Annotated in this window: 80 protein-coding genes (2 of these 80 only partly in view); 39 read left to right on the forward strand and 41 right to left on the reverse strand. The window is 63.8% G+C overall.

Annotated elements, in window-relative coordinates; genetic code table 11:
* From BDO18943_RS19140 to BDO18943_RS19230, 19 genes are all read right to left on the reverse strand, one after another.
* A protein-coding gene (locus BDO18943_RS19140) for a TraR/DksA C4-type zinc finger protein (protein ID WP_175023601.1) crosses the window boundary here: on the reverse strand, positions 1-169 show its 5' portion. 65 nt of this gene lie to the left of the window's left edge; the window shows 169 of its 234 coding nt (coding positions 1-169); the start codon lies at positions 167-169; the stop codon falls past the left edge of the window.
* The gene (locus BDO18943_RS19145) at positions 170-793 is read right to left on the reverse strand and encodes a hypothetical protein (protein ID WP_175023602.1); all 624 of its coding nucleotides are present in this window, start codon (positions 791-793) and stop codon (positions 170-172) included.
* Positions 777-1,019, reverse strand: a complete 243-nt coding sequence (locus BDO18943_RS19150; protein ID WP_175023603.1) for a hypothetical protein — start codon at positions 1,017-1,019, stop codon at positions 777-779. Before BDO18943_RS19150 ends, BDO18943_RS19145 begins: the two co-directional genes overlap by 17 nt.
* 17 nt (positions 1,020-1,036) lie before the next feature.
* The gene (locus tag BDO18943_RS19155; protein ID WP_175023604.1) at positions 1,037-1,573 is read right to left on the reverse strand and encodes a glycoside hydrolase family 24 protein; all 537 of its coding nucleotides are present in this window, start codon (positions 1,571-1,573) and stop codon (positions 1,037-1,039) included.
* 112 nt (positions 1,574-1,685) lie between these two features.
* Positions 1,686-2,129 carry a Mor transcription activator family protein gene (locus BDO18943_RS19160; RefSeq protein WP_175023605.1) on the reverse strand — a complete coding sequence of 148 codons (444 nt, stop codon included), beginning with the start codon at positions 2,127-2,129 and terminating at the stop codon, positions 1,686-1,688.
* Positions 2,126-2,527 carry a gp16 family protein gene (locus BDO18943_RS19165; RefSeq protein WP_175023606.1) on the reverse strand — a complete coding sequence of 134 codons (402 nt, stop codon included), beginning with the start codon at positions 2,525-2,527 and terminating at the stop codon, positions 2,126-2,128. The genes BDO18943_RS19160 and BDO18943_RS19165 overlap by 4 nt, the downstream gene beginning before the upstream one ends.
* Before the next feature lie 78 nt (positions 2,528-2,605).
* Entirely contained in the window at positions 2,606-3,064 is a 459-nt protein-coding gene (locus tag BDO18943_RS19170; protein WP_175023607.1) for a hypothetical protein, read from the reverse strand.
* A gap of 9 nt (positions 3,065-3,073) precedes the next feature.
* A complete protein-coding gene (locus tag BDO18943_RS19175; protein ID WP_175023608.1) occupies positions 3,074-3,691 on the reverse strand; it encodes a DUF3164 family protein in 618 nt (205 codons plus the stop codon).
* 29 nt (positions 3,692-3,720) lie between these two features.
* Positions 3,721-4,032 carry a hypothetical protein gene (locus tag BDO18943_RS19180; protein ID WP_175023609.1) on the reverse strand — a complete coding sequence of 104 codons (312 nt, stop codon included), beginning with the start codon at positions 4,030-4,032 and terminating at the stop codon, positions 3,721-3,723.
* Complete coding sequence (locus BDO18943_RS19185; protein ID WP_175023610.1) at positions 4,029-4,466, reverse strand: hypothetical protein; 438 nt, start codon at positions 4,464-4,466, stop codon at positions 4,029-4,031. Before BDO18943_RS19185 ends, BDO18943_RS19180 begins: the two co-directional genes overlap by 4 nt.
* A 10-nt stretch (positions 4,467-4,476) precedes the next feature.
* Positions 4,477-4,794, reverse strand: a complete 318-nt coding sequence (locus BDO18943_RS19190) for a hypothetical protein (RefSeq protein WP_175023611.1) — start codon at positions 4,792-4,794, stop codon at positions 4,477-4,479.
* A gap of 1 nt (position 4,795) precedes the next feature.
* A complete protein-coding gene (locus BDO18943_RS19195) occupies positions 4,796-5,110 on the reverse strand; it encodes a hypothetical protein (protein WP_235996107.1) in 315 nt (104 codons plus the stop codon).
* The gene (locus tag BDO18943_RS19200) at positions 5,107-5,439 is read right to left on the reverse strand and encodes a helix-turn-helix domain-containing protein (protein WP_175023612.1); all 333 of its coding nucleotides are present in this window, start codon (positions 5,437-5,439) and stop codon (positions 5,107-5,109) included. The genes BDO18943_RS19195 and BDO18943_RS19200 overlap by 4 nt, the downstream gene beginning before the upstream one ends.
* On the reverse strand, positions 5,426-6,052 hold the full coding sequence (locus BDO18943_RS19205) for an IclR family transcriptional regulator (protein ID WP_175023613.1): 627 nt from the start codon (positions 6,050-6,052) through the stop codon (positions 5,426-5,428). Before BDO18943_RS19205 ends, BDO18943_RS19200 begins: the two co-directional genes overlap by 14 nt.
* Entirely contained in the window at positions 6,045-6,278 is a 234-nt protein-coding gene (locus BDO18943_RS19210; protein WP_155648261.1) for a hypothetical protein, read from the reverse strand. The genes BDO18943_RS19205 and BDO18943_RS19210 overlap by 8 nt, the downstream gene beginning before the upstream one ends.
* 10 nt (positions 6,279-6,288) lie before the next feature.
* Positions 6,289-7,035: an AAA family ATPase gene (locus tag BDO18943_RS19215; protein ID WP_175023614.1), complete on the reverse strand. Its 747-nt coding sequence runs from the start codon at positions 7,033-7,035 to the stop codon at positions 6,289-6,291.
* 17 nt (positions 7,036-7,052) lie between these two features.
* Positions 7,053-9,221, reverse strand: coding sequence for a Mu transposase C-terminal domain-containing protein (locus BDO18943_RS19220; protein WP_175023615.1), 2,169 nt, complete (start codon positions 9,219-9,221; stop codon positions 7,053-7,055).
* Positions 9,218-9,700 carry a hypothetical protein gene (locus tag BDO18943_RS19225; RefSeq protein ID WP_175023616.1) on the reverse strand — a complete coding sequence of 161 codons (483 nt, stop codon included), beginning with the start codon at positions 9,698-9,700 and terminating at the stop codon, positions 9,218-9,220. Before BDO18943_RS19225 ends, BDO18943_RS19220 begins: the two co-directional genes overlap by 4 nt.
* A 61-nt stretch (positions 9,701-9,761) precedes the next feature.
* Complete coding sequence (locus BDO18943_RS19230; protein WP_175023617.1) at positions 9,762-10,106, reverse strand: helix-turn-helix domain-containing protein; 345 nt, start codon at positions 10,104-10,106, stop codon at positions 9,762-9,764.
* Positions 10,107-10,250: 144 nt separating this feature from the next.
* Between BDO18943_RS19230 and BDO18943_RS42695 the strand changes: the two genes are divergently transcribed.
* Together BDO18943_RS42695 and BDO18943_RS19240 are read left to right on the forward strand one after the other, a co-directional pair.
* A complete protein-coding gene (locus BDO18943_RS42695; RefSeq protein WP_235996109.1) occupies positions 10,251-11,039 on the forward strand; it encodes an XRE family transcriptional regulator in 789 nt (262 codons plus the stop codon).
* A 22-nt stretch (positions 11,040-11,061) separates the two neighbouring features.
* Entirely contained in the window at positions 11,062-11,556 is a 495-nt protein-coding gene (locus BDO18943_RS19240; protein ID WP_175023618.1) for a hypothetical protein, read from the forward strand.
* A 21-nt stretch (positions 11,557-11,577) separates the two neighbouring features.
* On the opposite strand, the gene BDO18943_RS19245 is transcribed toward BDO18943_RS19240, so the two are convergent.
* The 19 genes from BDO18943_RS19245 to BDO18943_RS19335 form a co-directional block, all read right to left on the reverse strand.
* Positions 11,578-12,750: a tyrosine-type recombinase/integrase gene (locus tag BDO18943_RS19245; RefSeq protein ID WP_235996111.1), complete on the reverse strand. Its 1,173-nt coding sequence runs from the start codon at positions 12,748-12,750 to the stop codon at positions 11,578-11,580.
* The gene (locus BDO18943_RS19250) at positions 12,747-12,953 is read right to left on the reverse strand and encodes a DUF4224 domain-containing protein (protein ID WP_175023619.1); all 207 of its coding nucleotides are present in this window, start codon (positions 12,951-12,953) and stop codon (positions 12,747-12,749) included. Before BDO18943_RS19250 ends, BDO18943_RS19245 begins: the two co-directional genes overlap by 4 nt.
* 2 nt (positions 12,954-12,955) lie before the next feature.
* Complete coding sequence (locus BDO18943_RS19255; protein ID WP_175023620.1) at positions 12,956-13,930, reverse strand: phage Gp37/Gp68 family protein; 975 nt, start codon at positions 13,928-13,930, stop codon at positions 12,956-12,958.
* On the reverse strand, positions 13,927-14,685 hold the full coding sequence (locus tag BDO18943_RS19260; protein ID WP_175023621.1) for a hypothetical protein: 759 nt from the start codon (positions 14,683-14,685) through the stop codon (positions 13,927-13,929). Before BDO18943_RS19260 ends, BDO18943_RS19255 begins: the two co-directional genes overlap by 4 nt.
* Entirely contained in the window at positions 14,682-15,077 is a 396-nt protein-coding gene (locus BDO18943_RS19265) for a hypothetical protein (RefSeq protein ID WP_175023622.1), read from the reverse strand. Before BDO18943_RS19265 ends, BDO18943_RS19260 begins: the two co-directional genes overlap by 4 nt.
* A 10-nt stretch (positions 15,078-15,087) precedes the next feature.
* The gene (locus tag BDO18943_RS19270) at positions 15,088-16,083 is read right to left on the reverse strand and encodes an RNA-directed DNA polymerase (protein WP_175023623.1); all 996 of its coding nucleotides are present in this window, start codon (positions 16,081-16,083) and stop codon (positions 15,088-15,090) included.
* A 343-nt stretch (positions 16,084-16,426) separates the two neighbouring features.
* Entirely contained in the window at positions 16,427-16,783 is a 357-nt protein-coding gene (locus BDO18943_RS19275) for a four helix bundle protein (protein WP_163123811.1), read from the reverse strand.
* A 14-nt stretch (positions 16,784-16,797) separates the two neighbouring features.
* Complete coding sequence (locus tag BDO18943_RS19280; RefSeq protein WP_175023624.1) at positions 16,798-17,262, reverse strand: DUF1566 domain-containing protein; 465 nt, start codon at positions 17,260-17,262, stop codon at positions 16,798-16,800.
* Between the two features lie 30 nt (positions 17,263-17,292).
* Positions 17,293-17,655 (reverse strand): DUF1566 domain-containing protein, encoded by a 363-nt coding sequence (locus BDO18943_RS19285; RefSeq protein WP_175023625.1) that lies wholly within the window; start codon positions 17,653-17,655, stop codon positions 17,293-17,295.
* A gap of 89 nt (positions 17,656-17,744) precedes the next feature.
* The gene (locus BDO18943_RS19290) at positions 17,745-18,368 is read right to left on the reverse strand and encodes a 1-pyrroline-5-carboxylate dehydrogenase (protein WP_175023626.1); all 624 of its coding nucleotides are present in this window, start codon (positions 18,366-18,368) and stop codon (positions 17,745-17,747) included.
* A complete protein-coding gene (locus tag BDO18943_RS19295) occupies positions 18,365-20,131 on the reverse strand; it encodes an AAA family ATPase (protein ID WP_175023627.1) in 1,767 nt (588 codons plus the stop codon). The genes BDO18943_RS19290 and BDO18943_RS19295 overlap by 4 nt, the downstream gene beginning before the upstream one ends.
* A 12-nt stretch (positions 20,132-20,143) precedes the next feature.
* Positions 20,144-21,328 (reverse strand): hypothetical protein, encoded by a 1,185-nt coding sequence (locus BDO18943_RS19300; protein WP_175023628.1) that lies wholly within the window; start codon positions 21,326-21,328, stop codon positions 20,144-20,146.
* A gap of 14 nt (positions 21,329-21,342) precedes the next feature.
* Positions 21,343-22,152, reverse strand: a complete 810-nt coding sequence (locus tag BDO18943_RS19305; protein ID WP_175023629.1) for a RecB family exonuclease — start codon at positions 22,150-22,152, stop codon at positions 21,343-21,345.
* Positions 22,152-22,316 carry a hypothetical protein gene (locus BDO18943_RS19310; RefSeq protein ID WP_167562609.1) on the reverse strand — a complete coding sequence of 55 codons (165 nt, stop codon included), beginning with the start codon at positions 22,314-22,316 and terminating at the stop codon, positions 22,152-22,154. The genes BDO18943_RS19305 and BDO18943_RS19310 overlap by 1 nt, the downstream gene beginning before the upstream one ends.
* Positions 22,313-22,540, reverse strand: a complete 228-nt coding sequence (locus BDO18943_RS19315; protein WP_235996113.1) for a hypothetical protein — start codon at positions 22,538-22,540, stop codon at positions 22,313-22,315. The genes BDO18943_RS19310 and BDO18943_RS19315 overlap by 4 nt, the downstream gene beginning before the upstream one ends.
* Positions 22,537-22,728 (reverse strand): hypothetical protein, encoded by a 192-nt coding sequence (locus BDO18943_RS19320; RefSeq protein ID WP_175023630.1) that lies wholly within the window; start codon positions 22,726-22,728, stop codon positions 22,537-22,539. The genes BDO18943_RS19315 and BDO18943_RS19320 overlap by 4 nt, the downstream gene beginning before the upstream one ends.
* Entirely contained in the window at positions 22,725-23,081 is a 357-nt protein-coding gene (locus BDO18943_RS19325; protein ID WP_235996115.1) for a hypothetical protein, read from the reverse strand. The genes BDO18943_RS19320 and BDO18943_RS19325 overlap by 4 nt, the downstream gene beginning before the upstream one ends.
* Positions 23,082-23,215: 134 nt before the next feature.
* On the reverse strand, positions 23,216-23,641 hold the full coding sequence (locus BDO18943_RS19330; RefSeq protein WP_175023632.1) for a hypothetical protein: 426 nt from the start codon (positions 23,639-23,641) through the stop codon (positions 23,216-23,218).
* A gap of 33 nt (positions 23,642-23,674) precedes the next feature.
* Positions 23,675-24,055, reverse strand: coding sequence for a DUF1566 domain-containing protein (locus BDO18943_RS19335; protein ID WP_175023633.1), 381 nt, complete (start codon positions 24,053-24,055; stop codon positions 23,675-23,677).
* Between the two features lie 563 nt (positions 24,056-24,618).
* Here BDO18943_RS19335 and BDO18943_RS19340 point away from each other — a divergent pair.
* On the forward strand, positions 24,619-24,897 hold the full coding sequence (locus BDO18943_RS19340) for a hypothetical protein (RefSeq protein WP_175023634.1): 279 nt from the start codon (positions 24,619-24,621) through the stop codon (positions 24,895-24,897).
* 512 nt (positions 24,898-25,409) lie between these two features.
* On the opposite strand, the gene BDO18943_RS19345 is transcribed toward BDO18943_RS19340, so the two are convergent.
* Positions 25,410-25,826: a helix-turn-helix domain-containing protein gene (locus BDO18943_RS19345; protein ID WP_175023635.1), complete on the reverse strand. Its 417-nt coding sequence runs from the start codon at positions 25,824-25,826 to the stop codon at positions 25,410-25,412.
* A gap of 88 nt (positions 25,827-25,914) precedes the next feature.
* Here BDO18943_RS19345 and BDO18943_RS19350 point away from each other — a divergent pair, with 88 nt between their 5' ends.
* Complete coding sequence (locus tag BDO18943_RS19350) at positions 25,915-26,100, forward strand: helix-turn-helix domain-containing protein (RefSeq protein WP_175023636.1); 186 nt, start codon at positions 25,915-25,917, stop codon at positions 26,098-26,100.
* Positions 26,097-26,333: a hypothetical protein gene (locus tag BDO18943_RS19355; protein ID WP_175023637.1), complete on the forward strand. Its 237-nt coding sequence runs from the start codon at positions 26,097-26,099 to the stop codon at positions 26,331-26,333. Before BDO18943_RS19350 ends, BDO18943_RS19355 begins: the two co-directional genes overlap by 4 nt.
* On the opposite strand, the gene BDO18943_RS19360 is transcribed toward BDO18943_RS19355, so the two are convergent.
* On the reverse strand, positions 26,296-26,520 hold the full coding sequence (locus BDO18943_RS19360) for a hypothetical protein (RefSeq protein WP_175023638.1): 225 nt from the start codon (positions 26,518-26,520) through the stop codon (positions 26,296-26,298). The two genes, BDO18943_RS19355 and BDO18943_RS19360, sit on opposite strands and share 38 nt — an antisense overlap.
* 96 nt (positions 26,521-26,616) lie before the next feature.
* Between BDO18943_RS19360 and BDO18943_RS19365 the strand changes: the two genes are divergently transcribed.
* From BDO18943_RS19365 to BDO18943_RS19505, 29 genes are all read left to right on the forward strand, one after another.
* On the forward strand, positions 26,617-26,841 hold the full coding sequence (locus BDO18943_RS19365; RefSeq protein WP_027787544.1) for a hypothetical protein: 225 nt from the start codon (positions 26,617-26,619) through the stop codon (positions 26,839-26,841).
* A complete protein-coding gene (locus BDO18943_RS19370) occupies positions 26,838-27,056 on the forward strand; it encodes a hypothetical protein (protein WP_089425295.1) in 219 nt (72 codons plus the stop codon). The genes BDO18943_RS19365 and BDO18943_RS19370 overlap by 4 nt, the downstream gene beginning before the upstream one ends.
* A gap of 162 nt (positions 27,057-27,218) precedes the next feature.
* Positions 27,219-27,374: a hypothetical protein gene (locus tag BDO18943_RS19375; protein ID WP_175023639.1), complete on the forward strand. Its 156-nt coding sequence runs from the start codon at positions 27,219-27,221 to the stop codon at positions 27,372-27,374.
* Positions 27,375-27,411: 37 nt separating this feature from the next.
* Positions 27,412-28,404, forward strand: a complete 993-nt coding sequence (locus BDO18943_RS19380; RefSeq protein WP_175023640.1) for a YdaU family protein — start codon at positions 27,412-27,414, stop codon at positions 28,402-28,404.
* Positions 28,401-28,877, forward strand: a complete 477-nt coding sequence (locus BDO18943_RS19385) for a RusA family crossover junction endodeoxyribonuclease (protein WP_175023641.1) — start codon at positions 28,401-28,403, stop codon at positions 28,875-28,877. The genes BDO18943_RS19380 and BDO18943_RS19385 overlap by 4 nt, the downstream gene beginning before the upstream one ends.
* A gap of 10 nt (positions 28,878-28,887) precedes the next feature.
* On the forward strand, positions 28,888-29,217 hold the full coding sequence (locus tag BDO18943_RS19390; RefSeq protein WP_175023642.1) for a hypothetical protein: 330 nt from the start codon (positions 28,888-28,890) through the stop codon (positions 29,215-29,217).
* Positions 29,214-29,807, forward strand: a complete 594-nt coding sequence (locus BDO18943_RS19395; protein ID WP_175023643.1) for a DNA-binding protein — start codon at positions 29,214-29,216, stop codon at positions 29,805-29,807. The genes BDO18943_RS19390 and BDO18943_RS19395 overlap by 4 nt, the downstream gene beginning before the upstream one ends.
* 107 nt (positions 29,808-29,914) lie before the next feature.
* Positions 29,915-30,094 (forward strand): hypothetical protein, encoded by a 180-nt coding sequence (locus tag BDO18943_RS19400; RefSeq protein ID WP_175023644.1) that lies wholly within the window; start codon positions 29,915-29,917, stop codon positions 30,092-30,094.
* Positions 30,091-30,744, forward strand: a complete 654-nt coding sequence (locus BDO18943_RS19405) for a putative metallopeptidase (RefSeq protein ID WP_175023645.1) — start codon at positions 30,091-30,093, stop codon at positions 30,742-30,744. The genes BDO18943_RS19400 and BDO18943_RS19405 overlap by 4 nt, the downstream gene beginning before the upstream one ends.
* Before the next feature lie 16 nt (positions 30,745-30,760).
* Positions 30,761-31,240 carry a DUF2280 domain-containing protein gene (locus tag BDO18943_RS19410; protein WP_175023646.1) on the forward strand — a complete coding sequence of 160 codons (480 nt, stop codon included), beginning with the start codon at positions 30,761-30,763 and terminating at the stop codon, positions 31,238-31,240.
* A gap of 1 nt (position 31,241) precedes the next feature.
* A complete protein-coding gene (locus BDO18943_RS19415; protein WP_175023647.1) occupies positions 31,242-32,837 on the forward strand; it encodes a TerL protein in 1,596 nt (531 codons plus the stop codon).
* Positions 32,834-34,417, forward strand: coding sequence for a DUF1073 domain-containing protein (locus BDO18943_RS19420; RefSeq protein ID WP_175023648.1), 1,584 nt, complete (start codon positions 32,834-32,836; stop codon positions 34,415-34,417). The genes BDO18943_RS19415 and BDO18943_RS19420 overlap by 4 nt, the downstream gene beginning before the upstream one ends.
* Complete coding sequence (locus tag BDO18943_RS19425) at positions 34,356-35,000, forward strand: phage head morphogenesis protein (protein WP_235996117.1); 645 nt, start codon at positions 34,356-34,358, stop codon at positions 34,998-35,000. Before BDO18943_RS19420 ends, BDO18943_RS19425 begins: the two co-directional genes overlap by 62 nt.
* Position 35,001: 1 nt before the next feature.
* Positions 35,002-36,300, forward strand: a complete 1,299-nt coding sequence (locus tag BDO18943_RS19430; protein ID WP_175023650.1) for a DUF2213 domain-containing protein — start codon at positions 35,002-35,004, stop codon at positions 36,298-36,300.
* 12 nt (positions 36,301-36,312) lie between these two features.
* Positions 36,313-36,801 carry a structural cement protein Gp24 gene (locus BDO18943_RS19435; protein ID WP_124492646.1) on the forward strand — a complete coding sequence of 163 codons (489 nt, stop codon included), beginning with the start codon at positions 36,313-36,315 and terminating at the stop codon, positions 36,799-36,801.
* A 10-nt stretch (positions 36,802-36,811) separates the two neighbouring features.
* Complete coding sequence (locus BDO18943_RS19440; RefSeq protein WP_175023651.1) at positions 36,812-37,849, forward strand: DUF2184 domain-containing protein; 1,038 nt, start codon at positions 36,812-36,814, stop codon at positions 37,847-37,849.
* A gap of 9 nt (positions 37,850-37,858) precedes the next feature.
* Entirely contained in the window at positions 37,859-38,296 is a 438-nt protein-coding gene (locus BDO18943_RS19445) for an STY1053 family phage-associated protein (protein WP_175023652.1), read from the forward strand.
* A gap of 55 nt (positions 38,297-38,351) precedes the next feature.
* Positions 38,352-38,735: a DUF4054 domain-containing protein gene (locus tag BDO18943_RS19450; RefSeq protein WP_175023653.1), complete on the forward strand. Its 384-nt coding sequence runs from the start codon at positions 38,352-38,354 to the stop codon at positions 38,733-38,735.
* A gap of 28 nt (positions 38,736-38,763) precedes the next feature.
* Positions 38,764-39,246 carry a hypothetical protein gene (locus BDO18943_RS19455; RefSeq protein WP_175023654.1) on the forward strand — a complete coding sequence of 161 codons (483 nt, stop codon included), beginning with the start codon at positions 38,764-38,766 and terminating at the stop codon, positions 39,244-39,246.
* A gap of 3 nt (positions 39,247-39,249) precedes the next feature.
* Positions 39,250-39,621 (forward strand): hypothetical protein, encoded by a 372-nt coding sequence (locus BDO18943_RS19460; RefSeq protein ID WP_175023655.1) that lies wholly within the window; start codon positions 39,250-39,252, stop codon positions 39,619-39,621.
* Between the two features lie 4 nt (positions 39,622-39,625).
* A complete protein-coding gene (locus tag BDO18943_RS19465; protein WP_175023656.1) occupies positions 39,626-40,216 on the forward strand; it encodes a phage neck terminator protein in 591 nt (196 codons plus the stop codon).
* Positions 40,217-40,225: 9 nt separating this feature from the next.
* A complete protein-coding gene (locus BDO18943_RS19470; protein WP_175023657.1) occupies positions 40,226-42,037 on the forward strand; it encodes a DUF3383 domain-containing protein in 1,812 nt (603 codons plus the stop codon).
* A gap of 15 nt (positions 42,038-42,052) precedes the next feature.
* Complete coding sequence (locus BDO18943_RS19475; protein ID WP_175023658.1) at positions 42,053-42,493, forward strand: phage structural protein; 441 nt, start codon at positions 42,053-42,055, stop codon at positions 42,491-42,493.
* 2 nt (positions 42,494-42,495) lie between these two features.
* A complete protein-coding gene (locus BDO18943_RS19480) occupies positions 42,496-43,023 on the forward strand; it encodes a phage tail assembly chaperone (RefSeq protein WP_175023659.1) in 528 nt (175 codons plus the stop codon).
* Complete coding sequence (locus tag BDO18943_RS19485; protein WP_034195777.1) at positions 43,020-43,205, forward strand: DUF6889 family protein; 186 nt, start codon at positions 43,020-43,022, stop codon at positions 43,203-43,205. The genes BDO18943_RS19480 and BDO18943_RS19485 overlap by 4 nt, the downstream gene beginning before the upstream one ends.
* Positions 43,198-45,036, forward strand: a complete 1,839-nt coding sequence (locus tag BDO18943_RS19490; protein WP_175023660.1) for a glucosaminidase domain-containing protein — start codon at positions 43,198-43,200, stop codon at positions 45,034-45,036. The genes BDO18943_RS19485 and BDO18943_RS19490 overlap by 8 nt, the downstream gene beginning before the upstream one ends.
* Entirely contained in the window at positions 45,033-45,632 is a 600-nt protein-coding gene (locus BDO18943_RS19495; protein ID WP_124492657.1) for a phage baseplate protein, read from the forward strand. Before BDO18943_RS19490 ends, BDO18943_RS19495 begins: the two co-directional genes overlap by 4 nt.
* The gene (locus BDO18943_RS19500) at positions 45,632-45,949 is read left to right on the forward strand and encodes a phage baseplate plug family protein (protein WP_175023661.1); all 318 of its coding nucleotides are present in this window, start codon (positions 45,632-45,634) and stop codon (positions 45,947-45,949) included. Before BDO18943_RS19495 ends, BDO18943_RS19500 begins: the two co-directional genes overlap by 1 nt.
* Positions 45,946-46,941: a phage protein gene (locus BDO18943_RS19505; protein ID WP_175023662.1), complete on the forward strand. Its 996-nt coding sequence runs from the start codon at positions 45,946-45,948 to the stop codon at positions 46,939-46,941. Before BDO18943_RS19500 ends, BDO18943_RS19505 begins: the two co-directional genes overlap by 4 nt.
* Here BDO18943_RS19505 and BDO18943_RS19510 read toward each other — a convergent pair.
* Complete coding sequence (locus tag BDO18943_RS19510) at positions 46,938-47,594, reverse strand: hypothetical protein (RefSeq protein WP_175023663.1); 657 nt, start codon at positions 47,592-47,594, stop codon at positions 46,938-46,940. The genes BDO18943_RS19505 and BDO18943_RS19510 overlap by 4 nt on opposite strands.
* Before the next feature lie 12 nt (positions 47,595-47,606).
* Between BDO18943_RS19510 and BDO18943_RS19515 the strand changes: the two genes are divergently transcribed.
* The 5 genes in view from BDO18943_RS19515 to BDO18943_RS19535 are tightly spaced (at most 56 nt apart) and all read left to right on the forward strand, a layout consistent with a single transcriptional unit that may run on beyond the window.
* Entirely contained in the window at positions 47,607-48,398 is a 792-nt protein-coding gene (locus BDO18943_RS19515; protein WP_175023664.1) for a Gp138 family membrane-puncturing spike protein, read from the forward strand.
* Positions 48,399-48,405: 7 nt separating this feature from the next.
* Positions 48,406-48,756, forward strand: coding sequence for a hypothetical protein (locus BDO18943_RS19520; RefSeq protein ID WP_175023665.1), 351 nt, complete (start codon positions 48,406-48,408; stop codon positions 48,754-48,756).
* Entirely contained in the window at positions 48,753-49,940 is a 1,188-nt protein-coding gene (locus BDO18943_RS19525) for a baseplate J/gp47 family protein (protein ID WP_175023666.1), read from the forward strand. Before BDO18943_RS19520 ends, BDO18943_RS19525 begins: the two co-directional genes overlap by 4 nt.
* Before the next feature lies 1 nt (position 49,941).
* Positions 49,942-50,658: a DUF2612 domain-containing protein gene (locus tag BDO18943_RS19530; RefSeq protein ID WP_175023667.1), complete on the forward strand. Its 717-nt coding sequence runs from the start codon at positions 49,942-49,944 to the stop codon at positions 50,656-50,658.
* Between the two features lie 56 nt (positions 50,659-50,714).
* Positions 50,715-51,543: the 5' portion of a gp53-like domain-containing protein gene (locus BDO18943_RS19535; protein ID WP_175023668.1), read on the forward strand. Its footprint extends 170 nt past the window's final position; only the first 829 of its 999 coding nucleotides appear in the window; its start codon is at positions 50,715-50,717; its stop codon lies beyond the right edge, outside the window.

Consider the following 51,543-nt stretch of genomic DNA (forward strand, 5'->3'; position numbering starts at 1 on the left):
GACATCCCGGTACCGCACGGCGGCGCTCTTCAGGAATCGGCTCACCGCATGCCTCGTTCTGGCAGAAAGCCTCTGATTCCGCGGTGCTGCGTGCGGGCCGCGTTGCGGCTGCAATCGCGAGCGCGCGATACTGCTCTTCGATGTCGCTCGCGTGGTCGAAGTCATCCATCTATTGCTTGTCCTCTTGATCGGGAACGGCTGCCTTCACGCCTTTCAGTTTCGATTCGGTGCTTCGGCTGCGGGCGGCGTAATCGGTGAACCAGTCGAGGACGTCCTGCTGTGATACCCCGGAGTCAGCGGCGGCATCGGGTCCGGCAATTCCAGCAACGCCGCCGGAATCGGTGCTTGCCTGCAGGGCACCGTCAGCGGAATCGCCGATACCGGCTGCTGCGTTCCACAGGCGCACAAAGCCCCGAGTGAAAACGCACCGATTAACCGTGACGACAGACGGTTGAGACGCCGAAGGTGATGGCGCAGAAATGTGAGGTTGAGCGACGGCATCGATATGCTCCTTGAGGGTGCCGATCTGGGTCGTGGTCTTGCCCTGGTCAGCGAGGAATTGAACCTCGGCGTGCTGGCCGCGCAGCACGTTGTCGGCATACTTTCCGAACGCTTGACTCGCGGCCGTGGCGGCGTCGCCAGCTTGCTTCGCCTTGTAGTCGGAGAGCGCCTGGCCGCCTTTCGCTTCGGCGACGTCATAGCCGTGCTGATACGTTGCGGCGAACGCGAACGCGATCAGCACGGTGGCGGCGATGGCCGCGACGACCTTCGCGTACTTACTGATCATTTCCATTGGATGTCTCCTTGGGCGGCCGACCGCGCCACGCGCCGATCAACTGGATGACTGCGGAGTAGCCGCCGACGCAACAGAGATAGATCGCCCAGGTCTCGATCGTGAGTTGCTTCGTGACGCCCTGATAGATGAACATGCCAGTAGCGACAGCAGACGCGACATTCGGCCAGAGCTTCGAATGCGACAGCTTGCCGTCGTGGCCCGTGATGAGATCGCAGAAGTGCATCGCATCGCCCCCTTCGGTTAGGCGATCGCGACCGTGCCGCCCGCAGCCTTGTATGCCGCGACGAGCATGGCGATGTCGTTTTGATGCTGGCCGTAGTCGTTGCCGGGCAGCGAGGCCCAGATGTTCGAGCAAGCTTTGATCGCGGCCGCAATCTGCCCGGAAGCGATCAGCGCAAGCGCACGGCGCTCGCGAATCTGCTGGACGGCGATGAGGTCTTGCGACGTCGGGCTGAAGTCGTGCAGATTGAGCTGCTTTGCATACGGTGCGTAGTAGCGCGACAGCAACTGGTAGCGACCAGCGGCGGTGGAGTTCGTCTCGGCGTTGTAGACGTTGGGATGGGTGGCGTACGAACTGAACGTCAGCAGCTTGGCGGGAACGACGTACCTGACACCCGCACTGTTCTTCTTCGGGATCGGCCCGTGCGAGCCGACCAGCACGTTATAGCCGTCGTCGCTGTTCTGACGCGTCCACGCGTCGATCTCGCTCGCCGCGAGCATATCGAGGAAGGCAAGGACGTTCTTACCGCCGACTACCTCTGCACTGATGCGTGCCATCTGTCATTCCCATACGTTACGTGTACGGGACGACTTTAATCAGCGGAATGGATAAAAACAGGACGCGTCGCTGTCCCCCCGAATGGAGAAGCGACGCGTGGATGGCAGGAGTTTAGAACAGCGAGGACTGGTTATCTGCAGTATCGCAGGTGTTGTTGTCGGTGCCGAGAATCCGACGAACCTGCCGGTCGGTTGTGCCGAATTTTAGAACAAGCTTCGCCACGGCATAGTTGCTGCTGTGTTCCCGCGTGATGTGATCGAACTCGCGCCGCATGCGACGAAAAACGAGTTCCCGTTTTGCCTTCCAGCAAATCGGGATTTCGAGGTCTTCGCCACCAAACACTTTACATAGGTTCGCTGCGGCGGTATGGCCAATTACCTCGGCCAGCTCTTCGAAGCGCGCTTCACCGTGACGATTCTTGCGAAAGGGAATCGGAAACTTCCGACCACCCATCTTTTCGATGAGCGTCAGCGTCGCGTCCATCCCGATCAGGCGAACGAGCGTCTTGGCTAAGGGCGGGAAGAGATGCTGCACATCACGCAGATCGTCATTCATGCACGCTCCTTTCGGTTGGCGTCGATTTGCAGCGCGGCGATCAGCTTGCCAAGCATCTCGCCATCGCAGAACTCGATCGCATCGACCTTGCAAATGCGTTTGACCATACCGTCGAGATACGACCATGGCCGGCCGGCCGACGTGAGCAACGCCTCGATCTTCTTCAAGCGCTGCTCGCGCGAGCCGCCGACGTTCGGGCGTCGACCGTTCGGACGCTTCGGTTGGAAGCCGCAACGCTCGAAATGCTTCAGCAGCTTGTGCGCACCTTCCGGCGTCAGATCCTTGGCCGAGCTGACGCCGGCGACGCTGCGCAGCACCGTGCGGTACTCGTCATCGGTCATCGCCAGTTGCTGCTTCGCAATGTGAATCTTCGACAGCGTCGATTTAGCGATCAGCATCACGACTCCCACCAGCGGCGCAGCTCGCGACGGCAGAGACAGACAAGGAACACGATGCCGACCGCGATGATGATCACGTCAGACATTGGTTGCCTCCAGTGCCGTGACGTCGACAGACGTATTGACCGCCACACCTACTGAAACGAGCGTGACCGACTGACATACTCGAGCGAAGTGGCGAAGCATCGTGCTCGGCGTGTTCCACGACGGCATGTAGTACGTTGACGTCTTGTCGAGGTTCGGGAAGTACTTCCGCGCGTTGCGCTTGCCGAACTGCCTTTCGAGCTTTGCGCGCTCGGACGGTTTGTAGGCACTGAACTTCGCCGGCCGGTAGAACCGATGCTCGGGCGCAGCATCCTTCAGATAGTCGCCCTTGAACCAGCCATTCACATAGACCATGAGGTCATATCGGCGGGGCTTCGTCCGCTGCACCTGGATCGTGACGGTGTTGCCATCACAGCGAAGCACGACGCAGCCGAACGGAAACGACAGCTCAGTGTCGATTCGCTGAATATCTTCCTTCGACAGTTTCGACATGTGGCCTCCTCAGATCGCAGCGAGGTCGAGACTGATCGCGCGATACTCCTCGGTTTCATCGACGCGCTCGTAGAGTCGGATGTACGGCTTGCTGCCCGTGACGCGGATGCTGTCGACGATCGCACGCATTGCCTTCGTCCACTTCGGATCGTCGATCGCGAGGCGGCGCAGCGCGAGGATGCTACCCGTGTTGACGTTGCCTTCCTTGTCGACCTGGAACGCTTCGTTGATCAGCACCTTGACCTTGTCGTTGCTTCCTTCCGTCCACTCACGCAGACATTCGTCGACAAGTTCTTTCGCTGCCTGCAGGCGCTCGTCGAACTGAATGTGTTCGGCGATCTGGCGGACGATCTTGTATCGACCGTCAAACGTGATGAGTGAAATGTTGCCCTTCGAACCACCAACCTTGACGCCGTACTGTTCGTGGCTCGTTTCGACGAAAGCAGCGATATCGCCGAATGCGCGCGCCTTGAAGTCAACCATGTATGACTGCACGCGCTTCGCTTCGTCGATCAGCGACATGATGGTCTGGTCGCGCAGTTGGTCGATCGGCGCGATCAGCGACTCGGGAACGAGACGGCCGCGTGCATCCATCACGTAGCCGGCCGGGATTTGCTTTTTGGTCATGTTTTGTTCCAGGTAGAAAATGGGAGGCGTCAGTGCGTCGTGCGAATGGCGTCGCTTTCGATCGCCTCTTCGAGCTTTTCGCGAAGACGGTCACGGTTGGCGAGGTAGGACTCGCAACAGGCAGCGACTGCGTCGGTATCCGAGCGGATGTGTTGCTTCAGGACACCTTCGATGAAACCGGCCATCTGGACGCCGGTCGCATTCAGCTTTGCCAGCGTCGCGCTCTGCTCGAACAGTTCCTTGTTCACGCGATGCAGCTCGCGGCGCAGGTCTTCGATCGTGTGGAACTGCTCGGGATTGGCGATCGTCGGGCCAATCATCACGGTGACTTCGATCGTCATGCCTTTTCTCCCGCAATCGCGTCGACGTTGATGCAGTCGACGAACTTCAGCAGGCGTGCCGTCTCCTCGCGCGTCAGGTCGACCGTTTTCCGCCCCTTCGTGATCGTCAGCCGACCAGCCGTAGAGAAGCCGCAGACGAAGTCGCCGGGGGCGGCATCGCGCGGGGTGAAAGCAACCTGTTTTCGCGGCGCCTTTGTCACCGACTGAATCGTGCCGTCGAACTCCTTCACCAGTTCGTCACTTGCGAAGTAGAGATTGATCGGCGACGCACCGTCCATGGGCTTCTTGTCGCAACGAACCTGCCCCTTGTTGATGTACGGCTGGATGCGCGGCTGGACGTCTTTCGCATCCATGTCGAGCAGCTCGGCGAGTTGCGCGCCCGACGAGCCGGGATGGTCGATGACGGCCTGCAGGATCTGTTTGATGGTTGCCATGGTCATTCCTTCAAGAGAGGGTTTGCGTTGCTTTGATGAACTGGCGAGCAGCAGCGATAGATCGCCAAAATTCTTCGGTAGGCTTCTCGCCGATAAGTTGGCGAGCGGCCGAGATTGCTGCGGACTGCGTTTTGCCGCCTGCGACACGCATGCCCGTGCCGACATGCGACACAACGTAGGCCGGTTCGCCTCGCGTGGAGGCGAGCGGATTTGCATGAGAGGCGAACAGCTCGGTCTTGTATTGCGGGAAGTCGAGGCGATCGCCATCGACTTCGATGCGCCGGAAGCGCTCTCCAGATTGATCTTGGGCGATGATGTGGAAACGCATGTCAGTGTCCCTGTTCGGTCCACAACACGCGGATGTCACCGACCTTGAACTGCCCCGTGCGGTAGCGGTTGTTGTCGCTGACGCCAGTGCGGTAGTAGGTCGCTTCTCCGGCCTCGACCATGCGTGCGCACTCGGTGCACGTCTGGATCTGGATGGTCGGCTTCGAGCCGTTCGAGAACTCGATACCGATCACCACGAAGCCGCGCTCGGTGAGCGTTTCGATCGTCGAGGCAATGCGCAGCGCAGCGAGCTGCATGATTTGATTGATGTTGACCGTGCCATGCGCGGATGCTTTGGCGAGGGGTAGCGGATTCACTTCGACTCTCCTTTAACGGGGCGCAGCGGGCAGTTGCGGCACGTGCGCCAGTGGCTCAGTTCCATCGGGTTGTTGATCGGGGCGCGGCGATTGGCGAAGGACACGCATACCGTCAGCGAGATCAACTGCCCGGTATGCGTGCACTGCACCTGGCCGAACGTCTTCAAGACGCGGGCGGCGACGCGATCAGTTTTGCCGGGGTATTTGCCCGACAAGACAAGCGAAACGGTCGTGCGCGAGACTTCGAGCAGCTTGGCCACGTCGGTTTGCGACGTCGCGTCGGCGGCTTGGCGAAGCATGGCGAGCCAATCCGGATCAGCATGCGTCATGGTCCGGCTCCTCTTGCCACACGATCTTCCCGAGGTTCGGGTCGTAGACCGATTTCGTGCGTTGGATCATCGGCGGGCGCGGGCCGGTGTATTTCGACGCGATCAGGCGATACCGAGCCTGCTTCGCGCCCTTGCCACGGATGAATGCATGGCCCGGGTCAACGATCGTCAGGTAGCCGGCGTGCGACAGGCATTTGACATACGACTGCGCCGTCGAGTCGGTGATCGAGACATCGGAAGTCGACGCGCGCATCGCCAGCTCGCGGGGCGTGAAGTCGCCCATGATGCGCATCGTGCGCCACATGTTTTCGTTGCCGCGCGACTGCATGACCGGCTGGCCCTGGCGATCCAGACGCGGGGCTTCGACGCCGACGTCGCGAACGAGGCGATAGTGCTTCCTATCGCTGATCGCCTTGCGCTCGCCAACGGGTTCGATGAAACCGCCGCGTTCGAGGACCTGCAGGTACGTGTGAACGGTCGCCTTGTCGATGTCAGCGGCGCGGACGACGCTATACGGGGTGAAGTCGTCACGCTGGCTGCGAATGGCTTCCCAGATACGTTGGCGCGGACCCTTGCCGCCGGTAAGTTCGAGGTGTGCGGGCTTTCTAGGCATGCTCGAACCCTCCGGTTGCGCCAGCGAGGAATGCCAGGATGGTGACGTGGAACAGCGCCCATGCAGCAAGGGCAGTCCAGGTGAGCAGCTCGATCCAGTCGTGAGCGATCAGGCATCCGACAATGAGGATGATCACGGCGGCACCGGACACGATCATGATGAGAAGGTGGATGCGTTCCGCTGCACGTGCCATCTGCGGCGTCGTGATGTGGTCGTGTTCGTACATGGCGATCACCTCACGCGCGACGCTTCGGCGCTTCGCCGGTGTACAGCTCGTTCTTTCCCCACTGCGCGAGGTCCATCGCAGTCTTCCCGGCCTTTAGCGTCTCTTCCTGAATGCGTTCGAGGTTGACGCAGACGCGGCGTACCGAACCGTGCGACAGCTCGACAAGGCGCGTCAGCAGATCGTCAGCGACCTTCACATTGCGGCTGTAGAGGCCGGCAAGCTTGCGCGCGTCGTCGATCGTGACCGGCTGCGCCGGCACCCATGCCATGACGCGGCCATGCATGCGCTCCCACTTCTTAAGCTTCGCAGGCAGCGCCTCTTCGCCGATCATGAGAATGGTCGCCTGGCTCGATTCGTACAGGTCGCGCACCAGCTCGACGGCGTTGCGATCGACCAGGTGGTCCATCTCGTCGATGATCAGCGGTCGGCCACTCGAAGCGAGTTCCTCGGCGACCTGGTCGGCCATCTCGGGAATCGTGCCGGCCGGCTTGATCCCCATCTCGAAGAGAATCGCCTTGAGGAAGTGCTTCTTCGTCCATACCGATTTCGCCTGCACGTAGTAGGCGCGTCGTTCGTTCGCGACGAAGTTCGCAGCCATGCTCTTGCCGTAGCCGGACGGGCCGTAGAAACACACCAGCCCGGGCAGGTTCGCACTGCGCGAAACGGCGCGCTCGATGGCGATGTCGCACAGGTTCAGGTTGGTGATTTGGGCGATGCCACCGGCTACCGTTTTGAGCGTGGATTCGAGTTGTGTCATGATTTGTCCTGTTGGTCCTACTGCTGGCTGGCGAGCTGCAACTCTTCAGCCTGTTCCGCGCGGCGCTTTTGCGCCGCGAACTCTTTGGTCAGCGGGTACGTGCCGTACCACCGCAATTCGTCCTGATCGGGCACACCTCCTGTTTCAATGTGTTGATGTAAGGCTCGCCACCGGGCGAACCGCTGATCAGCCGTTTCCGGCATTTCGAATATCTCGGCCGTGGGCGTGACCGGTGTCGGTTCGCTGGCGTGGATTGGCGCGGCGGTGACTTCGATCACCGGCTCGGCGTCGACAAAGCGGCGGTTCAGCGCGTCACGCGTGATATCGCCGAAGCCAGGGATCGTGATGACCTCGGGAGTGTCGAGCGTGAGCGCCGGCTGTCCGACGCGCTCGGCCTCGACTTCGTCGAGCTTCACCTGCAGGCGCTGCGCCCGTGCATCCGCACGCTTCTCGCGGGCCTGCTCGACATACGACATCGGCATGTAATGCGCCGCGTTCGAGCCGGCTTCGGCCCTGCAGATAAAGCGGCCGGTCGCACCTTCGTAGACCCACACGAACTGCGCGTCGTGGATGTCGTAGGCAACGTGGACCGTCTCGCCGTGGAACTCTTCGAGCAGCCCGCTGAAGTAGTGGTTGTTCAGCAGGCGCACTTCGCCGCGCTGGACGGTGCGCTCTATGCGCGGGCGGAACACACGTTCCGCTTCGTCGGCTGCGAGCGTGACCGGTTGCCAGCCTTTCGCCTGAAACGCGGCGAACGCTTCGTCCGGCGACATGTGGCGACGGCGACCGTTAGCCGGGTCGTTGGTCATCGGCAGCGAACGATGCGGGCGCGCGTTGTAGGCCGTGATCTGGTCGTTACAGAACTGCATGAACGCATCCCAACCCATCAGCGGAATTGCGCCACCGTTCTTGATCGCGCCGCGTGTGACCTTGAAGTGCGCCAGCTTCGCTTCGCGGTCCATCGGCGCGCCCATGTAGCTGGCGAGCGTCTTCGCGCCAGTGACCCACAGCGTTTGGTGCAGACGTTCGATCACGCCGCGCGCCTGGGAGTTGTATGGCAGCGAGTGCGACACCTCGAAGCCGAGCTGGCCCGTGATGCCGGTGCCTTCGGCCTGCAGCATCGCATTGGCGTAGCCCGATCCGCGGTCGACGTAGAAAATGGCGAGGACGCCGTTACGTGTCGACGCGTGGCGCAGCGCGTCCAGCACCGCGATCGCCGACTCGGCCAGGCCGATCGAGAAACCGACAGCGCGACGCGTGGCGATGTCGACAATCGTCGTGATCTCGGGGCGGAACGGCCGTCCATGCAGCGGGTGCTGTACTTCGGCGTCGAATGTATGGCCGTCCGCGCTCCAGACGTCGTTCGGCAGCAGCTGGTCGAACGTGCGACGGATGAACGGCCGAATCGTCTTCAGTTCACGCGCTCCCATCCGGCCGGCCTCGACGGCAACGCGGCCCATCTTGCCGAGGAAGCGACGGACCTGATGGATCGTTGGGAATTCCCAATCTCGATCGCGCATGCGGTACGCAGCTTCGAATTCGCGATACGCCAATTCGACGGACGGCTTCTGCGGCTGCTGATAGAAACCGAGGAACACCTTCGCCCATGCCGGTACCGTGAAATCAGCGTGCGGCACTTTGGGTGCGAGCGCCCCGACTTTGGCCAACCCGAGATAACGCTTCAGTGTGCGAATGCTCGGAAAGCCATCACCTTTGCGGCCCCGTTCGTCTCGAGCGGCGCGCAACATCATGATGAGGTGGTCGTCCAGCATGCCGGCCTTAGCCTGCGTTAACAGTGTCGTCATCGCAGCCTCGCGAGACACGTGGCACTGCGCCATCAGGCGTTCGATCGTCGTTAGGATGCCCCGTCGAGCGTCAGCACGCAGGCGTTGACTATCCGTCTCAACGAGATCGAGCTGCGCCTTTGTTCGCGCAGGGGGCTTCGTGTTGGGCGAATCGGTCGCAATGAGTGCTGTCGTAACGCGACGACGAATCTCGATTTGCGCGATAGTCGGCAAACTTGCGAAGGCGAATTCCCGTCCACCACCTCTTCCGGCACGCTTCCGAAACTGCCACTGATCTGCTTTTGCGCGCTGATTGATGCCTTGCATCGTGGCCGGCATCGACGGGAGTGTCATTGATGCCAGTTCCGCAGCAGCGTAGTAGGTCTTGACGCTCGAAGTCATGCGTTCGCCTCGTCGTCGAACTGAAGCTCCGGGGTGCGATCCTTCGCGACGTTTTCGCGATGAAACGCGGCCTGCGTCATCGCATGGGTCAGAGACGCGATCGCCTCGGACTGCTCGTTGCCAGTGCCGTAATAGCGGCACAGGACTGCAGCGGCATCGGCAAACGCGGATTGAAGGCTGGAGATGTCGGCTACGGCCGGCCGGCGACCGGTAGGGATGTCGATTACGACGCGTCGACCATTGGCCACACACAGGTATTCACTGACATAACGTGCGCCGCAGAACTCCTCGAACTGCAAGACGCGGTTGAGAGGCATCGATAGCTCTGACAGCCAGCGGTAATAGGTCTTGAGTTCAACGCCCATCAGATCGGACAGGACTTTCGCTGGTCGTCGGTTTGCGTCAGCGGCCGCAGTGCATCGGTCGACGGCTTCGCGGAGACTCGTCGCGGGCTGAAATTTGCGGGTCAGTTTTCTCATCACTTTGTCGCTCGTATTGAGAATTGCGCAGGTGGCGTGGCTTTCGCGGCCGGCCTACGATTCAACCCATCGCAGCCGCTGATTCCGGGCTGTCGGTCCGAACGGACACCTGAACGGGGCGGCGTGTCAAAACGGGCGTAAAATTTCGGGTTTCGTAGCGGCTCGGCCAGATTTCTTCCGGCTTACATCCGATCGTTTCGGCGATCAGTTTTTCCGCGTTGGGATACGAGGTGCGCAGCGCGTTGCGGAGCGTCCCCGGTGCATAGCCGTGTTGGATCGACAGCGCTCGCAGAGACCAGCCTGCTTTCTTCACGGCTGCAATGATGTCCGCCTGGTGCCAATCGGCGACAAGATCGTTCCGTTTGGAATTGATGGCGGGCTTTTTTGGGGCTTTTTCATGCGTCATGGCGTACTCCATGCGGTTCGTCATGGCGTAATTAAACCCGAACGGAACATGAAACGCAATCCTTTCGGGTTGAATTTCATGTTCCGTTCGGGGATATCCACCCCGTTTGGGTGGTAAGCGTAATGAAATCAAAGAGATAACGGCATGATGAAAAGCAACACTGCTCTTGCGGCGCCGCTTTCAGCTTCCGTTCGGGAAGTTGAAACCTTCAATTCGGAGATTGGCGAGCGTCTGCGCTACATCCGAACGGAGGTATTTCGAGCATCGGTGGCGGACATGGCAGCCGCTTTTGAGGTCGGAACCAGCACAATCCAGCGGTATGAGAGCGGGGAGCGCACGCCGGACAGCCTGTTCCTGGCTCGCGTGGCCGAGCGAGGCGCTATTGACCTTTCGTGGATGCTGTACGGCGTAGGCAACGCCGATGGAGACGTGCGCCGCGTGGCGCGGGTGGACTCTCAGACGATAGTTGACGTGCCGACAATTACGGACACGCTTGGTAAGCCTGTCGATGTGAGCGACTTTGTATTCATCCCGCGCTATCGGGTAAAGGCTTCTGCCGGCTCAGGGCAGTCGGTCACTGATGAGGCACCGACCCATTCGATGGCGTTCCGCCGGTACTGGATCGAGAACTACCTACACGCTAACCCTGCCGATCTGTCGGTGCTGTCTGTAAAGGGGGACTCTCAACAGGGCGTGCTGAATGATCGTGACGTGATATTGATCGACCGAAGCCAAACCAGCGGCATGGCAGGGCTGTATGTCTTGCGGATAGACGGCGAGATCATCGTTAAAACGCTGCAGCGCCTGCCGGAAGGCGTTCTAGAGGTGAGCAGCGCCAATCCCGCGTACAAGCCGTTCACTGTGAACATGTCCAAACCACCATCTGACTTTGCGATTATTGGGCGCGTGGTTTGGTTCGGGCGTCAGGTTTAATTACCGTAATCTGTTGATAACAATGAATAAAATTTCGATTGCATGTGTTGCCGTGCTTCTCGCAGGATGCGGAAAACAGACACCTCCAGTTGCGATTGCGCGACCTGAGCCGCCTAATTTTGTCGCATCGGGAAATGCGCCGACGCCGCAGGTGGCGGCTGAATTCCTACTGAAATATGTCGCTGTCGCGCAGGCGGCAATCGATAGAACGCCATACAAGGCGACGGATTCTGCCGAACAGATGCGGCTCGCGCAGGAAATGTACAAGGCTGATGGCGAACACCTGGCCCGATGGCGTGATGCGGGGATATCGCTATTTACGGCGGCAGGCGATCAGACGTGCAAGCTCTACGTGGCGTCCATCTTCAATGCCTGGGACACTGCCTATCCTTTGAACGGACCGCCGGTGGACGCCGAGCTTGAGAAGAAGCGGCAGGTAGCTGCGCAGGCGAAGGAATACGAACGCAACTGCACGAACCATATGAAGCTGGCGAGCTGGGGAACCGGAGCAAAATAGACACGTCTGCTCGTTTCGGTGTCAAAAAGTGCGCGAAAACATCCGATTTTGCGCGCTTTTTTTGCAAATCTCTCGGCCGCCGTTAAAACTCAACAGTTCGCGCTCCGCCGTGCCTGGCGTGGCTTCGCGGATCTGGCTTGTCCCTGCTTCCGGTGTCAAATCGATCACCCCCCCACACCTCCGCTTTACGATCTTCGTTCGATCGTAGACGCGCGCCGTCGTCGCCGGATTCGCATGCAAGTCCGGCAATGCGCCGCGTTCCGCTTTATGCCGCGTTACGTAATACGCTCGCAGGTCGTGGAACGTGAATCGCCTCGTGATCTTCTTCAGCTCGAGCGCCTTGCTCATCAGCTTCGACCATTCGGTCTTGAATCCGGCCGGCGTGTAGTGCGTCGCATACCGATTCGAGAACACGTACAGGCAGTCGTCCTTTCGCGCGGCACGCAGGCGCGCGATCAGCTCCGTCAGCGCCGGTGTGATCTCGATGTGCTCGATCACCTCGCCGCGCTTCTTGCCACGCTGCTTCGCGCGCTTCACCCGAATCTCGCCCGCGGCCTCGTCGATCTGCGGCCATGCCAGATCAAGGAACTCGACCTTTCGGTTGCCGGCGAGCGCCGCATATTCCGCGGCCATGCCGATGACCGCCTTTTGTCCGCCGAGCGATGCGACCCAGGCGGCGAACGCCTGGAAGTCTTCTGGATCCGGCGCCTCGGTGCGCGGCTGCTCTTCGTTGCGTCGGACTTCGCGACAGGGGTTGTGCTTCGCCTCGCCGCGGTCGATCGCGAGACCGATCAGGTTCGAGAGCAGGGCGGCCTCGCGGTTGGCACGCACCGGCGCGGCGGCGCGCTCGATGCGCAGGTAGCGCGACACGTGGGTCGCGTCGATGTCGGCGGCGCGCATGTCGCCGAACGTTTCGAGCAGCGGCCCGCTGCACTGCTTGTAGTCGTTGCGGGTGTACTGCGAATATCGCTGCCAGCCGGGCGTCTCCTGAAACTGCTCCCAGAGCCGCGCGATCGTGCCGACGTCGTCGCCAGCCCCGAGCAGGTCGAGCACCTTGCGAATCGCGACGAGCCGATCCTGGCCGAGGTTGATCGGCTTCTTGCCGACTGGATGATAGCGGTACGTGAAGCCGTCCTTTCGTTTCCGCGCCTCCATACGCGGCAGGAGGCCATCACGTTCCCGGTGCTTCTTCATGCTGCGACTCTCCATTTGGGCTGCGCGCGTGGCGTGGCGGCAGCGCGCGGCTGGTTGACCTGCTCCCACGTAAGCATGGGATGTCCGTCAGCCTTGCGCGGCGCGTCGATGCCCAGCGCTTTTTTGATCCATCGGGCCTGCGCCGCACCCTGTTTCAGGCCGCCCGTCAGCTCGACGAGTTCGGCGTTCGTCACGATCGGCATGGCTACACCTCCGGGAATTCGTCGTGCGTGCGGCCGTCGAGCAGTCGACCAGCGGCGCGCTTGCCGGCACGGTGGACCATCGCCCAACCGTCGCCGCTCGCCGCGCCGTGCGGGAAGTCCTCGACGCGGTATCCGCCCGGCGCAACACGGCCGTCGCGCGCGATCGCGGCGGTTTCGAAGCGGCCGGTGCCGAAGTCGCCAGAGCCCGGCGCCCATTCGCCGTGTTGTTTGAAATGGAATGGCACGCCGGCGGCCGCACATTGGTCGCGCAGATCGCGGGCCCAGTCAGGGTGCATCGGCCGCGCGCCGGAACCGCTTTCGCCGCCGACGATGACCCAGTCGATTCCGGGATGGGCGCCGATGAGCCTTCGGCCATGCTCTGCAAGCAACCACGGATTCAACGTGACTGGCCCGAGCAGCGGCTCCATCGAAAGGAAGCGCACGCGCGCCGGTACCGCAAGTAGCTTTGGGATATCACGCTCGGCCTCGACCTGGTTGACGATCGTCGCGCCGATCGAGATACCCGGCCAGGGCAGCTCGTCCCACGTGTTGATCCCGCACGACAGTTCGTCGACGACTTCGTTGAGCATCGCGTGTGCGTTGCCGATCCGCTTCGTCAAGAGCGGCCAGTCGAGGTTCGGCGTCTTGGCGATCAACCTGAACAGGTCTACGCGCCATGCCGGATCGACCGCGTTGTCGAATACGTCAGCAAGCGACGCGCAGAACACGCGCTGGCGCCGGCCGTGCGCGGCGAAGAACTCGGCATGCGCTGCTTCCCATGCGAGCGGCTTGCGCCAGTTCGCCAGCGACGTGCGGCGGCGAGGCGCGCCGGGCCCCCAGTTCGCCGCCGTGCCGCCGGCGAAGCGCGCGTTGCGCGTCTCCGCGTAGCAGTGGTCGCAGCCCGGGCCGACCTTCTGGCAGCCTTCCCACGGGTTGAAGGTATGGTCGCACCATTCGATTTTGGTGTTCTCGCTCACGGTGCGTCTCCTGCGCCGATGGCTTCGTACTTGGCTTTGGCTTCGCGGTAGTGTTCGTCGCAGCAGAAGCCTTGTCCCATCCAGAGCGAGGACGACGGATTGCCGCAGAAGCAGGCCGGCATGGGGTTCGCCTGGTTTGCGTTGAACCAGTACTGAGCATGCTTGCCGTGCGGCGCGTCGAAATCGGGGAGGTGGCCCGGACCGGCCAAGGTATTGACGATCCAGCTCAGGCCCGCTTCAGCGCCGTTGCCGTGCTGCCACTCGATAACGGCGGACTGCATGGCAACGGTTTGGTCGTGGATGATGTCCGACAGCGTCTTGATGAGAGACTCCGATCGCACGGCGTCGCGCGTCTCATGTTCTTCACGCTTCAGACGCTCGCGCATCGATTCGCGCTTCTTCTCGCGCACATACAGCGCGACCGGGCCGTCTTCGGTGTCGTAGATTTCGAGCAGCAGCCAGCCGTCGCCGGCCGGCGCGCTCGGCGTCCAGAAGCTGCAGTTCGTACTATTGGATGCGAAGTACTGGTCGTACGTGTCGCAATCGACGTCGTTCTCCATGTGGATGAAAGCGGCTTCGATATCGAAAGCGGCGAAGAACGTCTCGTAGTTCACGTCCTCGTCGAGGTACGGGACGGCCGGGTGCGACAGCATGCCTTCCTCGTCGCGCACGATCTCGCGCGGCGTGAGAATCGCGTGGCGCAGCCCCTGGAGGTCGGCCGGCATAGCGGCGCGCGGGGTATCGGTGGTGGTCATTGTTCCCGGCCCTCCATGTCGGCAGCGGTGATGACGTACTGGCGCACATTGACGACGCTGTAGAACGTCGGCTTCGCGTGCTTCTCGATCCAGCCGGCCAGCAGGGCATCGAGTTCGGCCCTTGCTTCCGGCATGACGTCCGGGTAGCCGTCCGCGTATTCGCCGACCTCGTCGTAGGCACGCTCGCCGATCATTTCGATCACGTCGTCGGCGTCGCACAGGTGCTTGGTCTGGATCGGCGCGACTTCGCCAGTGAACACAATGTCGCCGACGGCCAGGTCGTCGTGCGTGTCGAGCAGCTCATCAAGCTCGTCCCATGTGAAATCCTCGTTGTTGCGGCTCCAGACGACGCGCACATCTGCTGCCTGAGTGTTCTCGGTTTCGGTGGTCATGGAATAGTCCTCAGAAGGTTTTCGTAAGATCTCGATCGACGGCTTTCCCCATCGAACGCAGGAGGTTCGCGAGGCTTGCGCGATCGCAGTGGCTGGAGGTTGCTTGCCGCAGTAGGCCGAAGTACGAATTCGCGACCGGCATCAGGTCGCCGGCCGACGTCTCGGCGACACGCCGCAATGCTTCGTTGCGCGTGCGCTTCCGCGTCTCGCGGCGCCATGGCTTGATGACCTGGCCGACGAAGTCGATGCCACGGTCGATCGGCTGCAGGATGGTCTTGCGCGGGTTGATCTGCGCGCCGAGCCGTTCCGGCAGGAACGCTGTGACGTCCGCGAGAATCTCGTTCAGCCGCGCCGGCGAGTCGTGCAGGAACACGAAGTCGTCGACGTAGCGGACGTAGTGCCGCGCGCCGAGCGTGTGCTTCGCGCGCTGGTCGAGTACGTCGAGGTAGACGTTCGCGAAGAACTGGCTCGACAGGTTCCCGATCGGCAGGCCGAGGTCAGGCGCCTGTTCGAGTAACCGTTTGTGGGGTGGCACGAGCTCCATCATGGCGGGGTCGCCGTGGTACTCGTAGTCGCCCCGTGGATCGTGCATCAGCACGGTTTCGGTCAGCGATCGCCAGAACGGCTCGCAGATCTTCGCGAGCAGCAGGTCGCGCAGGATCAGCTTGTCGATGCTGACGAAGAAGTTCGCGAGATCGCACTTCAGGTAGAACGCGCGCTTCGACCAGTTTTGCGTGATCGACCGAACCTTCGATTCGAGGCGCTGCGCGGCGTACAGCGTGCCGCGCCCCTTGATGCAGGCGCAGGAATCGGCGATGAAAGACCGTTCGAAGCGCGGGCCGATCCGGTTGTACAGCAGGTGGTGCACGATGCGATCGCGAAACGCAGCCGCCCAGACTTCGCGCGGCTTCGGTCGCGTGATGACGAAGCACTTCGAGCGGCCGGGTGTGTAACTGCCGTCGGCCAGCTCGTCGTACAGGCGGCGCAGGTTGCGTTCGAGCCGCATTTCGAACGCGAGCGCTGCATTGCTGTTTCGCTTCGTTCGCCGGCAGTCGAGATACGCTTCGACCAGCTCGGCGAACGAAATTGGCCCTCGATCTGCGGACGGCGCGGGCGCGCAACTCGTTGTTCTGGTGGTTGTTGTTCTGGTTGCCATTGTTGAAGTTCTGGTACCACGCCCAGCCGGAGGTATCGTGCGATCTACGTCGCCCGACCGATTTCTCAGCCGGGAAACTGCGCTGGACCTTTCCGCACGCCGGCGGCCGGTTTCCTCATTGCGCATGGCGGTGGCCTTGTGGGCCAGCGGCACGACCAGATTGATATATCGCTCAGCCGCGAAGGCCTTGACCTTAGCGGAGCGGGCGACGGTTTGCGGCGTTCTTCCAGCCGTTGGCCTGCTTCCCGATGCTCGTCGTTTTCTCGACGGCAGCTGCGTAGCCTTCACGCGCGATCAGTCGCTTGTCCATGCTGAGCCGAAGCAGCAGCTCGATCACCTGCAGGCGCTCGAGTAATTCGGCCAGGTGCGGTGCCTTTTCGGCCGCGACGTTTGCGCGGAACACCAACACCATGATCTCGATGCACTCCGCGCTGATCTTCTCGCCGATGCTGCGTTTGAAGTCGCGGGGCATGTTCTTGACCAGGGTGGTGACGTCATCGAGCAGCCCGTAGGCCGCTCGATATATCGGGAGTTGGTTGTGCAGGGCCACGGTGGGTTAAATGATCAAAAAACTGAAGGGATAAATCTGCGGACGGCGCGGGCGCGCAACTCGTAGTTCTGGGGGCTGTCGTCCTGGCTGCCAGTGCCGAAGTACGGGAACCACGCCCAGCCGGAGTTCGATTCGTGGCGCTCGCCCGACCAGTAATAGGCCGGCTCGAACTCGCCCTTCAGGTTCGCGAACAGGAGCGATTGCTCCCGCCGCGTCGGCAGTTCGCCGCCACGTTCGGCGGCCCAGGCCTTCGCCGCTTCCCAGTCCAGATCTTCGGCATCGCCCGGCAGGAGAATCAGGTAGTGGCTCAACGATCCGTCTTCGAGGAGGATCTGCCCGGCGATACGCTCGCCGGCTGCGAGCGGGATCGTGACGGCGTCGACGAGGTACTCGGTCGCGCGCGGCTGCTTCTTGAACTCGTCGATCATCGCGCCGATGCGCGCGTGATCTGCTTCGATCTGTTCCAGCGTGATCGTCATTGCATGCTCCGATTGTGAATGGATGAATGGTTAAATCGACAATCTGCGGACGGCGCGGGCGCGCAACTCGGTGTCCTGGTGGCCGTAGCACTGGTGGCCAGTGCCGAAGTGCTGGTACCACGCCCAGCCGGCGTAATCCGGGTCGTCGTCCGGCGTGTTCGACCAGTACGCGGCCTTCTCGAACAGGTCTCGGTGCTGCTCGTATGCGATCACGAGCTCGGCGCGCGTCGGAAGATCCCCGCCGCGGCTCTTGGCCCAGTCCATCTGCTCCTGCCAGGTCCCGCGATCGTTCTCGCCGGGCAGCAGGATCGTGTGCGTGACGTCGCCGTTCTTGTCGACGAAGCCACCGAGGTAGATCTCGCCTTCGGCGAGCGTGGGAAGCTGGATCTGCATGGTTTCTCCGGAAAAGAGAAGGGCGCCGATCGGCGCCCTTCGAATGCCGCGCGGACCGAGGTAAGCCGCGCGGGTTAGGCTCTGTTGAATCAGCGTGGCATCCACTGCGTGCCGCGCACGATCCGGCCCACCGGTTCGAGCACGAGCACCTCGGATTCTTGTTCACTGCGCACGAGCGCGCTGCCGCGGCGCTGCGCGAGTTCGAGTGACGTGTGACGCTGCGGCTTACACGTGCGGCCGACCGTCACAAACAGCGGCGCGCGGGCGCCGACCGGGCCGAGCGTCAGCTCGTCGATACGCGCCTCGAGCGTCGCGGCGTTCGCGCGCCAGGTGTCGGCCTTCAGATGCGCGGCGTCGCGCTCGGCGGTGAGGCGCTCGATGTCGGCGCGCAGGTCCGCGATGATCCGCGCGACGTCGATGACGCCGGTGTTCGGGTCCAGCGACTTCTCGACGAGGCCGACGGATGCCAGCGCTGGCGCGGCTGCGGCCGGCGGCGTGTTGCCGGGCGGCGGGGGCGTCTGCACTGCGCGCGCGAGCCAGTACACGTATTCGTTTCCGCCGCCGGCGCGCTTCTCGCGCTCAACCAACCCGTCTCCGAGCATGCGGTTCAGCTCCTTCGTCACGTCGAGCTGCGGAAGCCCTGTTCCGGTCGCCACGGCCTTTGCCGTGGCTTCCGACGTATCAGCGAGATACCGCTCAATGTCCTCTCTCACGCTGCCTCCCGTACTTCGCGCGGCGCGGTAGCGCCGACCTGTCCATCCTCGACCCAGAATGCCTCGATGCCATCCGGCAGGCCGGCCGGCGCCGCCTTCAGGCTCATGAACACGAGCGCCGTGTCGATCTGGCCGGTGTAGGCGAGATCATCGAGCCAGTAGAGCAGCCGGTCGCGTTCCGGCCCGACCAGCACGTCGGCGCGATCGAGCACGAGCAGCTTCAGGCCTGAGAAGAGGCTGATCGCTGCAGCGATGTGCGCGTCGACGCGCCAGCGTTCCGATTCGGACAGCAGGGCGTACGCGCGGCCGTCGGCGAGAACTTCCATCTCCGGCGTGATCGTCACGTCGGCCCATTCGGACATCTCGGCCAGGTCCGTCAGGCGCTCGTTCATCGGTGTGAGCGCTTCGCTGAGCAGGTCGGCCGGGATGCCGTTGGGCGCGAGCGCGTCGGCGATCGCCTCGTAGGCTGCAACGTCTTCGTGCAACGCCGCAGCCTGCTTTGCCAGATCGGCAGCGCCGGCGGCGCGCCGCTCGATTTCACGAAGCGTCGCAATCTCGGTGTCGAGCTGCTTGCGGCGGCGCTGAAGGTCGGCCAGCTCCGAGCGCGCGGCGTCGCCGCTCTCTCGGGCGGCGGCCGCGCCGCTGTCATCCGCGTCGTCTTCGAGCGCCCGCAGCTGCGTCGCGGCCGATTCAGCTGCTTCGACGTCACGTTTCCGGTTCGCGGCCGCGTTTTGCAGCGTCTTCAGGCCCTGCTCATACTCGGGCAGCTTCGCGGCCGCGTCGGCGTCGCGCGCGCCAGCTGCAGCCGTCGCCGACAGTACGCCGTTGAGGTAGCGCAAGAGCGCACCGCATTCCGGGCAAGAGCATTCGGTTCCGGCCGGCGCCGCGCCGGCGAGCACACGAAGCGCTTCGACCTTGGGCAGGAATTCGGCGACCTGCTCGTCGGCGAGCTGCGCGAGCTCGACCGCTTTCGCGTAACCGGCGGTGCGAGTGCGCAGGTCGGCAATTTTCGACGCCCGCGCACGTGCCGCGGTGTCCGCCGCGTCGGCTGCGCCGATCTGCTGCTGCAGTTCGCCGATCCGGTCGTCGAGCGCCGCGCGGTCGCCCGTGAGCTTCCGCAACGCTGCTTCGTCGAACTCGACCGCCGCCGGCCGCCAGGTGGCTGCCTTCTGGCTGCCGTACGTTTCTCCGGTCGCGTTGCGCCATGACTGCTTCGCGCCGCGCGCGCGGTCGGCGGCTTCCTTCTGCGCTGCTTCGAAGCCGGCGCGCAACATCGGCGTGACGGCTGCGAGCCGCGCGGCGGCCGCCGCTGGCAACGCATCGGCGCGAAGCCCGAGCTTCTCGAGCAGCCGGAGGCGCATTTCGTCGACGCCGATCTTCACGCCCATCAGGTCGTACAAGAAAGCCCGGCGCTCGGCTGCACCGAGATGTGCGAAGCGCTGCGCGTCGAGCACCAGAAGCAGGCGCGGATCTTCGGCGAGCTCGCGCTTCAGCTTCCCCGACGGCAGCATGACGCTGTTCGCCTGGTCGCCGCACGCGACGACGATCTGGCCGGCGTCCGCGCCCTCGGTGACGAGCGCGCCGTATTCCTTCTTCAGCGCGACGCGCACGGTGTCGCCGGTCAACGCCATGCGCACGGCTTCCTGCAGACTGCTCTTACCGGCGCCGTTCGGTCCGGCGAAGAGCGCGACGGGCTTCGACAGCCGCAGGTCTGCGGCATGGATCCCGAGCACTTTCGAGACGTAGATGTCGGTGATCTTCATGGGAGGTTCCAGTTAGTCGGCGCTGATCGGCGCGCGCGCGCGGCGCGGCGCACCGGAGCGCGGCTGTTGCTGCGTCTGTTCGGCGGCAGCTGTGATGGCGCGCATGCGCGCCGATGCCGCCGCGTTCAGGTCTGCCTTCGCGGCCTCGTCCGGCACGCCCGCGATCGCGCTGCGCGCGAGGTCGAGATCTTCGGCAGTCGCGGCGGATTCGATGTCCTCGCGGATGCCGCGCACCAGGCCCTCGACGTCGAACTCGAAACCGCCTTGGCTCTGACCGGCGCCGGTGCGAGGCTCGTCCTGGTCGTCGACCGGATCGGCCTGCGCGGCAGCCGGTGCGGCGTCGGTCTGCGGTTCGGGCGCGTGCCCGGTCTGAGCCGGCGCTGTGTCGCGCGGCACTTCGTCGGCAGGTTGGACGCGGCTGCCGCGCAGCTCATCCAGCGTCGCGCGGTTCACGGAGTAGCTGCCGTCGTCGTGCACGTCGACAATGTCTGCTGCCTCTTCGACTGTCGTCAGACCCATCAGCAGCTCGGGCGCGTACAGCTTCCCGAAGAACGACGCCGTGCGGTAGCGCAGCATGACCTCGTCCATGGTCTGCCACTTGCTGCCGTTCTTCGTGTACCAGCCTTCCTTGACCGCCATCTCGATCGACACGGCAGGCGACTCGATGCGCTCGCCCGTTTCCTTCTCGATAGCCCACGCGACGCAGACCTTGTCGGTGATCGGCACGCTGATCGTGCGCTTCTGACGCTGGTTGTTCTCCCAGAACGTTTCGACGTAGTCGACGTTCTTCGCGCCGAGCACCTTGATGTCGAAGCGCAGCGGCGAGAAGCGGCCGCAGCCGTTTACCGCGGCGATGATCCACTGTGAGGACCACGACGGCCGGCCCTCGACGATGTACAGGTTCTGCATCACCATCAGCGGATCGGCGCCCATTCGCTGCGCCATGTTCAGCGCCACGACGGCGTTCGCGAGCGCGTTCGGGTTGTCGCGCGATTCCTTCACGTTGCCGTATTTATCGAGCTTCTCGATCACCTTGCGGTACGCGGCCGGCACGAGCGTCGACGACGCGAGCAGGTTAGCCGCACGCTGCATCAGCTCGAATGACTGCAGCGAACCGAAGCCGGGCGCGACGGCGGGGAGGTTGGCCTCGCGCGGAAGCGGCGAGCGAACGGATTCCAGGGTGGTAGGCGTGGACATAGAGATCTCGCGGGTTAGTCGTGGAACTGGCAGGTGCCGTGGCGCGGACAGTACTTCTTGTCGCACAGCAGTGATTTCGGATTGGGGTAGAAGCGGCCGGACCGGAACATGTCCGCGGCGAACTGGATCAGCCCGGGCGTTTCCTCGGTGCCGACCATCACGCGCTTCGAATTCGCGATCGGTGCGGTCGCGACCTCGGGCGGGCCCTTAGTCTTCAGGCCGATGATCTCGGCGGTGTCGCCGATTTCCTCGCCAGTCGTGTGCTCGTACAGCAGCTCATACGTGCCGATCTGCGGACCGTGCCCCTTCGTGACGGCCGCGCCTTTCTGGACTGCGGACGATCCGCTTTTCAGGTCTGCGATGCCGACGCCGGCCGCCGAGCGGCGCACGCGCGCGCGGTCCATCGTGCCCGTCAGGCGTACGATGACGCCGCCGCCGCAGTCGATTTCAAGCGGCTTCGTTTCCATCTCGACCGCGACGAAGTTGTAGCGCGGCGCGACCTCGAGGCAGTACTTCGTCGTCAGCGACAGGCCGATGCGCTCTGCGTCGGACATGCTCAGATCGTCGCGCTCCGGGTCGAACTCGTTCTCCGGATCGCGCAGCTTGTCGACGAACGCGCCGGCTGCGTCGTCGACGGTCAGGCCGGACCCATCGAGGCGAGCCTGGTCGAACACGGCCGTGCCGGCGTGAATCGCGGTGCCGAGCGCGGCGCGCAGGCCGACCACGTTTCGCATGTTCAGGAGGTGGATGCCCTCCCAGCGGTATGCGCAGTCGAACAGTGCGCCCCAGCTGGAGGCGCGGACGGTATAGACGGACGGGTTCATCAGGTTCTCACGAGGTTGGCGACGGCGCTGGTGCCGTCGGCATTGAGGGCGGCGACGGCATACATGCACGCGGCGGCGATCAAGCTCGCGACGATGTAGCTGACGACCGGGCTGCGCGCGTGGATTCGCTCGAGCAGCGCGCCGAGAAAATCGAAGGGCGTCATCCGAGGCTCCGCAGGTAGGGGCCGGCGATAAGCGATCCGTACCAGAGACCCGCGATCGCGATGCCGTAGGCGACCATCCACACGCCTGCCTCTGCGGCGCGGCGCATGCGCGACACTCGCGCGGCGGCGCGCAGCAGCGCGTTGTCGTGCGGCGCACGTGAAACAAGCGATCGGCTGTAACCGCGCGATACAGGCGATAGGCTGTTGAGAGGGATGCGCATCATTCCCCCTCGATCGCCGAGGCACGGACGACAGGCTGAACCTTGACGCGTGCAGCGAAATTCCTGTCGCAGCCGCCTTCATCAAGCCCGCAGTTCAGATAGAACCCGCGCTCTTGCACGCTGAGATCCTCGAGGTTGTAGAAGCTGACGTGCTTGCAGTACGGGCACTCGATCGGCACGGTGGCTTTCATCGCGCACCTCCAGCGACCGTGATGTGCCGCGCCGGCTCCGGCGCAGCCTTGCGGCCGGCCTTGATCAGCGCGGCGTCGATGGTCATACGCTCGCCCGACGTGAAAATCGGTTTGCCGGCTTTGCGTGCCGCGTCATCCTTGGCTGCGATCAGTTCGAGGGCAGCGACCATGTCGGATGCCGCATGGATCACCTTTGCGTTCGCGACGCATTCCCGCTGCATCTCGCGCTTATCAGCTCCGCGCAGCATGGAGTGCGCGTCCCCGACGCGTGCAATGACATGGCCGTTCATCTCGGCGGTGATCGTCAGGTGGTCACGCAGCCAGCGGCCCGGTGTGTGCTTGATCTTGTCCATGTGGTCTCTCGGTGTGGTGCGCGGCTCAGCCGCAGTGGTGCTCGTCACCGTTCCAGCGCTTGAGCGCGCAGGCGACTTCGACGACGAACCAGAAAATCAGGATGGCGATCACGCCCACGACGAAGCGGGCCATGTCAGATCCTGCTCAGAAGGCGCGACGCCGGTGCACGGTGGTCGCTGCAGTGGCTGACGCCGGCGTTCCCTGGGCCGAGTTCGGCGCCGCACGACGAGCAGTAAGTCATCCTGTAGCGCGGCGCGACAATGCCGCGGTCAGCGGCCGCGATGCGGCGTGCGATCTCCGCGGCGCGCGCGGCGATGAGGACGCCCCAGACCGCGTAAACGTCCTCGAGGCGGCCGCGCGCCAGCGCAGCGTCGATCACCGCGCAGTCGATCGTCGAGATCTCGAGTGCGTCGAACGTGACGCCGTCAGCGATTTCTTCGTTGCGCTCATCGCGTGCCAGCGCCGCGTCGTCGGCCGCTGCTTGTCGGCGGTCGGCGAGGGCGTCCATACGCGACGGGAGCGTGCGGACGTTTCCGACCTGGTGATTGTTCGGATGCATCGCACCCTCCATGCAGTTGAAATCGATGAAGGGTTAAATGGGCAATCTGCGGACGGCGCGGGCGCGCAACTCGTCGTCCTGGCGGGTGCTGCTCTGGTCGCCAAGGCCGAAGCCCTGGAACCACGCCCAGCCGGAGTAGCCAGGATCGGTGTCCTGCTGGCACGTCCAGTACGCGTCGCGCTCGAACTCGTCGCGATGGTTTTCCAGCAAGAAGAGCATCTCGACGCGCGTCGGCAGTTCGCCGCCGATCGACTGCGCCCAGTCCATCTGGGCCTGCCAGCTGGCATCGTCGTTGTCGCCCGGAAGCAGCACGACGTGATGCCGTTCGCCGGCCGTGTTCGTCACGATGCCGAGGTAGATCTCGCCGTCGGCGAGCTGCGGAATGGAAACAGCGGTGGGGGTGGGCGCGTTCATAGAAACTCCGGAAAGGAAGAACTACTAACTAAATTGGGGTGTGATACGGCAAACGGTGCTTGCTGCTGCAGCTCTCACCGGTGGCGCCTCGGAGAACGAACCGCCACCGGTCAGAACTGCTTTCACTCGCGCGCCCGGCTACTCCCGGCCGTGCCGGCTCCGGGCCGCGCGAGGTTGTGTGCCGATTACCACGCCATCGGTCACGTGTTGCTGGCTGTCTTGCATCAGGCTCGCTCGGGTGTTGCATGCCACAGCGGTCTTCCGCTGCGTCCGTCCTGACTCACGACGCTGATCGCGCCGGCCGGTTACTCCGCAGAAGCGGTCCCGGCTTACCTTCGATTGTTAAAGAGCTTCCTCGGCTTCGAGGCGCGCCCGATGGCGCTGGTCTCATCAGTGCACGCATCACGTGCAGACACCGAGCCGTGTATTTCCGCTTCCTCTCGGCGTTTCGACCTATTCGGTGCCGTACTCTCCGGCTGTCACGCCTGGTAACCGCGGCGTTCCGGTTCTCATCCGTCCCGTGCTAACTTCTCGGTTCCTCAACCACACGAAACGGAGACCCGATGTTCGATGACGATGAAGACGATGCTGATCTCGATTCCGCAGTCGTCCAGGCGATGTCCTCGATGCATTTGCTGTTCGCCCTGATCAAAGTTCTCGATCTCACCCCCGAGCAGAAGGGGACGATGCTTCAGCTGTTCCGGTCGATGCAGCAGGTGCCCCAGGATCTTGCTCGTAAGGGCGAACTCCCTGAGTCACTTCTCCCGTTGCTCGATGATTTCGACCGGAACATAGAATCCCTACTTCTGCCGCAATCTTTCTCAAAGCTTCTCGGTAAGTAATCCCACTAGATTTCATATCGCCACCGCTGCGCTGGTTGTTCGGCGCAGCGCGTTGTGTGCTGCGTTGGAATGAAGTATTGCAAATGTACTAAGCCGGGTCAAGTACATTTGCAATTGAATTTGTCATAGCCCCACGGAGGGGCGTGCAATGCTGCGAAAAGGCTTACTCGCTCGACAGGGCCAAACAATGCTATTGAAAGCGCCCCCATTATTTCGCTAAACTACTGTACATCCATACAGTATTTCGTCAGAAGAAATTGCGAGGGAAGCGATGAACGGGGATGCTAAGGCGGCAGGACTGCGGTGCAAGCCGGGCGATCTGGCGATCGTCACGAAGTGCGGTGTGCCTGGGCGGATCGGATTGCTGGTGCGCGTTGTAGCGCGCAGTGCTGATGGCATCCATGACTGGTTGACCGAGCTTCAGGGGCCCGGCGTCATGGCGAGGAGTGTGGTGACGGGGAAACTTGCGAGACGGACGCGTGCCCTGATGTACGACTGGAATCTGACGCCGATCACTGGCCTGGATCTTCAACGTCAAACGGCTCATCAGGATCAGGAGCCCGCTTCCCTAAAAGCCTGAGGGTTTGCTTCAGGACATCGAATGCCTCCGGTGACGTTCCGTTGCGGTCGGCTTCTCTGATCGCCTCGATCAATGCTCGCGCAGCCCGGCTGACGTCCGGCGATTCACTGAGCTGCTTCGCGATCATGGGGGCGGCATACGACGTTCCTTTCGTATCGCCATGTTGGAGCCATTCTGGCGACACATTGAGGGCGTGTGCGAGCGCAAGGATGTGCTTTGAGCCCTTGTTTCTGCCGCCTTCGATCTGCGCAATCGTGGATTGCGAAAGATTGGCTGCCTTGGCCAGGTCCTCTTGTGACCACTTAGCCTTCTCGCGCAGTTGGCGCACTCGAAATCCGAATGTATTCATATTGCAATCGTAATAGGGTGCGAGATTGCATTGGTACTTGCCATCCAAGTACAAATGCAATATTCTGGGCCGCATGAACGCTCAACAGATGATTACTGACCTCATGGACGCCGGTCTCACTCAGATGGAGATCGAGCGACGCACGGGCATCGACCAGTCAACCGTTTCCAGTCTCTATACGGGGAAACGGGGCAAGCGCGTGTCCTACGAGGTCGTGAGCAAGCTGCTCGAACTTTACAAAGAAGTGATCGGCGAGCCGAAGGAGGGGAAGTGAAGAAGACCCGCGTGTTCAAGCCGGTTCGTGCCGGGTGCAAGCCGTCGACCCGCTGGCTCTGCCGACCGAGCGTCGAGCGCGAACGGTGGCGGCGGTTCGCGGAGGACAGCTTTGCCAGGGTGAAGGCGCTCCATGAGCGGTTGTATCCCGAAGACGCCGAGCCGAATGCGCTCAATGCCGTCGGGCGTCCCGTGTTTATTCCTCCGGAAGCCATGCCCGAAGGATCTCGATAGCGCGCTCGATCGATTGGACATTGATCTTCTCGAGGTCGGATTCCTTGCCGTCGATCTCGACGTGAATAGTTACCGACTCTCCGTTTTTCAGCGGAAATCGACGGTCGATGACGTAGCCGGCCCCTCCAGCCATATCGATCTTGTACGCGTATTCGCTGAAGTTGAGTTGTTCGTTTTTGATGGTCATGCGAACCCCGTTGTGAGTGGGTTGAGGAAGTAGAGAGCTTCAATTCTCGCATAGCGGCGGTTCGCATCTTTTTCAATAAAAATCGGGGCTATCGTCATGTCAAGACGCGCCGAATTTCGAAACGAAGTAAAAACGCGGCTGCGTGATCGCGTGTATGACGCGCTTCAGTTCTACAAGCAGCTGCACGGCATCGATTCCGACTCCGCCGCGCTCAACCGCATCGCAGAGGTGGCGCTGTTCGGCGTTGTGGGTACTTTGCCTGTCCAGCTCGCGGGCGTCAGTGCCGATGTGGGACAGACTGGCCCACAGGTGAATGCATGACAGGTCGCCGCGTGGAGCAGGCGGTCCTGCTGCCAGTGGCCGAAGCAGCTGATCTGGCAATGCGTGCGGCGGCGGAGGGCATCCCCGTTACCGATTTCCTGGGAATTCAGGTGCTACGCGGCGCGTACGGCGCCATGCACCCGCTCGTCATCGAGTTCGAGAAGCGGCCCAAAGCGGCCCAATCTGGGACCGATGGTGAGGAGCAACAGCCGTGAACAATCTCCCGAATCCTCTCACCCCTGCGCACGTCGAGTCGAGGTTGTCGATGTCGTATTATGGAACCCTGCTTCGGGCAGCCGGCGGCAGCCGGCGCGCGGCGTTCTCCTGCCGTGCCGCGTGCGCTCGAATCTCCTATCTGGCAGGTGGTAAGGACCGGCATGAAAACGAAGGACACGCGCCAGCCAGTTCTGGGACGCAGCCGCGCGGAACGCGCGTATTGGGACGGCCTCATCAAGCAATCCGAGAAGGACAGCAAGGAAAGCAAGCGCGTGCTCGAGCGTATGCAACGCGACAGCCTGAAGCGCAGCAAGTAACCCGCTCCCGCACGACGCCCTCTGATCGGAGGGCGTCGTGAACTATTACCCCCACCACATCGGCGATTTCCGGTCCGGCACGGTCAACATGACCCGTGTCGAGCGCTGGATCTATCGCGACCTGATCGACGTCTACTACGACACTGAGAAACCGCTTCCGTTGGATCTCGACGCGGTGTGCTACGCCGTGGGCGTCAGCACCGAGGAAGAGCGTCGTGCGGTCGCCAATCTGCTGCGCTTCAAGTTCACCCAGACCGATACCGGATACATGCACGATCGCTGCGAAATCGAGATCGCGGCGTACCGCACACGCGCCGAAACTGCTCAGGAGAACGGGAAGAAGGGCGGCCGGCCGAAAAAGCGCGCGGCTACCGGATCGGGTACCAAACAGAACCCACCGGAAACCCAAGAAAAACCCACCGGGTTTCCATCCGGTTCCGATCCGGATGCCAGTGGGACCCCATACATAACCGGTTCTAAAACTAACCAAGAACCAAGAACCAAGAACCAAGATGTAAACCTAAGCGGCGGCGGCACAGCACAGGCAGTAGGCGACGATGCGCAGAACGCCGCCGCCGCCTTCGTCGAGATCCTTCGCTCGAGCGGCATAGGCTTCGCCGCCGACGACGAGCGTGTGCGCAGCTGGCCTGCGCTCGGTGCGACGCCGATCGACCTGCGCACGGCGATTCAGGTCGGCCTCCTGCGCCGGAAGCGCGAGGGCTCGACCCAGCCGCTGAACATCGGCCTGTTGAACTCGCTGTTGCCCGAGGCGATCGCCCAGCGCACCGGCCGCGCCGGAGGCAACTCGACCACCGCGCCCGCTGGCCCATGGCACACGAGCTGGGCCGGCATCGTCGCGCACGGCCGCACGCTCGGCCTCGAGCAGGGCGAGCACGAGACGTGTCCCGAATTCAAGCTGCGCGTGTTTCACGCGTCCGGCGACGGACCGTGGATGGACGACCACAACCGCGCATTTCGCAACAGCGCCGGCCCGGTCGCGGCTGGTGCGCTTCTGGAGAGCGGCCGATGAGCCACGAGCAGCAGCACCTGATCGCGGCGCCGCTCGCCGTGCGTAGCGTCGAATTCACGGTTCCCGGCACGCCTGTCGCGAAGGGGCGCCCGAGGTTCTCGCGGCAGGCTGGGCACGTCCGCACGCACACACCCGAGAAGACCGAACGCTACGAGAACCTCGTGAAGATGGCCGCGAGCGCGGCCATGCGCAGCGCCGAGCCGTACGCCGGCCCGATCCGCCTCGTGGTGCATATCGGCATGCCCATCCCGACGAGCTGGTCGCAGAAGCGTCAACGCGCCGCGGCCGCCGGCGAGATCGGCGCCACCAAGAAGCCGGACGCGGACAACGTTGTCAAGGCGTTGAAAGACGGGATGAACGGGGTTGCATACGTCGACGACGGCCAGGTCGTCGATCTCTGGGTCGCGAAGCGCTATGCGGTCGTGCCCGGCGTGCGCGTCGAAGTCATCGAACTGAACCTGCAGCGAGCATAGGGAGGGCCCTTTGAAGACGAAAACCACGAAAATCACCCTCGACACGGTGCTGTCGGTCATGAAGCCCGGGCAGCGCTACACGGCGCACGACCTGTCGCGCAACGCTGACGTGCCGCTGTCGACCGTGCGGCACCTGCTCGCGAGCGACCGCGCGGCGACGCGCGTGGACGTGAAGCGGGGCGAGAAGCGCGGCCGCATGTTCTCGCTGGCCGGCACATGCGGCGGCGACCAGCACATCGACACGCGGATCCGCCCGGACTTCACGAGCCATCTCACGGGGTATGCGGGCTGGCTCGGCAGCCACCAGGCGCTGGCGATGATGACGCGGGGTGCGCGATGAGCGACGTGATCGAGTTCAAATCGGCATTCGATGCCGTGCGGTTCGCGCTCTGCTACTCGTCGCAGCAGTACGGCGAGACGATCATGGCGAAGCGCATGCGCGGCGAGATCGGCGGCAACGGAATGGGGCTGATTGGGCTGGCCGGCGCCGGCCAGGCGGGCATGATCCGGCGTGAGCTGGAAACGCTGCCCGAGCTGCACATGTCGGTAATCGTCGCGCGCGCCGCGCCGCATGTGCTGCCGTGCTCGTGCGCATCGGCATGCTGCAGCGGCAGCACGCCGAATCTCGAATGGCAGGCGGCTATCGGCTGGCTGACGCGTGCATCCGCCGCATACTGCTCGGGCTTTTCGCACTACCGCGTGCGCCGCGCGATCATCGAGCGGCTGTTCGGCGTGAAATGCGATTTGTCGGAGATCGCCGACGAATGCGAGGCGCATCGGAACACGGTGAGCAAGCAGAACGCGGCCGTTCGGCTCTGGATCGAAGGCGACCGGAAGGGTGAATCCATAGGCGTTGCGCAGGTTGCGTGGCGCGAGATCGAACGGAAGCTCAACGAGATCGGACTGTTGAAGGAGAGCGAAACAACTTGACGATGTGCATTTCATGCACAATAATCCGCGATATTCGATACACGTGATACGTGCGTCCAAAGCCCGCTGAGCGAAAGCCAGCGGGCTTTTTGCATTGGGGTTCAGCCATGTCTTTCCGCATCCTCGAAACCCGCATGTACCGCGACCCGATGCTCGTGCTCGAGGCGAAGCAGGAGGCCGAGCAGCGGGAACGGCAGCGGCAGGCGCTCAGAAACGAGCCCAGCTCAGCGCGCCGCGCTGCCGAGGCGCTGTTCGACCTGCCGCCGCGGCTGGATAGCCTGGCATGACCCGGGCGCAGAAGGCAGAGCCCGGCAGCAATCGTCCCCTGCCGCCCGACGCGCTCTTCGACGACTCGAACTGGTTTCGCCACCTCATGCCGGCCGACGGCGTGAACGACTGGGTGCACCACACGTTCCTGCGCGAAGGCGCGCCGCTGCACAACGAAGACCACGCTCACCTGGTCGATGCCGATGTCGCTTACCTCTGGGCCGCCGTCGAGAACGTGCGCCAGATGCGCCGCATGGTCGGCCAATGCGAAGAGGTGATGATCCGCGCCGGCGGCTGGCAGCGTGCCCGGCAGGAGCAGCAGCTCTGCGAGTGGTTCGGCCGCGTGCCGGCATTCCTGATCACGCTCGACGCGCACTATGCGCGCGAATGCAGCGACATGGAGTGGTGCGCGCTCGTCGAGCACGAGCTGTATCACATCGGCCAGCGCGACGACGGGTTCGGCGCGCCGGCCTTCACGAAGGACGGCATGCCGAAGCTCGGCATCCGCGGGCACGACGTCGAGGAATTCGTCGGGATCGTGCGACGCTACGGCGTCGGTGGCGGCGCCGGCGACACCGCGAAGCTGGTCGACGCCGCACGGCGCGCGCCCGAGGTTGGGCACGTCGACATCGCGCGAGCCTGCGGCACCTGCATCCTGCGGGCCGCGTAACTGAACGCATTTCGCCATGGCAAAACTTCAGGAGCCGATCAAGCTGTACATCGTGCAGTCCTTGGCCTGCTTCGACACGATCTCGCGCGTCGCGAAGGCCGTGCGCGATGAATTCGGCGTCGAAGTCTCGCCGCAGCAGTGCGAGCGTTACGACCCGACGAAGCGCGCCGGCTCGACGCTGAGCCAGAAGTACCGGGAGATCTTCGAGCACACGCGCGAGGAATTCCTGAAGGACACGTCGCGCATCGGCGTCGCGCATCGCGCCGTGCGTCTTCGCAAACTCGACCACGCTGTCGGCATCGCCGAGCAGCGCGGAAACATTCCGCTGATGGCACAACTGCTCGAACAAGCTGCGAAGGAAGCCGGCGACGCGTTCACGAACCGTCACCGCCTGGAGCACACGGGCAAGGAGGGCGGTCCGATCACCGCGATCTCGACTGTGACGAACGACCCACAGGAGGCGGCGAAGATCTACGCCAAGCTCATGAACCCGTAGCATGCCCATCCCGTTCCCGTTCGACTTCCGCACACCGGACTACGTGCAGGTGTTCGAATGGCGAGCGGAGCGGCTGAAGCGCATCCGCGCGAACCCGGGCATGCTGCCGGCGCTGCGGACGTTCTATCGCGACAACCCAGCCCAGTTCATCATCGACTGGGGCATGACGTTCGATCCGCGTAACGTCGAGCGTGGGCTCCCGGCGACGATCCCGTTCCTGCTTTTCCCGAAGCAGGAGGAATGGTGCCAGTGGTTCATGGAGCGCTGGAAGTCGCAGGAGCCGGGCATCACCGAGAAGACTCGCGACATGGGCATGTCGTGGCTCACGGTCGGCCTGGCCGACACGATCTGCCTTTTCCACGAAGGCGTCGCGGCCGGGTTCGGCTCGCGGAAGGAAGAGTACGTCGACAAGATCGGCGCGCCGAAGAGCCTGTTCTGGAAGGCGCGCGAGTTCCTGCGGCTGCTGCCCGCCGAGTTTCGCGGATCGTGGGACATCGGCACGCACGCGCCGCACATGCGGATCCTGTTCCCTGACACCGGGTCCGTGATCACGGGCGAGTCGGGCGACGGTATCGGCCGCGGCGACCGCGCCAGCTTCTATGTGGTCGACGAATCCGCGTTCCTCGAGCGCCCGCAGCTGGTCGACGCATCGCTTTCAGCGACGACGAACTGCCGCCAGGACATCTCGACGCCGAACGGCATGGGCAACTCGTTCGCCCAGCGACGGCACAGCGGCAAGATCAAGGTCTTCACGTTCCACTGGCGCGATGACCCGCGCAAGGACGACGCCTGGTACGCCAAGCAGGTTGCCGAGCTGCCGGCCGTGGTCGTCGCGCAGGAGATCGACATCAACTACGCGGCGTCCGTCGAGGGCGTCGTGATTCCGTCGGCATGGGTGCAGGCCGCGATCGGCGCGCACGTGAAGCTCGGCATCGAGCCGACCGGCCTGCGCCGGGGCGGCCTTGACGTCGCCGACGAGGGCAAGGACAAGAACGCGTTCGCGGGCCGCTACGGCTTCCTGCTGAACTACCTCCGGTCCTGGTCGGGCAAGGGCGGCGACATCTACGAGACGGTCGAGAAGACCTTCGGCATCTGCGACGAGCTCGGCTACGAGTCGTTCGACTACGACGCCGACGGCCTCGGTGCGGGAGTGCGCGGCGACGCGCGAGTGATCAACGAGCAGCGCATCGCGATCGGCAAACGGCCGATCAATGACGAGCCGTTCCGCGGCTCCGGGCCCGTGCACGATCCTGAAGGCGAGTTGGTCCAGGAGCGAAAAAACCAGGACTTCTTCGCGAACCTGAAAGCGCAATCATGGTGGGCACTGCGGCTGCGCTTCCAGGCGACTTACCGCGCTGTCGTCGAGGGGAAGCCGTACAACCCGGACGACATCATCTCGATCGACCCGGCGCTGGACGAGCTGTCCGCGCTGACGATGGAGCTCGCACAGCCGACCTACACGGTCAACGGCGTGGGGAAGATCGTCATCGACAAGGCGCCGGAAGGCACGAAATCGCCGAACCTGGCTGACGCGGTGATGATCGCGTATCAGCCGGCCGGTCAGGTTCTGGACATCTGGACAAGGTTGGCAGGATGAATCGAAAACAACGCAAGGCCGAGCAGCGGCAATACCGCGCGATGGCTGCGGATTCTGCCAACGCGAAACGCTGGCTGACGCCGGACAGCTTCCAGAATTTCGAGGCGCGCGTCGGGCTCGGCACGCCGAACCAGTCGTCCGCCTACCAGTACGGGTTCGACTTCATCTCGCGCAACCGCGTGCAGATGGAGGCGATGTACCGGTCGTCATGGATCGTCGGGCAGGCCGTCGACGTCGTCGCCGAAGACATGACGCGCATGGGCGTCGAGATCGGTTCCGACATCGATCCCGAGGACAAAGACACCCTGAACCAAGGGTTCGAGAACCTCGCGATCTGGGACAGCCTGTGCGACACGGTGAAGTGGTCGCGCCTCTACGGTGGCGCGCTCGCCGTGATGATGATCGACGGCCAGGATGCGTCGAAGCCGCTGCGCCTCGACACGGTCGCCGAGGGGCAGTTCAAGGGCCTCTGCGTGCTCGACCGTTGGCTCGTGCAGCCGACGCTCAACGACCTGGTGCAGGAGCCCGGCCCGGAGCTGGGCATGCCGCGCTACTACGACGTCGTCGCCGACTCGATGGCGCTGCCGCGCCAGCGCATCCACTACAGCCGCGTGCTGCGCTTCGATGGCGTCACGCTGCCGTACTGGCAGCGCATCGCCGAGAACCTCTGGGGGCAGTCGGTCATCGAGCGGCTGATCGACCGGCTCGTCGCGTTCGACAGCACGACGATGGGCGCGGCGCAGCTCGTGTTCAAGGCGCACCTTCGCACGATGAAGGTGAAGGACCTGCGCAAGATCATTGCGATGGGCGGCCCGGCGCTCGAGGCGCTGCTGAAGAACGTCGACTTCATCCGCCGATTCCAGTCGAACGAAGGGCTGTCTCTGATCGACGCCGACGACGAGATGCAGATCGACCAGTACGGTTTCACCGGACTGGACGCCGTGCTGCTGCAGTTCGCGCAACAGCTCGCGGGCGCGCTGCAGATTCCTCTCGTGCGTCTGCTCGGACAGTCGCCGGCCGGCCTGAACGCCACCGGCGAGTCCGACCTGCGTACGTACTACGACAACATCAAGCAGCAGCAGGAGCGCCGGCTGCGCCGGCCGCTGAACGTGCTGTTCGAGGTGCTGTTCCGCTCCGTGCTCGGCAAAGCCCCCCCGAAGGGATTCTCGTACGACTTCCGCGCGCTGTGGCAGATGACGGACGAGCAGAAGGCCGCGACGGCGAACACGATCACCGACGCGGTGACGAAGGCCGTCAACGCGGGCCTCGTGACGCCTGCCGGCGGCATGAAGGAGCTGCGCGCGTCGGCCCATCGGACTGGCGTGTTCTCGTCGATCACCGACGAGGAAATCAAGCAGGCCGAGGACCAACCGCCGCCGGCCGCAGAAACGGAGCTTCCCCCTGATGCTGATGACCAGAACGACGGACCGCAAGCGACGCCGCAATCCGGTGCGCCTGGCCGGGCCCGAGCGTCAGCTAAGGACGCAGCTCCGCAAGATCGCCGAGCAGGTGGGCGCGTTGGTCGATGGCTTTCCGCCTGGCGATCCCGCATTCGCCCCGACGATCGAGCAGCTGCTTAGGCGATACGCCGAAGCGCTCGGCCCGTGGGCCGAGGTCACCGCCGCGCGGATGCTCGACGACCTGAACCGACGCGACGAGCAGGCATGGATGCAGCAGGCGGCCGATATGTCGCGCGCGCTGCGCGACGAGCTGCGGCGCGCGCCGACCGGAGAGACGATGCGCGCGCTGATGGCGGAACAGGTGGGGTTGATCAAGTCGATCCCGCTGGAAGCCGCCGAGCGCGTGCACCGTCTCACGATCGAGGCGCTCGAAGACAGCACGCGCGCGGCTGCGATCTCGAAGGAGATTCAGCGATCGGGCGAGGTGGCAAAAAGCCGCGCCGACCTGATCGCCCGCACGGAGGTTTCGCGCGCGGCGACGTCGCTGACGGAAGCCCGTGCGCTCGCCGTCGGCAGCACGCACTACATCTGGCGCACTAGCGGCGACAGCGACGTGCGCGCCGGTCACCGTGCGATGGAGGGCAAGGTCTGCGCGTGGAACGACCCGCCGGAGGTCGACGAGAACGGCCGCGTCATGCGATTCCACCCCGGGCAGATATGGAACTGCCGGTGCTGGGCCGAACCGATTATTTCCGAGGACTGACATGCGCTTCTACACCGTACAGAAGCTCGGGCCGAAGCGTTCGCTCACGCCCGAGGGTTTCCTGCTGTGCGAGGACGTTCCCGTCGCGCGCACGGGCGAGATGCTGTACGCGGATGGCGAGGTGCCGATCGAGGCCGGCCCTGACGGGCTGATCCGTATCAGCCGCACGCCGGAGGAAGTGTTCCGCGACGCGACCCTCGCGAGCTGCATGGGGAAGGACGTGACGCTCGACCACCCGGACGACTTCGTTCAACCGTCGAACTACGCCGGTCTGACCCAGGGCGTGATGCTCAATCCACGGCGCAGCTCGGCGGAGCCCGACCTGCTGGTCGCCGATCTGCTGATCAAGCACCCGGACACGATCACGGCAGTGCAGGACGAAGAGATCGAAGAGGTCAGCCTCGGGTACGAGGCCGACTACGAACAGGTATCACCCGGCCGCGGGGTACAGCGGAACATCGTTGTCAACCACGTAGCCATCGTCCCTCGCGGCCGCTGCGGCCCGCGCTGCGCGATCGGCGATAAGGAACCCGAGATGAAGACGAAAGACAGCAAGCCCTCGCGCCGGCCGGCGTGGCTCGATCGCCTGATGCAGTCCATGAAGGCCAAGGACGAAGCAGGCGTCGAGGAAGCGCTCAAGGAAGGCCAGGAGGCCATGGACGAAGAGTCCGAGGAAGAGCGCAACAAGCGCGAGGCGGCCGAGGCCGGCAAGACCGGCGACAACGCGCTGATCCTGAAGACGTTGCGCTCGCTCGATCGCCGCATGGCACGCATCGAAGCCCGCGACGCCGACCGCGAGCGCGAAACCGAGGACGACGACGAGGAAGAGGACGACGAGACGGACGAGACGAAGGACACCGTCATCGAGGCCGAAACCGCTGGCCGTCTTGATCAGTCGGGCGTCGACCTGTACACCGGCGACTCCGCGCGCCTGATCCCGGCGCGCGCCGAGATCCTCGCACCGGGCGTCAAGCTGCCGACGCTCGACGGCCTGAAGACGAAGGACCGCGCGGCCGCGCTCTGCCGTTGCCAGCGCAAGGCGCTCGACCAGGCATACGAGACGGACGCCGGCCGCGCCGCGATTGCGCCGTTCCTCGGCGGCCGCGCTCCGGAATTCGACACGATGCCCGCACGCGTCGTCGACACGATCTTCACCGGCGCGGCCGAGCTGATGCGCGTGAAGAACAACGCCGGCGCCTCGAGCGGCAAGGTCAATACGCGCGATTTCGGCAAGGCAACCACGATCGCCGACATCAACAAGCGCAACGCGGAATTCTGGTCCAAGCGGGCCGGCCAATAAGGAGAGTGCCACATGGGCAACGCAATTCTGTTTCGCATGCCTTCGGGCATCCCCGGCGACATCAGCCGGCAGTCGCAGGCCACCGTCGAAACCGGTTTCTTCGATTCGACGAAGCCGTTCTCGGCATACGGCCTGTTCGGCAAGATCGCGAACGGCAAGTTCGTACCGATCGGAGCGGGTGACGTCGCCACGGCCGTCTACGGCCTGCTCGTGCGCCCTTTCCCGACGCAGAGCTCGCAGGACCCCGTCGGCACGTCGACGCCGCCGACCAGCGGTCCGGCCGACGTGATGCGTCGCGGCTATATGACCGTCCAGCTGAACGCCGGCGTCGCCGCGCTGAACGGCCAGGTCTACGTGCGCGTCGCGGCCGCCGCCGCCGGCAAGCCGATCGGCGGCATCGAGGCGGCGGCCGATAGTACCAACACGATCGCCATCGCCGGCGCGACGTTCATGGCGGCAGCCGATGCCGCCGGCAACGTCGAAATCGCCTACAACATCTAAGGGAGCCGACATGACGACTCACAACAAATCGCTGCTCGCCCGCGCGGCGGGCATCGCCATCGTCGGCGCGCCGGCGATCATCCGCGCACGCACGCGCGACGCGCTGATGACCTTCGACGCGGCGACGATCGACAGCACCGGCTCGTTCCTCGTCGGCGAGCTGGAACGGCTCGACCAGACGCTGCACATGCCGCTCGCGTCGGTCACCTGGTCGCGCGACATCGACCTCCGCGAGGACGTGTCGATCGCCGACGAGGTGTCGTCGTTCACGAACTCGACGTTCGCGGCCGCCGGCGGCGCGTCGCCGAACGGCAAGTCGTGGATCGGCAAGGATGCGAGCGCGATCGCCGGCCTGTCGCTGGACATCGGCAAGACGCCGAACCCGCTGACCCTCTGGGGCATGCAGATCGGCTGGACGATCCCGGAACTCGAATCCGCACAGAAGCTCGGCCGGCCGGTCGACCAGCAGAAGTTCGAGGGCATGCAGCTGAAGCACAACATGGACGTCGACGAGCAGGTGTACATCGGCGATCCGATCCTCGGCGTGACGGGGCTGGTGAACGCGGCGTCGGTGACCAACACCAGCAATGCGATCACGGGTAGCTGGGGCAGCGCGACGCCGGCGCAGATGCTCGCGGACGTGAACGAGCTGCTCAACAGCGTGTGGGCGGCCTCGGCATACGCGGTGTGCCCGGAGCGCCTGCTGATCGACCCGCTGAACTTCTCGCGCCTGAACTCGGAAATCGTGAGCAGCGCGGGCAACATCAGCATCCTGCAGTTCCTGAAGAACAACTCGCTGTCGAACGCCATCAACGGCCGTCCGCTCGAGATCTACCCGTCGAAGTGGCTCACGAGCCGCGGGGCGAGCAACACGAACCGCATGGTCGCGTACACGAAGGACAAGAACCGCGTGCGGTTCCCGCTCGTTCCGCTGCAGCGCACGCCGCTCGAGTACCGCGACATCCGCCATCTGACGACGTACTTCGGCCGGCTCGGTGTCGTCGAAGTCGTGTATCCGGAAACCATCGGCTACCGCGACGGCGTGTAAGGGGGCATCATGGCGAAGACGAAAATCTACGTTGCGAAGGCGTTCAAGCTGCTCGGTGCCGACGGCAAGCACACCGACTTCCACGTCGGCATGCACACGGTCGACGAGGCCGTCGCGGAAAACTGGTACGTGAAGCACCACCTCGGCGATCCGGGCGACGCGCCGGCGGCGGCCGGCAGCGACACGTCCGCTGCGCTCGCGGCGGCGCGCGCCGAGCTCGAAGCCGAGGGCGGCCGGCTGGCCGAGCAGCGTGCCGAGCTCGATGCGATGTCTAAGGGCATCGACGCGCGTGCCGCCGAGCTCGACGCGCGGGAGGGCTCGATTGCCGCGCGCGAGCTGGAACACGCATCGAACGTCGCAGCGTTCGAGGCAGCCCAGGCGGCAGCCGCCGAGGCTTCGTCGCAGAAGGCGAGCGGCAGCCAGAAGCAAGGCGGCAAGCAGGCATAATGGCCGCAGGCGGGGCGCTTTCGGCGCGCCCGCCATCTCCAACCGAAGGTGACCCGTGGACATCGCTCAGTTCCGCCAGACGTTCCCCGAATTCTCGAATTCGACGCTGTACCCCGATGCGGTCATCCAGATCTGGCTGACCGTGTCCGTGTCGCTCGTGAATCCGGAGCGCTGGCAGGAGCTGACCGATATCGGCGTCGGGCTCTGTACCGCTCACCACGTTGCGCTGTCGATGCGCGACCAGAATGCGGCAGCCGTCGGCGCGGTGCCCGGGCAGGTGACCGGGCCGCAGTCGGCGAAGTCGGTCGACAAGGTCAGCGCCAGCTACGACACGGCGGCCGTCGCCATCAAGGACGGTGGATTCTGGAACAGCACCATGTACGGAATCCGCTATCTCAGCCTCGCGATGATGATGGGCGCGGGCGGCATGCAGCTGTAGCGCCGCCGCTGCCTGTCGGGAGAGTCCCATGGGCAGCATGAAAATCGACCGCCTCGACGAGGTGCTGAAGTCGATCGCCGGTCTCGTGAAGCAGGAAGTGCTCGTCGGCGTGCCCGACAGCACGGCAGGCCGCAAGGACGACGGCGAGCCGCTCAGCAACGCTGAGATCGGATACATCCAGGAGACTGGATCCCCAGCGAACAACATCCCCGCGCGCCCGCACCTCGTGCCTGGCGTGCAGGACGCGCGGCCGAAGTTCGAGCCGCAGCTGCAGAAGGGCGTCGAAGCGGCGCTCGACGGCGACCTCGAACAGGTCCAGCGCCGGCTCAACATGGCCGGCATCGCCGCGCAGAACTCCGTGCGCGCAAAGGTCAACAGCAACATCGCTCCGCAACTCGCTGAATCGACGCTCGAAGCGCGGCGCCGGCGCGGCGTCACGCGCGAGAACACGCTGGTCGACACTGGCCAGTACCGCAATTCGATCACGTATGTGATCCGCAAGAAGGGGTAGCGCATGGCTTTCCTCGACGTTACCGACGTCCTGCTCGATCCCGATTTCATGGATACCGGCCTCGTCTGCAATCGCATGACGCAGGTCACGGACGGAAAAGGTCGCGGGCACAACACGCCGACCACGGCCACCTTTGCCGCCGTCGTGACGAGCGACAAGGGCGACATCCTGCACCGGAACGCCGATGGCAGCCGGATCATCGGCTCGATCACGCTGCACACGATGTTCCGGTTGTCCGACGGCAGCGCCGGGCAGGACGCGGACGAGATCGTCTGGGCTGGCCGCACCTACACCGTCGTCAACGTGAACGACTACTCGCACTTCGGCCGCGGCTTCGTCTGCGCGACGTGCGACCTGAAACCCCTCTCAGGATGACCCCATGACCGATAGCTCGACCGGCGGATACCTGGCGCCAGCCGTCGATACGCCGCCGGACGAGGACGATGCCCTCGATGACCTGGTGCACGACCTGGTCGCGGGCATCACGGCGCTGTCACCGGATCTCGTGCGGCCGCGCTGGCAGCCGGTCGTCGCGAAACAGCCCGAGCCCAGCGTCAACTGGTGCGCCTTCGGGATCCAGACGCAGACACCTGACGCGAGCCCGGCGATCGTGCACAGCGGCGCGAATGAGGGCAGCGACACGTACATCCGCCATCAGGATCTCGACGTGCTCTGCACGTTCTATGGCCCGCAGGCCAAGGGCTACGCGCAGCGGCTCGCCGACGGTCTCTCGCTCCCGCAGAACCGCGAACAGCTCCAGACGCTCGACATGGCGTTCGTAGGCGTTTCCGAGATCCGCGCAGCACCGGACCTGGTCAATCAGCAATGGGTGCGGCGGTACGACATGTCCGTGAAGCTGCGCCGCAAGGTCACGCGCACCTACGCGGTCCTGAACCTGAAGTCCGTGCAGGCGTCGACGACGACAGACGCGTCGCCGCCGGTCACATCCACCATAAACGTCAACCTGTAGGGGATCAGCATGTCCAACGGACTGCCGGTATCGCGCCGCATCAACGTGACGCTCAGCCTCGCGGCGCTCGCGGCGCAGGGCACGAACCTGAACACCGCGCTCATTCTGGGCGCATCGACGGTAATCGACACGAACGAGCGGATGCGCCCATATGCCGGGATCACCGATGTGGCCGCCGACTACGGCACCGCGGCGCCGGAATACCTCGCTGCCGCGCTGTACTTCGGCCAGACGCCGAAGCCTCAAAGCGTGTGCATCGGCCGCTGGGCTAAGACTGCGACGTCCGGTTCGCTGCGCGGCGGCGTGCTGTCGACGGCACAGCAAGCGCTCGCGCAGTGGCAAGCGATCACGAACGGCGCGTTCAACATCACGATCGACGGCACTGCGCGCAACGTGTCCGCGCTCAACTTCTCGGCGGCCTCGAACCTGAACGGCGTGGCCTCGATCGTGCAGGCGGCGCTCGCATCGTATGCGACGGTCGTGTGGACCGGCAGCCAGTTCCAGGTGACGAGCAAGTCGAGCGGGATCGGCGCGGCCGCGAGCGGCACGATCACGCTGACGGCGAATCCCGCGGCGAACGACACGGTCACCATCAACGGCACGGCCGTGACGTTCGTCGCGTCGGCCCCGACTGGCAGTCAGGTGCTGATCGGCGCCAACGCGGCGGCCACGGCGGCCAACCTGCAGGCGTTCCTCGCCGCTTCGACGGACGCGAACCTGTCCCAGTGCAGCTACTCGACGACCGGAGCCGTCACGACGGTGACCGCGATCGCGGTCGGCAACGCTGGAAACGCGATCACGCTGGCGAAGTCGAGCAGCGGGATCACGTTGTCGGGCGGCACGCTCGCCGGCGGTGTCGCGGCGTCGACGGTCAGCTACGCGACCGCGCCTGGCTCCGGCACCGATGTTTCGGCGATGCTGGGCCTGACGAGCACTCTCGCGTCGGCACCGGTGAACGGCATCGCGGCCGAGCCGCCGACGGCCGCAGTGGCGATCTTCCTCGACCGCTTCGCGAGCAAGTTCCTCGGGATCGAGTTCGCGGACACGGCCGTGACGGACGACCAGCACGTCGCGGTCGCGGCGATGATCGAGGCCGACCAGGCGCACATCTACGGGATCACGACCCAGAACCCGCAGACGCTGGATCCGACCGTGACGACCGATCTGGCCAGCCGCCTGAAGGCGCTCAACTACCAGTACTCGGTGATCCAGTACTCGAGCGCGAGCCCGTATGCGATCAGCTCGTTCCTCGGCCGTCTGCTGACCGTCGATTTCAACGGCAACAGCACGACGATCACGATGGACTACAAGCAGGAGCCCGGCATCGTCGCGGAAACGCTGTCGACGTCGCAGGCCAATGCGCTGCAGGCGAAGAACTGCAACGTCTTCGCGGCGTACCAGAACAGCACCGCGATCGTGCAGTACGGCGTCACGCCGAGCGGCATCTTCGTCGACTCGATCTACAACGCAATCTGGTTCAAGAATGCGGTCCAGACGGCGGTCTACAACCTGCAGTACCAGAGCCCCACGAAGATCCCGCAGACGGACGCTGGCAACGCGCTGATCGCCGGCGCGATCTCGTCGGTGTGCGACCAGGCCGTGACGAACGGCTACCTCGCGCCGGGCGTCTGGAACTCGGCCGGCTTTGGCGCCATCGTGCAGGGGCAGACGCTGTCGAAGGGCTACTACGTGTACGCACCGCCGATCTCGTCGCAATCGCAGGCGGACCGCGAGGCGCGCAAGTCCGTGTCGTTCCAGGTCGCGGCGAAGGAGGCGGGCGCGATCGGCGACGTCGACATCGCGCTCACCGTCAACCGGTAAAGGAAGAAAACTACCATGAGCACCTACAGCTTTGTGGACGTCACCGCGACGATCGTCGGGCCGACGGGCGTGTTCTCGCTCGGCTACGGCGAAGCCACGGCCGAAGAGGGCATCGTGATCACGCGCGCCGGCGACAAGAACACGATGACCATCGGTTCCGACGGCGAGGGCATGCACAGCCTGCACGCCGACAAGTCCGGCCAGGTGACGCTGCGTTACCTGAAGACGGCCCCCATCAACGCCAAGCTGATGGCGATGTACGACGCGCAGTCGCTGTCGAGCGCGTTGTGGGGCAAGAACCTGATCGAGGTCTCACAGACGGCCGCCGGCGACGTCATTACGGCGCGCAGCTGCGCATTCAAGAAGGCGCCGGACCTGCGCTACGCGAAGGACGGCGACATCGTCGAGTGGATCTTCGACTCGATCAAGATCGACAGCCTGCTCGGGACGTACTGACCATGGCGACGGAAATCGAACTGAGCGGTAAGCGGTACCAGATCGGCAAGCTGAACGCGATGCAGCAGTTCCATGTGAGCCGCCGCATCGCGCCGATCATACCGTCCATGATCCCGGTGCTGATGAAGTTCTATGCGGAGATCGAGCGCTCGCGCAACGCTGCCGCGAACGCGGCACTCGGTGCGCTCGCGGTTGGAGAGGATGCGTCGGCCGCCGAGCAGCGAGACGTGCTCGGCCTCGTAGATTCGATCGCGCCGGTGCTGCAGCCATTCGCCGATGCGCTCGCCGGGCTGAAGGACGAAGATGCCGAGTATGTCTTCGGGACATGCCTGTCGGTGGTCGAACGCCAGCATCAGAACGGCTGGGCGAAGGTCTGGTCGGCTGCCCATAAGACGTCGCTGTTCGACGATATGGACATGGGGTCCATGCTGCCGCTGGTCGTGCGCGTCGTAGTCGAGAACCTCGGCCCTTTTATCAACGGGCTGCTTACCAGCCAAGCGAGCAGCCCGGCGGCGACTACGGCTGGTTGAAGTCGCTGCCCGGCGGCGAGGACTGGCTGCTCGCGCCGGTGCACGCGCAGATGTGCCGGTTCGAGTCGTTGAAGGACGGGACGCTTGACCTGGCCGACGTCGCTCTGATGAACGATTCACTCACCGTCCGGGCAGACAACGAAGCGGCTTGGCGCCGCAGACAGGAAAGAGAAAATGGCTGAATCGGTCGTCATCCGCGAGTTCCTGGTCGCTCTCGGCTTCAAGGTCGACGAGAAGGGCCTGAAGAACTTCACGGAAGGCGTCGAGGGGGCAACGAAGGGCGTCACGCGCCTGATCACCACGATCTCCGGCGCCGCGCTCACGCTCGGTGCGGGCGTGTCCGCGTTCGCGTCGAAGCTCGAGCGCCTGTATTTCGTGTCGCAGCGCACCGGCGCCGCGGCGACGAGCCTGCGCGCGTTCGACTTCGCCGCGCGCAACCTTGGCGTATCGACCGAGGCTGCGTTCGGCACGATCGAGAATCTCGCGCGCTTCCTGCGCAACAACCCGGCAGGCGAAAGCTATCTCGGCACGCTGGGCGTGCAGACGCGCAACGCCAACGGCGAGCTGCGCGACACGGTCGACATCATGTCGGATCTCGGCGGCGCGCTCGCCAAGATGCCGACGTATCGCGCGGCGCAGTACGCGAACATCTTCGGGATCGACGAGAACCTGATGCTCGCGATGCGCAACGGGGACTTCGAGAAGTTCCTGAAGCAGTATCGCGAGATGTCGGCGACGACCGGCCTCGACAAGGCGGCCGACGATTCGCATCAGTTCATGGTGCGGCTGCGCGAGATCGGGACGACGTTCGAGAACCTCGGTATCCGCATCGAAGGCGTGATGCTGCAGAAGATCGGGCCGCAGCTCGATCACTTCCAGAAGTGGATGGACGAGCACGGTGAGGAAATCGCGCGCCGGATCGGCGACATCGCGAGCGCCTTCGTCAACGCGGCAGCCGCCATGGGGCCGCCGCTGAAGTGGCTCGCCGACCAGTTCCTCGAGCTGGACAAGGCGACGGACGGTTGGTCGACGAAACTGCTGTTCATGGTCGGCATCTTCAGGGTGCTGGGTGGCTTCCAGATCATCGGTGGCATCTGGAAGATGGTCGCGGCGCTGCGCGCGATGGGAGCCGCTACGGCGGCCGCATCGACTGCCGGCGCGGCGGCGGGCGCCGGCGGGTTGCTCGGCCGCCTGCTGCCGTTTGCCGCGCGGCTCGCTGGCGGTCTGGGGTTGCTGCTGCACAGCGAAGACCTGAACAGCGGCGAGCAAGAAGAATTACGCCGGCGCCAGGCCCTCGGGCCGACGATTGACGGTCAGCCGGGCGCCGACACGTCGACGCTGCCGCCGGCAGCGGCCCCGGCACCTGGTGCGCCGGCTGCTGCCGGCGGCAGCAAACTGGCCGCGCCTGGCTTCCTCGACCGCGTGCGCGCGGCGATCGCGGCCGCGAAGGAGTCGGAGCGCAAATACGGTGTGCCGTGGCTGGTCACGTTCGCGCAGTGGGCGCTCGAAAGCGGGTTCGGTAGCAGTGGCCTGTCGAAGCGCAGCAACAATCCGTTCAGCATTCAGGCGACCGCGGGTCAGGACTTCGTGTGGGGCCTCGACCACCGCGCCGACGGCACGCCATATCAGGCGAAGTTTCGCCGGTTCAAGACGCTCGAGGAAGCGTTCGATGCGCACGCGCAGCTGTTGGCGAAGGGCAAACCGTATGCGAACGCCCGGAAGGTGATGGGCAATGCGTTTTCGTTTGCTGACGCGCTGACCGGCGTGTACGCGGAGGACCGCAACTACGGCACGAAGCTCAAGAAGATCATGTCGAACGCGCTGCAGAATCCCGACTGGCTCGCACCGGCCGCCGGCCAGAGCGGCGCGTCGAACCGGGTCGAGATCAACCAGGACGTCAAGATCCAGGTGAGCGGATCCAGCGATCCTGATGCGACCGCGCGGTCGGTAGCGCGCGAGCAGAAGGGCGTCGCCGACGCCACGGTGCGGAACATGAAAGGGGCGCTGACGTGAGCACGCTTTCCGACATCCTCGACGTCACGCTGGTCGGCAGCAAGAAGATCGGGACCGTGACGATCGCAGCCGCGATCGAAGAGGTGTACAGCGACGAGGTAGTCGTCACCGAGCATCCGGTAGAAACCGGCGCGCCGGTGAACGATCACGCGTTCATGCGGCCGCGCGAGATCCTGATGAAGTGCGGATGGAGCAACGCCGACTACGAGGCGCTCCTCGGTGCGGCCGTCGTGTCGTTCGATGACACCGGCGCGAACACGATGGCGACCGGCACGTACGTCGACGCGGTCTACAGCCAACTGCTGCAGATCCAAAGCGTGCGCAAGCCGATCGATGTCGTGTCGACGCGCCGGAAGTACTCGAACATGTTGATCACCGGAATCTCGGTCGTCACCGACCAGAAGTCCGGGTCGGCGCTCATGCTCACGGCGTCGCTGAAGCAGGTCATCATCGTGAGCACGCAGGCGACGAAGCTGCCGCCGCGCGCGAACCAGGCAAACCCGGCCGCCACCGCTGAGACGGAAAACGCTGGTGCGAAGTCGGCCGTGCCGGCGACACCGGCGCCGGGCGGCTCTGTTCCTCCGACGAGTATGTGATGGCGATCTTCTATGAAATCCCGCTGACGCCTGATCCGCAGACCTTCACGATCACGCTCAGCGGCGTTGTGTACCAGCTCACGCTGCAGTATCGCGATGCTGGCGGTACCGGCTGGATACTCGATATCGCAGACGCGAGCGGCAACGCCTTGGTCAGCGGCATCCCGCTTGTCACGGGAGTGGATCTACTGGGCCAGTACGGGTATCTCGGCTTCGGCGGGCGCCTCTGGGTGCAGGGCGCGGACGATCCAGACAATGTGCCGACGTTTGATGACCTAGGTGTCGGCTCACACGTTTTTTGGGCGACAGATTCATGACCACGCAATTCGGCCGCAAGGTCTCCCTTATCATCGGCCCCGATTCAGGCGATGCCCTGGATCTGTCGGCGCTGCGTATCGTGTTCAACGTCAAGCGCGGCGACACGCAGACCCCGAACTCGCTGCGTGCACGCGTCTACAACGTGTCGGACGATACGGCCCAAAGCGCCGAGAGTACCGAGTTCACGCGTATCGTGCTTCAGGCTGGCTACGAGGGGAGTTACGGCATCATCTTTGACGGTTCCATCGTCCAGGTGCGGCGTGGGCGCGAAAGCCCGACCGACACCTACATCGATATCACAGCTGCCGACGGCGACATGGCGTACAACTTCGCAGTGGTCAACACGACTCTCGCGGCCGGCTCGACGCATGCCGATGTCGTCAACGCGTGCCTGAAGGCGATGGGGAAGTTCGGCGTAACAGCCGGCTATATCGTGGACCTTCCGTCGAACCCGATGCCGCGCGGGCAGGTACTGTTCGGCATGGCACGCGATCATCTCGAAACGGTCGCGCGGTCGACGCAGACGCTCTGGTCGATTCAGGACGGCCAGTTGCAGATCGTACCCGAGACGTCGTACGTGCCCGGCGAGATCCCTGTCATCAACGCGCGATCGGGCATGGTCGGGCTGCCGGAGCAGACGCAGAACGGCATCACCGTGCGCATGCTGCTCAACCCTGGGGTGAAGATCGGTCGCCTGATCCAGCTCGACAACTCGAGCATCCAGCGGTATGAGTTCGGCTTGAGCGTTCCTCAACAGAAGGACAACGGCGCCATTGCCCTGCAAAATCAGATCAATGGAAAGATCAACGGCGACGGCTTTTACTACGTAATGACGAATGAATTCTGGGGCGATACTCGCGGGAATGACTGGTACAACGAGGTGGTTTGCCTGTCGGTCGATGCAACTCCCGGTCTGGATTTGACGACCAAGGCCAGCGGTATTGCTGCGCCGGCCCCGGCGAAGCTGGGAGTAATTAACCCGTACGGTTAATTCGATTCGGTTATTTCCCGCAATTTTTGCTTTGTCATCAGGTGTCCGGTTACCAATGCTTCTGAGCCGTCTGGAGACAAGCTGAGCGTGATGATCGAGAAATCTGGGAAGGTGTCGTATTGCGTCTGGCCACGAAACAGGAATAGAGATACGACCTTGTTGTCGATCGTTCGCCAATAGCAACCAGAATAGGTTCCTAGCCCCGGAACTTTGCGCTCCATATATCGCATGCTCTTCGCCTTTTCTAGCGGGAGCTGGCAACTTCTGTTTGGATAGTACGTGTAGAGCAGGGCCGATGTCGGGACGGTTTGACCGATGTGATATTGGTTGGCTGTATAACTGAATATCATTTCGGCCTTTTGCGATGACTTTCCGCCTTTCCGAAAACTCATGAGCCGCGCCGAATCTGGGCCACATGGGTTGTATGTGTTCTTGCTGTCGATAAAACACCATCCGCCCGCGAACAACTGGGATTCTAGATTTTGTGCTGTTTCGCACGACTTCTGGCTCTCGAAATCGTCGATACGTGCTTTGTTGCACGTCTGTTGAGCTGCGATGAGATCGTTGATCAAGATCTTTCCCTGATCGATCGACAGGTCTCCGGCTGCCGCGAAGGGCGATATCAGCGCGAGCATGTACAAAAGCTTTTTCATTCTTATTCCCCGATGGATAGAAAAGAGCGAGTCGACGACGAGCTGGCGTCGCTACGCGCGGCGCTTCGCGGTTGGCAGGTCGGCATGTGGACAGCGCTGCCCGGCGTGATCGAGTCGTTCGATGACGTCGCGCTGACGTGCGTCGTGCAGCCGGCAATCAAGATCCCGGTGCGTGCCAATGATGGCACGGTCACGACCGCAGCACTGCCGCCGGTCGTCGACTGCCCGGTGCAGTTCCCGTCTGGCGGGAATTGTACGCTGACCTTTCCGGTGGCTCCGGGCGACGAATGCCTGCTCGTGTTCGCGTCGCGCAGCGTCGACGCCTGGTGGCAGTCGGGCGGCGTGCAGGAGCAGGCCGCCCTACGCATGCATGACCTGTCAGACGGATTCGCTCTGCTCGGCTTCCGCTCGCGCCCGCGCGCGCTCGCTGGCGTCAGCGCGACGTCGGCACAGCTGCGCAGCGACGACGGATCGACGTTCTTCGACCTGAACCCGAGCACCAAGAAGGTGAGGATCGTCGCGCCCGGCGGCTTTGAGGTGGTCGCGCCGACACAGGTGCTGACTGCCGCGACGTCGCTGACCGTGAACTCGCCGCAGTCAGGATTCAGCGGTGCCGTGATCGTGCAGGGGCTGTTTTCGTTCCTCGGCGGGATGATCGGGAGCGCCGTGAGCGGCGCGGCCGCGGTGATCACCGGCACGATCAACTTCATCGGCACGCTGACCGCCAACGGGAAGCGAATCGACGACACGCACACGCACAACGGCGTCCAGCCGGGCCCGGGTAACAGCGGCACCGTCAACTGAGAATCCCATGCGCTACCGAAAACTCGACGCTGACGGCGACTACGTCTTCGGCGGGTCGGCGAACGACTTCCTCGTGAACACGCCGGACGCCGTCGCGCAGGCGGTCATTACGCGCCTGCGGCTGATTCGTGGTGAGTGGTTCCTCGACACGACGGCCGGCATGGATTGGCCGGCCGTGATCGGAAAGAACACGCAGGGCACCGCGGACGCGGCGATCCGCGCGTGCATCCTCGGCACAACCGGCGTTACCGAGATCACCGCGTACGCGAGCTCGCTCGACAGTACCACCCGCAAGCTGACCGTCACGGCGACGATCACGACGCTCTACGGCACCACCACCATCGAGACCACCCTGTGACGACGACGCTCACCACTGTCGCGCCGACCATCGACGCGAACGGCATCACCGCGCCGACCTACGCGGACATCTACGCGTACCTCCAGGCGAAGTACCAGGCGATCTACGGGACCGATGTCTATATCGATCCGGACAGCCAAGACGGCCAGCTTCTGGCCGTGTTTGCTCAGGCGATTGCAGATGTGAACTCGGTCTGCATCGGCGTCTACAACTCGTTCAGCCCGTCGAAAGCCGTCGGCGCCGGACTGTCGAGCAACGTGAAGATCAATGGCATCGCGCGGCAGGTCGCTTCGTACTCGAGCGCGGATCTGTTGCTGGTCGGGCAGGCGGGGACGACGATCTCAAACGGGATCGCGAAGGACGGCAACAACTACCAGTGGGCGCTCCCGGCCACGGTCACGATTCCGCCAGCCGGCGAGATCACGGTCACGGCGACGTGCACGACGATCGGCGCGATCGCAGCGCTCGCCGGCACGATCAACCAGATCGGCACGCCGACGCGTGGCTGGCAGACCGTATCGAATCCGGCTGACGCGGCGGCAGGGGCGCCGGTCGAGAAAGATCCGGCGCTGCGCCAGCGCCAGTCCGTGTCGACCGCACTTCCATCGCAGACAGTGCTCGACGGGATCGTCGGCGCAGTAGCGAACCTTCCCGGCGTCTCGAAATATGCGGCGTACGAAAACGACACGTCGCTCACTGATGCGAATGGGCTGCTGCCTCACTCGATCGCCCTTGTGGTTGAAGGAGGGGATGCGACAGCGATCGCCAACGCGATCGCAGTGAAGAAGACGCCTGGCAGCGGAACCAACGGGACCACCAGCATCGTTGTGGTCAGCAGCAAGGGCATCCCGGTCACGATCAATTTCTATCGTCCAACCGACGCCGGAATCAATGCCGTGGTGACGATCAGCGTTCTGCCCGGCTATACGAACTCCATCGGACAGGCCATGCAGCAAGCCATCTCCGACTACATCAACAGCGTTGCGATCGGTGGCGGTGCTGCGCAGTGCGTTGAATGGGATTCGTGTATCACCGCGGCGAAATCCGTTCCGGGATCCAGCACCTTCAAGATCAAGAACCTGGTGCTGACGGGACCGCGCGGCGCCGGCGCACCGGACGTGTCATTGCTGTTCAATGAGCAGGCGGTATGCACGCCGTCTCAGGTGACGATCACCACGGGTTGATATGGCTACGCTCGACGACTACTCGCAACTGATCACGTCGGAGCATCAGCCGCAGCCGCGCTATATGGCGGTCGTAGCGGCGCTGATGCAACCGGTTGTCGACCAGATCAACGTGTTGCAAGGCGTCCCGGCCGCATTCGATCTCGATGCCGCCGTCGGCGTGCAGCTCGACGTTCTGGGCCAGTGGATCGGTCGGAGTCGAGAGGTCGCGACGCCGCTGTCTGGCGTCTACTTCTCGTTCGACGTCGACGGGCTCGGATTTGATCAGGGTGTATGGAAAGGTCCATACGATCCCGATACCGGCCTCACGTCGCTCGATGACCAGACGTATCTCTCGGTCCTGCGCACGAAGATCGCTGCCAACCATTGGGACGGTACACCGGCGGGAGCGCAGGCGATCCTCGACGCGCTGGCACCGCCCGGATCGCTCGTTTTCATCCAGGACAACTGTGACATGTCGATCACGATCGGCATCGCAGGTGCACAGCCGACTGCGCTCTATATCGCGCTGCTGAACAATGGGCTGTTGTCGATCAAGCCTGAGGCCGTGCACGTCAACTATGTCGTGACGTCCGTGAAGAACACCCCGTTGTTCGGCTTCGATGTGAGCAACAACCTCATTGCGGGCTTCGACTCAGGTTCATGGGGCGTATCGGCCCTCGCTCTTCCGAACGAGCTTGATTACACGTTCGCGCTCGACAGTTCAGTCCTCGCTTAACCACCTTCCTTGGCCGCCGATCCTCGCTCGGCGGCGTAACATATCCCGGAGTTCGAATGTCAGTCGAAAACGACTTCCTTGCCTTCGCGGTTGGGGCGGGTGCAAACGTCTTGTCCCAGGCCGCCTATGCCTCGATGACGGCCCTCGGAACGGGCTTTCAAGCCGGGACCGCCCAATCTGCTGCCCTGAACAAGGTATGGCGGCAGAGCAGCATCATGTCGGCGGTGCTCGCGCAGTTCATCGTTGCTCGCACTGGGCAGCCCGCGATCGACGACGGAACGACAGCTACGCTGTTGAACAATCTCCTTGCCGCGACGGCTCCTGCTGGTGGCAATGCCGGTCAACTCTTTGCGGTCGCAACGCCATCGAACGGTGATTCGAGCAGCAATGCGGCGTCGACGGCGTTTGTGTGGGGAGCACTGGGGAACTACGGGAGCTTCTTTCCGTTCAGCGCTACGGCCCAACAGCTGGTGGCGTCTCAGTCTGGAGACCTGATCTATTTCTTCGGATCGAACGCTGGCGTCGTGACGCTTCCCCAAGGTGCAACGATTCAGGGGCCGAGTGCGCGCTTTTTTATCTACAACGGTAGCCTCGCGAATCTCACCGTCAGCGCATATGCCGGCGACGTCTGGCAGAACTGGGCGCGAGCCAGCGAAGTTATCGGCCCCGGTGATTCCATCGAGGTTGCCTGGTCGAACGGCCAATATTTCAACGTCGTCGGTGGTACAGCGTCCCTCAAACGTTCGTCGCTGTTTGCGGCCAACGGCAGTCCGAATGGCTGGGAGAGGCTCCCAAGCGGAATGATCCGTCAGTGGGGCGTCGTGACGGTAACGAATGCCTCGGAGACGGGGAACACCTTCAACTTCCCGATCGCCTTCCCGAATG

Source organism: Burkholderia aenigmatica (assembly GCF_902499175.1).
In the GTDB taxonomy this organism is placed as follows: Bacteria; Pseudomonadota; Gammaproteobacteria; order Burkholderiales; family Burkholderiaceae; genus Burkholderia; species Burkholderia aenigmatica.

Coding starts and splice junctions, on each gene's coding strand:
- BDO18943_RS19145 (WP_175023602.1), bottom strand. CDS start 793: ATGGAAATGATCAGTAAGTACGCGAAGGTCGTCGCGGCCATCGCCGCC.
- BDO18943_RS19150 (WP_175023603.1), bottom strand. CDS start 1,019: ATGCACTTCTGCGATCTCATCACGGGCCACGACGGCAAGCTGTCGCAT.
- BDO18943_RS19155 (WP_175023604.1), bottom strand. CDS start 1,573: ATGGCACGCATCAGTGCAGAGGTAGTCGGCGGTAAGAACGTCCTTGCC.
- BDO18943_RS19160 (WP_175023605.1), bottom strand. CDS start 2,129: ATGAATGACGATCTGCGTGATGTGCAGCATCTCTTCCCGCCCTTAGCC.
- BDO18943_RS19165 (WP_175023606.1), bottom strand. CDS start 2,527: ATGCTGATCGCTAAATCGACGCTGTCGAAGATTCACATTGCGAAGCAG.
- BDO18943_RS19170 (WP_175023607.1), bottom strand. CDS start 3,064: ATGTCGAAACTGTCGAAGGAAGATATTCAGCGAATCGACACTGAGCTG.
- BDO18943_RS19175 (WP_175023608.1), bottom strand. CDS start 3,691: ATGACCAAAAAGCAAATCCCGGCCGGCTACGTGATGGATGCACGCGGC.
- BDO18943_RS19180 (WP_175023609.1), bottom strand. CDS start 4,032: ATGACGATCGAAGTCACCGTGATGATTGGCCCGACGATCGCCAATCCC.
- BDO18943_RS19185 (WP_175023610.1), bottom strand. CDS start 4,466: ATGGCAACCATCAAACAGATCCTGCAGGCCGTCATCGACCATCCCGGC.
- BDO18943_RS19190 (WP_175023611.1), bottom strand. CDS start 4,794: ATGCGTTTCCACATCATCGCCCAAGATCAATCTGGAGAGCGCTTCCGG.
- BDO18943_RS19200 (WP_175023612.1), bottom strand. CDS start 5,439: ATGACGCATGCTGATCCGGATTGGCTCGCCATGCTTCGCCAAGCCGCC.
- BDO18943_RS19205 (WP_175023613.1), bottom strand. CDS start 6,052: ATGCCTAGAAAGCCCGCACACCTCGAACTTACCGGCGGCAAGGGTCCG.
- BDO18943_RS19210 (WP_155648261.1), bottom strand. CDS start 6,278: ATGTACGAACACGACCACATCACGACGCCGCAGATGGCACGTGCAGCG.
- BDO18943_RS19215 (WP_175023614.1), bottom strand. CDS start 7,035: ATGACACAACTCGAATCCACGCTCAAAACGGTAGCCGGTGGCATCGCC.
- BDO18943_RS19220 (WP_175023615.1), bottom strand. CDS start 9,221: ATGACTTCGAGCGTCAAGACCTACTACGCTGCTGCGGAACTGGCATCA.
- BDO18943_RS19225 (WP_175023616.1), bottom strand. CDS start 9,700: ATGAGAAAACTGACCCGCAAATTTCAGCCCGCGACGAGTCTCCGCGAA.
- BDO18943_RS19230 (WP_175023617.1), bottom strand. CDS start 10,106: ATGACGCATGAAAAAGCCCCAAAAAAGCCCGCCATCAATTCCAAACGG.
- BDO18943_RS42695 (WP_235996109.1), top strand. CDS start 10,251: ATGATGAAAAGCAACACTGCTCTTGCGGCGCCGCTTTCAGCTTCCGTT.
- BDO18943_RS19240 (WP_175023618.1), top strand. CDS start 11,062: ATGAATAAAATTTCGATTGCATGTGTTGCCGTGCTTCTCGCAGGATGC.
- BDO18943_RS19245 (WP_235996111.1), bottom strand. CDS start 12,750: ATGAAGAAGCACCGGGAACGTGATGGCCTCCTGCCGCGTATGGAGGCG.
- BDO18943_RS19250 (WP_175023619.1), bottom strand. CDS start 12,953: ATGCCGATCGTGACGAACGCCGAACTCGTCGAGCTGACGGGCGGCCTG.
- BDO18943_RS19260 (WP_175023621.1), bottom strand. CDS start 14,685: ATGACCACCACCGATACCCCGCGCGCCGCTATGCCGGCCGACCTCCAG.
- BDO18943_RS19265 (WP_175023622.1), bottom strand. CDS start 15,077: ATGACCACCGAAACCGAGAACACTCAGGCAGCAGATGTGCGCGTCGTC.
- BDO18943_RS19270 (WP_175023623.1), bottom strand. CDS start 16,083: ATGCGGCTCGAACGCAACCTGCGCCGCCTGTACGACGAGCTGGCCGAC.
- BDO18943_RS19280 (WP_175023624.1), bottom strand. CDS start 17,262: ATGACGATCACGCTGGAACAGATCGAAGCAGATCACGCGCGCATCGGC.
- BDO18943_RS19285 (WP_175023625.1), bottom strand. CDS start 17,655: ATGCAGATCCAGCTTCCCACGCTCGCCGAAGGCGAGATCTACCTCGGT.
- BDO18943_RS19295 (WP_175023627.1), bottom strand. CDS start 20,131: ATGAAGATCACCGACATCTACGTCTCGAAAGTGCTCGGGATCCATGCC.
- BDO18943_RS19300 (WP_175023628.1), bottom strand. CDS start 21,328: ATGTCCACGCCTACCACCCTGGAATCCGTTCGCTCGCCGCTTCCGCGC.
- BDO18943_RS19305 (WP_175023629.1), bottom strand. CDS start 22,152: ATGAACCCGTCCGTCTATACCGTCCGCGCCTCCAGCTGGGGCGCACTG.
- BDO18943_RS19310 (WP_167562609.1), bottom strand. CDS start 22,316: ATGACGCCCTTCGATTTTCTCGGCGCGCTGCTCGAGCGAATCCACGCG.
- BDO18943_RS19315 (WP_235996113.1), bottom strand. CDS start 22,540: ATGATGCGCATCCCTCTCAACAGCCTATCGCCTGTATCGCGCGGTTAC.
- BDO18943_RS19320 (WP_175023630.1), bottom strand. CDS start 22,728: ATGAAAGCCACCGTGCCGATCGAGTGCCCGTACTGCAAGCACGTCAGC.
- BDO18943_RS19325 (WP_235996115.1), bottom strand. CDS start 23,081: ATGGACAAGATCAAGCACACACCGGGCCGCTGGCTGCGTGACCACCTG.
- BDO18943_RS19330 (WP_175023632.1), bottom strand. CDS start 23,641: ATGCATCCGAACAATCACCAGGTCGGAAACGTCCGCACGCTCCCGTCG.
- BDO18943_RS19335 (WP_175023633.1), bottom strand. CDS start 24,055: ATGAACGCGCCCACCCCCACCGCTGTTTCCATTCCGCAGCTCGCCGAC.
- BDO18943_RS19340 (WP_175023634.1), top strand. CDS start 24,619: ATGTTCGATGACGATGAAGACGATGCTGATCTCGATTCCGCAGTCGTC.
- BDO18943_RS19345 (WP_175023635.1), bottom strand. CDS start 25,826: ATGAATACATTCGGATTTCGAGTGCGCCAACTGCGCGAGAAGGCTAAG.
- BDO18943_RS19350 (WP_175023636.1), top strand. CDS start 25,915: ATGATTACTGACCTCATGGACGCCGGTCTCACTCAGATGGAGATCGAG.
- BDO18943_RS19360 (WP_175023638.1), bottom strand. CDS start 26,520: ATGACCATCAAAAACGAACAACTCAACTTCAGCGAATACGCGTACAAG.
- BDO18943_RS19365 (WP_027787544.1), top strand. CDS start 26,617: ATGTCAAGACGCGCCGAATTTCGAAACGAAGTAAAAACGCGGCTGCGT.
- BDO18943_RS19370 (WP_089425295.1), top strand. CDS start 26,838: ATGACAGGTCGCCGCGTGGAGCAGGCGGTCCTGCTGCCAGTGGCCGAA.
- BDO18943_RS19375 (WP_175023639.1), top strand. CDS start 27,219: ATGAAAACGAAGGACACGCGCCAGCCAGTTCTGGGACGCAGCCGCGCG.
- BDO18943_RS19385 (WP_175023641.1), top strand. CDS start 28,401: ATGAGCCACGAGCAGCAGCACCTGATCGCGGCGCCGCTCGCCGTGCGT.
- BDO18943_RS19395 (WP_175023643.1), top strand. CDS start 29,214: ATGAGCGACGTGATCGAGTTCAAATCGGCATTCGATGCCGTGCGGTTC.
- BDO18943_RS19400 (WP_175023644.1), top strand. CDS start 29,915: ATGTCTTTCCGCATCCTCGAAACCCGCATGTACCGCGACCCGATGCTC.
- BDO18943_RS19405 (WP_175023645.1), top strand. CDS start 30,091: ATGACCCGGGCGCAGAAGGCAGAGCCCGGCAGCAATCGTCCCCTGCCG.
- BDO18943_RS19410 (WP_175023646.1), top strand. CDS start 30,761: ATGGCAAAACTTCAGGAGCCGATCAAGCTGTACATCGTGCAGTCCTTG.
- BDO18943_RS19415 (WP_175023647.1), top strand. CDS start 31,242: ATGCCCATCCCGTTCCCGTTCGACTTCCGCACACCGGACTACGTGCAG.
- BDO18943_RS19420 (WP_175023648.1), top strand. CDS start 32,834: ATGAATCGAAAACAACGCAAGGCCGAGCAGCGGCAATACCGCGCGATG.
- BDO18943_RS19430 (WP_175023650.1), top strand. CDS start 35,002: ATGCGCTTCTACACCGTACAGAAGCTCGGGCCGAAGCGTTCGCTCACG.
- BDO18943_RS19435 (WP_124492646.1), top strand. CDS start 36,313: ATGGGCAACGCAATTCTGTTTCGCATGCCTTCGGGCATCCCCGGCGAC.
- BDO18943_RS19440 (WP_175023651.1), top strand. CDS start 36,812: ATGACGACTCACAACAAATCGCTGCTCGCCCGCGCGGCGGGCATCGCC.
- BDO18943_RS19445 (WP_175023652.1), top strand. CDS start 37,859: ATGGCGAAGACGAAAATCTACGTTGCGAAGGCGTTCAAGCTGCTCGGT.
- BDO18943_RS19455 (WP_175023654.1), top strand. CDS start 38,764: ATGGGCAGCATGAAAATCGACCGCCTCGACGAGGTGCTGAAGTCGATC.
- BDO18943_RS19460 (WP_175023655.1), top strand. CDS start 39,250: ATGGCTTTCCTCGACGTTACCGACGTCCTGCTCGATCCCGATTTCATG.
- BDO18943_RS19465 (WP_175023656.1), top strand. CDS start 39,626: ATGACCGATAGCTCGACCGGCGGATACCTGGCGCCAGCCGTCGATACG.
- BDO18943_RS19470 (WP_175023657.1), top strand. CDS start 40,226: ATGTCCAACGGACTGCCGGTATCGCGCCGCATCAACGTGACGCTCAGC.
- BDO18943_RS19475 (WP_175023658.1), top strand. CDS start 42,053: ATGAGCACCTACAGCTTTGTGGACGTCACCGCGACGATCGTCGGGCCG.
- BDO18943_RS19480 (WP_175023659.1), top strand. CDS start 42,496: ATGGCGACGGAAATCGAACTGAGCGGTAAGCGGTACCAGATCGGCAAG.
- BDO18943_RS19490 (WP_175023660.1), top strand. CDS start 43,198: ATGGCTGAATCGGTCGTCATCCGCGAGTTCCTGGTCGCTCTCGGCTTC.
- BDO18943_RS19500 (WP_175023661.1), top strand. CDS start 45,632: ATGGCGATCTTCTATGAAATCCCGCTGACGCCTGATCCGCAGACCTTC.
- BDO18943_RS19505 (WP_175023662.1), top strand. CDS start 45,946: ATGACCACGCAATTCGGCCGCAAGGTCTCCCTTATCATCGGCCCCGAT.
- BDO18943_RS19510 (WP_175023663.1), bottom strand. CDS start 47,594: ATGAAAAAGCTTTTGTACATGCTCGCGCTGATATCGCCCTTCGCGGCA.
- BDO18943_RS19515 (WP_175023664.1), top strand. CDS start 47,607: ATGGATAGAAAAGAGCGAGTCGACGACGAGCTGGCGTCGCTACGCGCG.
- BDO18943_RS19520 (WP_175023665.1), top strand. CDS start 48,406: ATGCGCTACCGAAAACTCGACGCTGACGGCGACTACGTCTTCGGCGGG.
- BDO18943_RS19530 (WP_175023667.1), top strand. CDS start 49,942: ATGGCTACGCTCGACGACTACTCGCAACTGATCACGTCGGAGCATCAG.